The sequence below is a fragment of the Pseudoalteromonas sp. NZS37 genome, from assembly GCF_015864265.1.
GTDB lineage: Bacteria > Pseudomonadota > Gammaproteobacteria > Enterobacterales > Alteromonadaceae > Pseudoalteromonas > Pseudoalteromonas arctica.
On sequence record NZ_JADYXL010000006.1, the window covers coordinates 230686 to 288356 of the forward strand.

Sequence of the window (57671 nt, forward strand, 5' to 3'; positions counted from 1 at the left end):
CATATAAAAGAAATAGCTGATATTCAGTTAATGAAATTACGTGAGCGTTTAACTGAGATGGGATATCTGCTTGAAATAAGCGATGCTGCTCTTGAGCGAATAGCAGAAAGTGGGTTTGATCCTGTGTACGGTGCACGTCCGCTTAAGCGTGCTATTCAACAAACGATTGAAAACCCGCTGGCACAAAAGTTACTCAATGGAGACTACTTACCAGGTTGCGTGATCGTTATTGATGCAAATGACGACTCTCTGGTATTTTCCAAGCGTTAATTGTAAATAATTAAACTCAAAAGCCGCTAAAATAGCGGCTTTTTTATGTTTGTTAAACTTTAAAAGTTAGTAATAAATCGTTCACCCTACGTGAACCTTCAACAAGTTCAGCTGCTCCTTTTGCAACATTAAAGCTTAAGCTTAAGTTGTTATCTCCAAAGTCTTTAATTTGCGAAACATTATTACTAATATCATTACTAACCATTTGTTGCTCTTCTGCAGCAGATGATATTTGTATTGCTAAATGAGATATTTCACTGATTTGGATAAAAATCCCCTCTAATTCAACTTGAGTTTTATCGGTTGTCAGCACACAATTATCGGCTTGTGCTTTAGTGCTTTGCATTACTTTAGACCAGCTAAATAAAGTATCTTGTATTTCTTTAATAGAACTGTGGATTTGTGTTGTAGCATTTTGAGTACGTGACGAAAGGGTCCTTACCTCGTCGGCTACTACAGCAAAGCCTCGCCCATGCTCTCCCGCTCTAGCTGCTTCAATCGCTGCATTAAGGGCAAGTAAGTTAGTTTGATCGGCAATTCCCTCTATTTCACTCATTACTTTACCAATCTTATCTGCTTCAGAGGCTAAGCTGGTGGCTGTGGTTGCAGCCTTTTCTACTTGAAAAGCTAAATCAGATACCATTTTACTATTATCGGCAATATGGTCTTTTATTTCAGAGCAGCTTTGGTGGGTGTTATTCACTTTATCAGCTGTTTGAGCGGTATTTACTGATATTTCACCAATGGTAGAACTCATTTGAGTCATCGCTGATGCAATTTGTTCTAAACGCTCACCTTGCGAAGAAATGCCTTTTTCAGTAAGTGTTGATTGTTTATCTAGATCAGTCGCGATGCCATTAAAGCTTAATGTAGAGTCTTTCATACGGCCAAGAACCGTGCGCAATTTTGCGCTTAGCATTTGCTCTCTATAATCACTTACGCTATGCGGTGTGTGGCCGCTGTAAATATAGCGAGAGATTGAATCGGCTTTTGCTTTTTGTTCGCGTAATATTTTAGGAGTAACAATCAGTTCATCATAATTTAGCGCAATAACCAAAACGCAAATAAGTAGGCTAATTACAGCTATAGAGATTGATCCCGTAACAGCAATAAAAATCAGCCAAAGTAATAGGCATATAAAAGTAATGCCTTGTCTTATTGTGGTGTGTTCTCGTAGTTTAAATGATGACTTATTGGTATTTATTTTGTTGTAAAGAGCGTGTGCACGTTGCTTAAGTTGAGAGCTTGCTTTAGTTCTTACTGATTGATAACCAACAAGTCGGCTATGCTCAAAAATAGGGGTTACAAAGGCATCTACCCAATAATAACGGCCATCTTTACAGCGGTTTTTAACCATGCCGCGCCACGAGTGCTCTTGTTTTAATGTTGCCCACATTTCTTTAAAGGCCGCTTTTGGCATATCAGGGTGACGAACAATATTATGATGCTGACCGATAAGCTCTTGTGCGCTATAACCTGCTACAGAGCAAAACTCTTGATTGACGTATGTTATTACACCCTTGAGGTCGGTAGTAGAAACAAGCTCTTGTGACTCATCAAAGTATACTTCTTCATTTTTTAAGCTTTTATCATTGTGCATTATGTTTATTATCATCCTTTATTGTTGCTGTCATTATATTGGTTACACACTACAAAGCAAAAAATAGCGTCTTTCCTTTTATGCTCATAAGGCAAATAATTGTTTTTATTGATCTAGATCAAATTTAAATATCGAGTAGCTAAATTGAACTCATTTTAAATAAGTTCCGGTCTATTATTTTAGGCTTATATTTTGCGTATTTAATTTATACTTAAATACGCATTTAAAGCATTTGTATAATGCCCAGAGCAATGGCAATATTACGACTTAATATAATGATGTTGGTCATATTGAGCGCATGTATAGAGTGGGTAAATAATTATTAACTTAGAAAAATTATATTGTTCTAGCAATTTATACCAGTTGCATTAAATAAGTGATCAATTATAGCGCTAAGAAAATAGCACAATAACAAGGCGAAAATTATGACATATAGTTGTTCTATATGAATAATTTTTAACGCAGTGAGTGCGCTATTTAATGCGATAGAATGATCATATTTTCAATAAAATTGGTATTAATCTTGAGTCTAAGTAATTAGTCCCCATAACCTTATGATTAAGCCACGTGGCCCGAGGAAAGATTTTTTGACAACACATGATTTAGCAAACGCACTTGAAGCGTTATCAGTAAATGAGCACCAACATGCAGTTAAAGGCATTAAACGTGGCATAGAGCGAGAGTCGCTAAGAATACAAGATAATGGTGCAATATCACCTCAAGGTCACCCAAAAGGTGTGGGCAGTGCGTTAACTAATGGCCATATCACAACTGATTTTTCTGAGTCTTTACTTGAATTTATTACTCCAGTTAGTGAATCGTCAACACAAACGCTTAAGCAATTAAAAGACCTTCAAAAGTTCACTCTAGAAAAAATGGGCGATGAACTACTTTGGCCCATTAGCATGCCGTGTTTTATTGAGCACCAAGACGATATAGTGCTAGCTCAGTTTGGTAGTTCAAATACTGGTCAAATGAAAACACTATACCGTGAAGGATTAAAAAATCGCTACGGTAGTATGATGCAAGCAATTGCAGGTGTTCACTTTAATATTTCATTCCCAGATACGCTTTGGCAGTCACTTCATTCGTTACAACAAAGCAATGCAAGCCTTCAAGATTTTATTTCAGAAGGCTACTTATCGCTTATTCGTAACTTTAAACGCGAACTATGGCTAATAAGTTACATGTTTGGCGCATCGCCAGCATTGTGTAACTCATTTTTGCAAGGTCGAAAAACTGACTTACCATTTAAAAAACTAGGTAAAGGCACGCTTTACTTAGAAGTTGGTACAGCACTGCGTTTAGGTAATTTAGGTTATACAAATAGCGCTCAGTCGTCACTACGCGTAATGTATAACTCGTTAGATGAATATGTAGCGGGCCTTAAAAAAGCAATCAACACACCATCAGAAATTTATGGTGATCTTGATGACTATAAGAGTAAAAACCCTAAGCAGTTAAATAAAAATATTCTGCAGATTGAAAACGAATTTTACTCGCCAATTCGTCCTAAGCGCAATGCGAAAAGTGGCGAAACGCCAACGGATGCATTGCTTCGAGCAGGCATTGAATACGTAGAAATTCGCGCATTAGACGTTAACCCGTTTAGCGAAGTTGGTATTGATATTGAGCAAATTCACTTTTTAGATGTGTTTTTAACGTATTGTTTATTAAAAGATTCAGCTCCAATGGATTGGAAAGAACAAGCACGTAGTACTGAAAATCTCGACACAGTAGTAAACCAAGGTCGAGAAGAAGGGCTAATGCTTAACTTTAATAACACACAGCGTAGCCTTCAGTCGTGGGGCGATGAAATATTTACCCAGCTTACAGATGTCGCTAAATGGATGGATAATGCTTATGGTGTTAACTATTACTCAGATACTATAAAGCGCATGGCAACGTGGATACATAATCCAGAGCTTACTTACTCTGGACGTTACGTGTCACAATTAAAAGAGTCTGGTTTAGACAACGGCCACTTTGCACTAGCATTGGCTAGTAAATATAAGCAAAGCCACGCAGATACTGACTACAGCGAGTTTTTAAAGCCTTGGCTGGAACAACAAGTTGTAGAGTCTAACGAAGCACAAGCTGCAATTGAGCAAGCAGATACCCAGTCATTTACCGCGTTTTTAGATGCGTATTTTGACGGTAAATAACCTTGGTATTTAGCAACATTTAAGCAAAAAAAAACGCAGCCTAAGTTGGCTGCGTAAATATATTCAGGGATGAATTAATGCTGTACTGCTGCATTCATTGAGTCAGACCCACACTTTATAAAAAAGTTCTGTGAGATCTTAGAAAAATGAAAAAAAATGCAATTATCCTATCTCTCGCCATTACTTTAGCCGGTTGTGCTACAGCACCTCCAAAGCAACCTAACGATTTATGTAAAATTTTTGAAGAAAAGCCAGATTGGTATTTCGACGCAAAAGATGCACAAGAAAAATGGGGTTCTCCCAAGCATGTACTCATGAGTATGATGTACCAAGAAAGCTCATTTAAGCATGATGCCGCTCCGCCTATGGAGTACTTCTTATGGATAATTCCTACCGGTCGCGCAAGTGATGCCTATGGTTACTCGCAAGCTAAAACACCTACATGGTCTGATTATATTCGTGAAACAGGCAACAACGGTGCTGATAGAGATGACTTTGACGATGCAATCGACTTTATGGCGTGGTTTGTTTATAAAACGCATAAAGTAAATAAAATATCTAAATGGGATGCTTACGCACAATACCTTAATTATCATGAAGGTTGGGGTGGGTATAAGCGTGGCACGTACAAAAAGAAAAAGTGGCTAATGGGTGTTGCGAACAAAGTTAAGCACAGAGCGAGCCGTTATGGTGCGCAATTAAAACACTGCGAAGAAGAGCTTGATAAAGGTTGGTTTGAACGTCTTATATTTGGCTAGATAATTATTAATGGATATAAAAAAGGAGCCAATTGGCTCCTTTTTTATTTAGCGAGAACGCTTATTCGGCAGTATCTTCACTTGTTTTATCATATTTTCTTTTACTTCGAGTACTTCAATAGGATATCCCGCGATACGCAGACTAATATTTGCATCAGGAATATTCTCCAAGTATTCAACAATTAAACCACTCAGAGTTTTAGGTCCATCGAGCGGGAAATCCCAACCCATTTCTTTATTTAAATCGCGTACGTTAGCGCCGCCATCCACAATACATGAGCCATCAGTTTGTGTTTCTACTTCTTCGCTCGGCGTACGAGTTTGCGTAGTTGTGAAATCGCCAACAACTTCTTCTAAAATATCTTCTAGGGTCACTAGGCCTTGGATGTCGCCATACTCATCTACCACTAAGCCTATGCGTTCTTTAGATTGCTGAAACTTTAATAGCTGAGTATTTAGTGATGTTCCTTCAGGGATAAAGTAAATTTCACGTACAGCTCGTAGCAAAGATGGTTTATCAAATTGCTCTTTTGTAAGTAGACGAAGCGCATCACGTGAGTGAATAAAACCTACTGCATCATCTATATTATCGCGATACAACAACACACGAGTATGTTGTGCATGAGTAAGCTGGCGACTAATTAGTTTCCAATCGTCATTAATATCAATGGCCACAATTTCGTTTCGTGGGATCATAATATCTTCAACGGTTACTTGTTCTAAATCTAAAATTGAAGTCAGCATACTTTGATGACGAGCAGGAATAAGTGCGCCTGACTCATTGAGTACTGTTTTTAATTCTTCTTTACTCATGCTGTGTTCGTCGATTTGTGCGGCACTAATACCAAATAATCGCAATATTCCGTTGGTCATCCAGTTAATAACAACCACAAAAGGGAACATTATTTTAAGTAGCCCTTTTAAAATAATAGAGCTTGGAAAGGCAACTTTTTCAGGATAAAGAGCAGCAAGGGTTTTAGGGGTTACTTCTGCAAATATAAGCACAACTAAAGTTAACACACCTGTAGCTATTGCAATACCGAGGTCACCATAAAGACGAATACCTATAATGGTTGCAACTTGGGCTGCTGCAATATTAACAAGGTTATTACCGATTAAGATTAAACCGATGAGCCTATCTGGACGGCTAAGTAATTTACTGACTCGTTTAGCTGCACGATGATCCTCTTTAGCGAGGTGTCGCAGGCGTATACGATTGATTGACATAATTCCGGTTTCTGAACCAGAAAAATAAGCAGAAAAAAGCACCAAAAAACCTAAAATGATAAATAGGGTACTTGTCGATATGTCGTCCAACGATGGATCCTTTTCTTATAAATCAATGCGTATTAAGCTAGAGTGAGCAAGCAGAGTCAAGTTAAAACTTATTTAGTATCACTTCTTGTATGAAACGGCTGCCAAAATAAGCGAGTGTGAGGACAAATGCAGCGACCATGATTGTAATAACCACCGGTTTACCGCGCCAACCCTTTTTCATATGCCCGATAGCTACAACGGCAAAAATAGCCCACGCAACTAACGATAATATTGTTTTATGAATGAACTCTTTAGCGAACATTCCATCAAGAAATACAAACCCTGAAAGTAATGCAAATGTGAGTAATATAGTGCCTAAATTAAGAAGTTGGTAAAGCTGGCGCTCCACAACCATTAAAGGCGGAAGATGGCTATGCACAATTGCTAAATCTTTACGTTTTAAACGTTTATCAATAAAGTAAAACTGTACACCATATAAAGTAGCGATAATTAAAATACAGTAGGCTAACAAAGATAAAGAGATGTGCGTTACTAAACCCACCTCAATATTAATACTTTGCAATAAAATATGATGAGGTATAAATAAACTGGCAATGGTTAGTAAGGCACCAAAACCATAAACAACGGGCAACAATAAAGTTGCAGGGAATTTTAGCGAGACAGCCGTCACCGAGACCACAATCACCCAGCACGTCAAAAGAGCGACGTTTACGATACTTAAATCTTGACCGTCGGCTCTAAAAACAGAGTTAACTAACAGCAGCATGTGCGCCACTATAGCAACCGTGCTTAAAATAACGGTTACTTTTTGGCTTGGGCCTTGTTGATGAAACAGGCGTGAAAGCACGTGAGACGTTGCTAACACATAAAATAAACTGGCAATAATAGTTAAACTAATAATCAGCATTGTGCTTGGGCCACTTAATTTGAGACAAAATAATCCTTGTTGTTATATAGCCATTGTATTTTATAGCAAAGCAAATGCATAGACCTTAAAAAAAGAAACTCATCAAGGTGCACTTGAACACTATATTGTAAGACGCCATATACGGTATACTACTTTTAATTGAAACTTAATAAGTCAATCTAGGTTAATTGAAAAATCAAATTAATCGTAAAATTTAAATGGATTGATATAAACGTCTTATCGGAACCGTTACATGTTTGAGAACCTCCAAGAACGATTAGGTAAAACCTTAAAAAATATCAGTGGCCGTGGCCGTCTGACGGAAGACAACATAAAAGACACACTTCGCGAAGTGCGTATGGCATTTTTAGAAGCTGATGTGGCATTACCTGTTGTTCGCGACTTTGTGAAACAAGTTAAAGAACGTGCAGTTGGGGTTGAAGTTACAAAAAGCTTAAGCCCAGGCCAAGTATTTATAAAAATAGTGCGTGAAGAACTAGAAAAAGCAATGGGCGAGGCTAATGAAGAGCTAAGTCTAAATGCGCAACCGCCAGCCGTTGTAATGGTAGCGGGTCTACAAGGTGCGGGTAAAACCACCAGTGTAGCTAAGCTTGCTAAGTTTTTAAAAGAGCGAAAAAAGAAATCAGTACTTGTAGTAAGTGCCGATGTTTATCGCCCTGCGGCGATTAAACAGCTAGAAACGCTTGCAGCAGAAGTTGATGTTGATTTCTTCCCAAGTGATATTTCGCAAAAGCCAGTTGATATTGCAACCGCTGCAATTTCTCATGCTAAAAAGAAATTTATAGATGTAGTACTTGTTGATACTGCAGGTCGTCTACATGTTGATAGCAACATGATGGATGAAATTAAAGATCTTCATAAAGCAATCAATCCAATTGAAACCTTGTTCGTTGTTGATGCAATGACAGGTCAAGATGCGGCGAATACAGCTAAAGCATTCGACGAAGCATTACCACTTACCGGTGTTATATTAACAAAAACCGATGGTGATGCTCGTGGTGGTGCTGCTTTATCTATTCGGCACATCACTGGCAAGCCTATTAAGTTTATGGGTGTGGGTGAGCGCACTGACGCACTTGAACCTTTCCACCCAGACCGTATAGCGTCGCGTATTTTAGGCATGGGTGACGTACTTTCATTAATCGAAGAAGTCGAGATGAAAGTAGATAAAGAGCAAGCTGCTAGAGTTGCTGAAAAAGTATTTAAAGGCGCAGGTTTTACTCTTGATGATTTTGCTGACCAATTAAAGCAAATGAAAAGCATGGGTGGCATGATGTCAATGCTTGATAAGCTCCCTGGTATGTCTAACTTACCAGATGCTGTTAAAGGTCAAATGGGTGATAAAACATTTATCCAAATGGAAGCTATTATTAGCTCTATGACTAAAAAAGAGCGTGCACGCCCAGAAATCATTAAAGGTTCGCGTAAAAAACGCATAGCAGCTGGCTCTGGTACACAAGTACAAGAGATTAATAAGTTGCTTAAGCAGTTTACGCAAATGCAAAAAATGATGAAAAAAATGAAAGGTAAAGGCGGCATGACTAAAATGATGCGCGGTATGAAAGGCATGTTACCACCTGGAATGATGGGCGGCGGCGGTCCTAAATTTTAAAAAGTACCATTAAGTTACTTTTTAAAATAATAGCGAATCATATTTAAAGGAGCAAATAGCTCCTTTTTTGTTGAATAAATTATGCATGTAATACACCTTTAACTCTTATTTGTCGTTGAGATCACGGTTTAACCTACTAAACTGCCTTTTTGGTTCACTTCTTACTTGCGTTATTGCCAAAAACTCGTACAATTCCCCAGCTCCCCATTCTGGGGAGTAAATCTTATTAATGAAAACAGTCAATCTTTATAGAGGACGGTATGGTAACTATTCGTTTGCAACGTGGTGGCGCTAAAAAACGCCCTTTCTATCAAATTGTGGTTGCGGATAGCCGTTTCTCGCGTGACGGTCGCTTCATCGAGAAAGTAGGCTTTTTTAACCCAATTGCTTCAGGTCAAGAAGAAAAAATTCGTTTAGATTTACCACGTGTTGAACACTGGGTAGGTCAGGGCGCATCTCTTTCAGATCGCGTAGCTAAGTTAGTAAAAGACGCTCGTAAAGCGGCTTAATAGGCGTAAGTGTAACCATGAGTCAAGAGAACACCTCATCAATAATTGTCGTAGGAAAGCTCGGTGCCCCATATGGTATAAAGGGCTGGCTTAAGGTACATTCATTTACTGATGATCCCGTAGGGATCTTCGATTTCAGCCCGTGGTTGATAGGGCAGCAAGGTAAATGGCAGTCCTTAGAAGTGGTCGACTGGCGTCGCCACAACAAAGGCTTTATCGCTAAATTTGCGCAGGTAAACGACCGAGACGAAGCAATGGCTTATACCCATGCTGAAATCTCAATGGATGCAGCGCATTTACCAGAACTCCCGCAAGGTGAGTTCTATTGGCGAGATCTCATTGGCATGTCTGTTGTAACCGATAAAGGTTATAGCTTAGGCATTGTTGATGACCTGATGGAGACAGGGTCAAATGACGTACTGGTTGTTAAAGCAAACAGTAAAGACGCATTTGGTCAAGCTGAGCGTTTGATTCCTTTTTTAACTGATTCAGTTATTAAAGAAGTTAAATACGACGCAAGAGAAATTACCGTAGACTGGGATCCTGGTTTTTAATGACGCAAACTAGTTCATTATGGGTAGGGGTGATAAGCCTTTTTCCAGACATGTTTGACGCTATTACAGACCAAGGTGTTACCGGTCGCGCAGTAAAAAATGGCTTAATTGATTTTAACTGCTGGAATCCGCGAGACTACGCTTTAGATAAGCATAGAACCGTAGATGACCGTCCTTACGGGGGCGGACCTGGTATGTTAATGATGGTTGAGCCATTAAAAAAAGCGATTGCCGAAGCTAAAAAAGCAGCTGGTGATGGTGCTAAAGTAATTTATATGTCCCCGCAAGGGCGCAAACTTGATCAGCAAGGTGCTAGCGAACTCGCTAACTCTAAAAAACTGATTTTGATTGCCGGTCGCTATGAAGGTATAGATGAAAGAATAATAGAATCATATGTTGACGAAGAATGGTCAATTGGTGATTTTATTTTGAGTGGTGGTGAACTACCTGCCATGACATTAATTGACGCAGTAGCGCGATTAGTGCCAGGTGTGTTAGGTCATAACCAGTCAGCGGAACAAGATTCATTTTCGGATGGCTTGTTAGATTGTCCACACTATACACGACCAGAAACATTGGACGACAAACAGGTTCCTGCTGTATTACTCAGTGGTAACCACCAAGAGATAGCAAAATGGCGGCTTATGCAGTCATTAGGCAGAACTTGGTTACGACGTCCTGACTTGTTGCATAACCTAGCTCTGACTGAGGAGCAAGCGGTATTACTCGCGAAATTTCAGCAAGAGTACCAAAAAGCTTGTGGCTAGAAGACAGTTACACCTAGGAAAGTGAGAAACATAATGGCAAAAGTAAACCAAAATATTATTAAAGCGCTTGAAGATGAGCAGCTTAAAACAGACGTACCTGCATTTGGCCCTGGTGATACAGTGGTTGTACAGGTAAAAGTAAAAGAAGGTGCTAAAGAGCGTCTACAGGCCTTTGAAGGTGTTGTAATCGCTAAGCGTAATCGTGGTCTTCACTCAGCATTCACAGTTCGTAAAATCTCGAACGGTGAAGGCGTTGAGCGTGTATTCCAAACGCACAGCCCTCTTATTGATAGCGTAACAGTTAAGCGTCGCGGTGCAGTTCGCCGTGCTAAGCTTTACTATCTACGTGAGCGTTCTGGTAAATCTGCACGTATTAGAGAAAAACTTAACTAATACGCGCTGTTTATCAACGCAAAAAAACGGGTTGCATCCTTCGGGTTGCAACCCGTTTTGGTTTTAGAATATTATTTTCTCAATTCTCAATTCTCAATTCTCAATTTCTCATTAGTAAAATTTCCGCTTTAGCCTTTTCTCAGTTAGCTGATCCTGTTAGTATTTATCGTATTGATTAGTTTACTTTTATGTAAATTTATATTTACGTTATTTGGTTTTTTAAGGTGGGACGAACGTGGCTGACATAAGTGATTTAGCACAGCTAAGAGAAGGTATAGATGAATGCGATGCACAACTTGTTGCCTTACTCGCTAAACGTAATGGTATTACGCAAAAAATTGGTGAGATAAAACAACAAACAGGCGCACCTTTACATGCACCTTCCCGTGAAGCAGAGCTATTAGCGGCAAGACGACAAGAAGCAATAAATCAAAATGTAAGCCCAGATCTCGTTGAAGATATACTAAGACGCATGATGCGAGAAGCCTATCAAAACCAACAAGCAAAACTTGCATGCGCAGCGCCAGAGCTTTCGCCAATTGTTATTGTGGGTGGTCAAGGTGCCATGGGCCAGTTATTTGCACAGCAGTTTATTCGCTCAGGTTACGAAGTTAAAATTTTAGATAAAGATCAGCAAAACGATGCGAAAAGTATTTTAAAAGGTGCCAAGCTGGTAATGATTAGCGTACCTATTAATGCATTAGACGCTGTCGTTGCTAAGTTACCTAAACTAGATGAAGACTGTTTACTAGTTGATATTACATCGGTAAAGCAATCGCCTATTAAAGCACTAAAAGCTGCGCACAGTGGCCCTGTGGTTGGTTTACATCCTATGTTTGGGCCTGATATATCACACTGGGTAAAACAAACAGTCGTTGTATGTGAAGGACGAGAGCACCAAGCGGCAAAAGGTTTGTTACAGCAGTTACAAGTATGGGGTTGTCAGCTTGTTGAGCTTGATGCTAAAAAGCATGATGAAGCAATGCAAATTATTCAGGTAATGCGCCATTTAACGACATTTGTGTACGGACAATTTTTAGCAAAACAAAGTCATACACTAGAAGAATTACGTAGCTGCTCGTCACCTATATATCAATTAGAACTGATGATGGTAGGGCGTTTATTTGCGCAGTCGCCTGAGCTTTACTCAGATATTATGCTAGCACAATTCGATGATGTCGAAACCTTACTTGCACAGTACCAAGATACCTTCGCAAGTACATTAGCAAAATTAAAAGCGGGAGATAAAGCCGCGCTTATTGATTCTTTTGCGCAGGCTAAAGTTTACTTTTCTGACTCGACAGAACACTTTTTAACGCAAAGCAGAAGCTTATTAAATAAAGCGAATGATTCAAAAGTTTTAGATTAATATTTGTTATACCGTTTGCTTAAGTATGGGGATTTAATTCGTTAAATTGCTAAAATATTTATGCAGACTGGTACTAGTTAACGAAAAAGGGCCGATATCGGCCCTTTTTGATTTGTAAAATTGCTTATTAAGTATTAACGCTTACTGCTTGTAGTGACTCGCTTTGGTAGCATCCTAAAATACGTACATATTGGGTGTGCTCTTTAAGTTCTTCTAGCGCTTCTTTTACTTGGCTTTCAGCTAAGTTTGCTTCTAGGTCAACATAAAAAACTTCTTCCCACGGATTGCCCGGAGTAGGGCGAGATTCAAGTTTTACTAAATTAATCTTATGCTGCTTAAAAATCATTAACGCATCGGCTAGTGAGCCCGCTTGTTGTTTTGTCGACATGATCAAACTCGTTTTAGTTGGAATTTGGTTAGACACTTGTAGAGGCTTACGTGCAACAACAATAAAGCGACTATGGTTTTCGCTTTGATTAGCTAGGTTTGATTTAATAACCTCAAGCCCGACATTTTTCCCCGCTTGTGCAGAGCCAATTGCAGCACTGTATGGTGTGTTCAGAGCTGATTGTAGCGCGCTTGATGTTGAGTCACATGTTTCGTGTTGTAAATCACCTAAGCCCTGTAAAAAACGGCTGCACTGCGCAAATGGTTGTGGGTGTGCAAATATTTTTGTTAGTTGACTAAGTTCAGTATCAGGGTTGGCGAGTAAGCAATGCTCTACACTGTGAGTTACTTCTCCAACAATAGACACTTGCGCGTGCTGTAATAAGTCAAACACCTCGTTAATACTGCCAGAGCTTGTGTTTTCAATGGGTAATAAACCAAAATCAGCTTGGCCGTTTTCTACTTTACCTGTTATTTCGTCAAACGATGTACAGCCAATTTCAACTAATTTACCCGGGCGGCGGCTAAAATATTTATGGCATGCTAGTTGGCTATAAGAACCCTGACCACCTAAGTAAGTTACACGGTGTGTTTCACTAAGGGCATCTGGATTCAGGTTTTTTTGTAGCATTGCTTGTTGGTGTAAAACAGAGTCTTCCAAAATAGTTTGAAAAACATTATTCACGTAGTAAGCATCTAAACCTAGTGATTTACCATAACCAATCAGTTTCTCTAAAAGTGCGAGTTCACGTGCTTCATCGCGAATTGGCTTGTTGTTAGCAATTTTATACTCAACCACACCGTGGCTAATACGACGACGTTTAGCTAATAACACGAGTAAATCGGAGTCTATTTCATTTATATCGTGTCTTAGTGCATTTAATACATCATTTGTCATTTTGGTATCCTCATTCCAAAAGTAGGCTGTTATTACACAGCAAAAACAAAAAAGCCTCCCGGTTGGGAGGCTTTACTATTCGATTGATTTTATCTCACAAACAGGGAAGCCTCTTCTATATAAAGAAGCTAAAAAACGAAAAAAAAGTGCGAGAGATAAATATGTTCATGCAGTTAATGTATGGAGAGTTGCTACCAATGTCAATAAAGATCTAAATAAGCTTAGAGTACTATTTATTTCCCTATATTAGTTTTTATAGAAAGTTTACAAATAATTTATAAATATGAATGCGGATCTGGTATATTTCGTTAACTGGTTCAAATAATAACAATTATTAATAATTAAGGTTGACCCGTGGTTTACAGACGCCCTCCATCGCGTTTTGGATTGAATTCTTTAAGTGTAAAACTATCGCTACTCATATCCGCTATTTGCTTAATAGCTGGGGTATGTGCGGCTGCCTTAATGCTTAAATCTGAAGAGAAACAACTCGTTTTTGAAGAACACGAAGTTTTAAAAAGCTCGACAGATTTATTAGTGAAGCAATTTAATGAGCGCATTAAAACAAAAGTAAATATTGCTCAGCAAGCTAATAACGTAGTAACACAACAAATTTTTCAACCCAATTCACCAATTAATTTAAGCAATAAATCACAGCTACAATTTAATAGTGACGGTACGATTCGAAGTGCCTCTGCTGATGGTTTATCAGCAGCATTTTTACCACAGCAAAATTACTCTCCTTTTTATAAACGCCTATTTAATGATTCTGAGATGCTGTGGCGCATAATTTCTCCTACACTGGTACACGACTTTTTTAACTTTTATTTAATAACAGATGATGATTTTATTCGTGTTTCTCCCCCTAATTGGGCATTAAACGCACCTGCCGACTTTAGAGCAACGAATGGCTCAACTTATAAATCGATTAAAAGCACGCTTGAAACAGTAAGAGAGCCTGCATGGTCAAAAGTCTATTACGATACAGTATGGCGCAAATGGGTTATTAGCTTACTAGTGCCAGTTTATGTCGATAATGAGTTTTTAGGTGTGACAGGGAGCGATATTTCCCTCAACAAACTTATTTCATTTTTACCTGTTGGTGATAAAGAAAAACACCTACTTGTGTTTGATAGTAAAGGGCAATTGTTAGCACACCCAGATTTAAATCCGACCTTACTAGCCGACTATGGTAGTGATAATAAAGCACTCGCTACTAACGAATTTGTAAACCCAGCGCTGCAGTCGATTATTGATGATGTAATTGCGGTGAAATTACCTGAATACGCAAATTCGTTTGAAAAAAATGACGAAGCTCATATTATCAATATTCGTAAGATTGATGACTTAGATTGGTACATAGGGGTATATAAAAAGCGTTCATCGACGTTATCTGCATTACAAGATTTAAAACTGAAGTTTTTTGGTCTCTTTATTTTATACGCAATATTAGTTGCCTTATTGCTGCATCAAGCGCTTTATCAACTAGTCCTTCGCCGTTTACATACTTTGGTTTATGCAGTTACAAGTTTTGGCAAAGGTCAATTAACTACAGAATTTCCACCAGAAAACAAAGATGAAATTGGCACGCTTAATGGCTCATTTAGAGACATGACGGTAGAAATTCGCAAACTTATCGATGGCTTAAACCAGAGAATTACAGAAAAAGAAATTGCTGAAAAAGCAGCTAACCGTTTATCTAAAGCGGTAGCATTCTCGGGCACTGGCGTTGTGATCACCGATGAGAATTTTGTAATTGAATACGTAAATCCAAAAATGCTCGAAATGACAGGCTACCCAGAAAGTCATTTTAATAGAGCACCATTACTTAATATTATTGCCTCAGAAATGTCTATTTTAGTTGAAGATATAGACATAGATTTACGTAGCCGTAATTACTGGCGCGGTGATACATTAATTCAAGGCTTGAATAAAGAGCCAATTTGGGTGTCTTTAAGTGTTTCGCCAATTCGTGAAGAGGGCGGTGAAATAACCAGCTATGTAGCATCTGCACAAGATATTTCGTTTGTAAAAGAAAGCCAGCGTAAAATGGAGCAGCTTGCTTACTTTGACACCCTTACGGGCCTTGCCAACAGAACGTTTTTTAGAATGCAATTGCGTAAATCAATGGCATTAGCAGAACGCGGGCATTATGCATTTGCTTTGTTTTACTTTGATTTAGACGAATTTAAACGTATTAACGATACATTAGGTCACGATGCCGGCGATCAATTATTAATTGAAGTGGCAAACAGACTTAAAAAACGTTTACGAGCCGAGGACACCATAGCGCGCTTAGGTGGTGATGAATTTGCAGTATTACTCAGTGGTATAGAAAGTCAAGCTCACGCGACTGATGTTGCCAATACAATTCAAAAAACACTGAATGTGCCTATAAAACTAGGTAGTAATGAAGTTATTGTGAGCGCGAGTATTGGTATTACAATGGCTCCGTACGATAGCCTAGAAGAGGATCAGTTATTAAAACATGCTGACTTAGCAATGTATGAAGCAAAAGCAAAAGGGCGTAATACATTCCATTTTTATAGCCAAGAATTGAACGCAGCCGCTAATGAGCGTTTATTTATTGAAAATGAGCTACGTATAGGACTAAAAGAAAAACAGTTTGTAGTTTACTACCAACCTCAAGTTGATAGTCGTACTCATCAGGTCATTGGCTATGAAGCGTTATTAAGATGGTTCCACCCAACTGAAGGCGCAATCCCTCCAGATAAATTTATTCCTATTGCAGAAGCGACAGGCCTTATAGTTGAATTAGGCGAATGGGTGCTTCAAGAGTCTTGTGATTTTGCCGTAAGATTAACAAAGCAAGGCTTAGAAAATAATATATCGATAAACTTATCGGCTCGCCAGTTCAAAGACTCAAGCTTAGTCTCAACGCTGAGTAAAATGATAATTAGGACGGGTGTTTCGGCTAAGCGCCTTCACTTAGAGCTTACCGAAAGTATGCTAATGGGAAATGTAGAAGCTGCAATTACACAACTCCACGAGCTTAAAGCCTTAGGTATATCTATTTCTATTGATGATTTTGGTACTGGCTATTCGTCACTCAGTTACTTAAAACGATTCCCGGTTGATATATTGAAAATTGACCGTTCATTTGTAAAAGATATCCCTGAGGATACAAATGATATGGAAATCACAGCCGCTATTATTGCCATGGCGCAAAAGTTAAAGCTAGACGTGGTCGCAGAAGGGGTTGAGACAATAGAGCAGATGCAGTTTTTACAAAATAATAATTGCTTCATTGTACAAGGCTATTATTTTAGTAAACCAATTGCTGAGCACGAACTACCAAAATTGTATGAAAGGTTAAATGAACTCTCAAATAGCGAAGTAAGTAGCTAATAAAATTGCGGGTTAACCACCCGCAATTTTAACTTTAAATTTTAACGCTTCTAAAATGGCTTTTAGTTTATCGCGGTCATCACCTTGCACTTCAATAATGCCTTCTTTTACTGCGCCGCCTTGGCCCATTTTGCTTTTTATAGTTTTAGCTAACTTTTTTAAATCATGATCTTTTGGATCAATGCCTACAACTAACATTACGCCTTTGCCTTTACGTCCTTTTGTTTGACGCTCAATGCGAATAAAACCATCTTTAAACAGCTTAGCTTCTAACTCTTTTTCTGGTTTTGGCTGGTCAATGCGACCCGTACTTGTTGAATATACTAAGTGACTATCACTCATACCTTACCTTTATGGATAAAAATTAATTAAATATTGGCGTAAATGATAGCAAATTTGAAGTTGTGTGTTTTTCTTTTTGCTAAATACTTTTAACAGGTTATATTTAGTTCAAAGGAAATATTATTGGAGTTTAATATGAGTTTAACTAAGAATGAATCAGTCGATGGCACTACATTAACAATACAAATCAAAGGTAAATTTGACTTTAATTTAGTGCAATCTTTTCGCCAAGCTTATGCTCAAATGAGCGAAAAAACAGTAAAGGTTATTATCGATTTAAGAGAGACTGACTACATGGATAGCTCAGCACTTGGCATGTTACTTAACATGAAAAAAACAATTGATAGCCAAGTGAAAACTATCGAAATAAGCAATTGCCAACCTCAGCTTAGAAAAATTCTACAAATTTCACGTTTTGATAAAAAGTTTGATATTAGCTAATGATACATGTGTTAATTGTGGATGATCAGGCGCTCAATCGCATTTTACTAAGTAAAATGCTTGAGCAAGAGGGCTATAAAATATCAGTGGCTTATAACGGGCTAGATGCGCTTAATGTACTTAAAAGAGAGCAAATAGACGTTGTTTTACTTGATGTTTTAATGCCTGTAATGGATGGTTTTGAAGCTGCTGAAAAAATAAAGCAGCAGTATAGTGAAGTTTACTTACCGATTATTTTTATAACCTCCTTAGAAGATCAAGCAAGTTTTGAGCGCTGCCTCGAAGTGGGTGGCGATGACTTTATTCATAAACCATTTGAAAAAGTTATTCTGCATGCAAAAATTAAAGCACATATTCGCACCAGAGAGCTGAGTAAAAAAGCAAACCAACAAAAGAAATTGCTTGAATATCATCACAACCAAATTGAACGTGAACACGAAATAATTGAGCACATTTTTAATAACTCATTAGAAAACCAAGGTAAGTTTAAAGAGTATTTAGATTTTAATTTATCACCTGCCTCTATGTTTAACGGCGATATGTTTTTAGTAGCGCAAAGCCCAATCGGTAATTTGTATTGCATGTTGGGAGATTTTACGGGCCATGGCCTTGCTGCAGCTATTGGTGCATTACCAACTTCTCGTGTGTTTTATACTATGGTACAAAAAGGCATGGCGGTTAACGATATTGCCTGTGAGCTAAATACACTATTGTACAACCTACTACCTGGGCATATGTTTTGTGCTGCAACCATTATAGAGCTTAGTGCATCAGGTAAAAGTGTTTCTGCATGGATGGGCGGCTTACCCGATGCATACCTAATAGATAAAGACGGTAATGTAAAACAAACATTAGAATCGCAGCATATGGCGCTGGGGATTTTAGATGAACAAGAATTTGAATATGAAGTTATTCATTTTGAAACAAATAGTAATACACGCCTAGTATTAGCAACCGACGGTATTATAGAAACGGCAAACAAAGAGGATATATTTTTTGGGGAAGAGCGTTTTTTACAAACCTTAAAAAGTAAATCGATGATTAGTAGTGAAGACATAGTTGCAAATGTTACTAAGTTTGCAGATGGTACTAAGCAGCAAGACGATTTAAGCATTGTTTTACTAAACTGCCTGCCTTTAATTCCCGTGGAACAAGAGCGAGAAGCATTTTCTACTTTGGCTTTTAATTTGTCTTTGAGCCTAAACTCAGAGCAAATAAAAAAAACAGACCCCGTTTACGACGTCGTTAATATTTTAAGCAGTGTTGAGGGGTTAAATACTCATCGTTCTAATATATTTTTACTGTTGTCTGAGGCTTATAACAATGCGCTTGATCATGGTGTATTAGGCCTTAACTCAGAAATTAAAAAACAAGAAGACGGCTTTTTTCGATACTACGAGTTGAGAGAGGCAGCCCTTGCTAAACTTACAGATGCCATGATTATTATTGATATGCGCTATTGCCCCGACACGCTCAGTTTATATTTTATTATTTGTGATTCAGGCAGAGGGTTTAGTAGTAAGCACGATGAGTTGGCAAAGGCTAATAACGAATTTGGCAGAGGGGTGTCTTTATTAGAAGAAATAGCCGAAAAAGTCACTTATAACGCCAGTGGTAACCAAGTTGAAATGTGCTACAAGTTGAGCTAGCTCTGTAAAAATATCCATGCTATTATTCTCGAAACTTTAGATGTATGGATGGCCAAATGATTTCTTCTTACTTAAAACAAGCACAACTTAGTGCTAATCCAGCTTTGATTTCAACAGAGCTTGAAAAGCTTGATCTACATTTAGCAAACACTGCTTTGCCTGATGTGTGTTGGGAGTATCAAATACCTGAGCTTGGCGAGGGCGGTGCATGTAGTTTATTTGGTTACTTACAAGATGAGCCATTCAAATTAACTGACTATATTAAAAATGATGAGCAAACACAGTTTAAGCTGGCTACTTTACAAAGTATTGTAAGCTACATTGAGCAGCAAACGGGCGTTGATTGGTATGGTATTTATCAATCAACTAATACCCCTGAAGGTAATCAACTATTAAAATTGGCTTATCATGGAGCGCCTAGTCGTCCGTTGTTTCCTTTAACGCAAGCATTTGCAGCTGGCAGTAACAACGTACAGGTTGCGCTATCTCACAAGGGCCGCATTATTAATAACGTTGAGGCGTATTTATCACAAGGTGGTGAATACTACACATGCGATCCTAAAGTTAAATCAGAAACCTGCCTACCTTTATTTAATGCACAAAATGAATGCGTTGGTATTGTAGATGCAGAAGCCTTTAAAAATGATTTTTTTGATGAAAAGACACTTGCCGTTTTAATTGCATGTTGTATTAAAATTCCTCACTTTCTAGTGTAAATAACGCTAGTCAATATGATGTGCTTTTATGTTAAGCTTAGCTTAACAGCTAACCCCTAAATAACGATAAGAGATAGCCAATGTTCTCAGTATTAAAACCATTACCAACAGATCCTATTCTTGGCCTTATGGCGGCCTATAAACAAGATACAAACCCTAATAAAATTGATTTAGGTGTAGGTGTCTACAAAGATGAGCAAGGCAATACACCGGTTCTTAAAGCGGTTAAAAAAGCTGAAGCGTTTCGTCTTGAAAACGAAATGAGCAAATCTTACATTGGTTTAGCGGGTAATTTAGATTACTGCCAAAAAATGGAGCAGTTACTATTAGGTGAGCATCAAGTATTACTAGCTAACCGCGTACGTACCGCGCAAGCTCCTGGTGGTACGGGTGCACTTCGTGTTGCAGCTGAATTTATTAAGCGTTGTAATACAGACGCGACTGTTTGGGTAACTAACCCAACATGGGCTAACCATATTAGCTTGTTTGAAGCTGCAGGCTTAACAGTAAAAGAATACCCATATTACGATTACGAAAATAAAGATTTATTATTTGATGAAATGATCAACACACTTAAACAAGTGCCTAAAGGTGATGTGGTTTTACTGCATGCATGTTGTCATAACCCAAGCGGTATGGATTTAAACGAAACACAGTGGAACACGGTTGCCGAACTGGCAAAAGAAGTTGGCTTTACACCACTTGTTGATATTGCATACCAAGGCTTTGGTGCCTCACTTGAAGAAGATGCACGTGGCTTACGTATTTTAGCCGATGCAGTAGAAGAGCTAATTATTTGTTCTTCATGTTCTAAAAACTTTGGCTTATACCGCGAGCGTATTGGTGCATGTTCACTAATTGCAAAAGACAGCGCAACAGCAGATATTTCAAACTCTGTAATGCTAAGCGTTGTACGTAGTATTTACTCAATGCCGCCAGCGCATGGTGCTGACATTGTTAATACTATTTTAAGCAGTACAGAGCTTACACAATTGTGGCACTCTGAGCTTGATGAAATGCGTAGCCGTATAAATGGCTTACGTAGCTTAATTAAAGAAAGCTTAGCAACTAAAGATATTGCTCAAGACTTCTCATTTATTGAACGCCAAAACGGTATGTTTTCTTTCTTAGGTATTAATAAAGAGCAAATTGCTCGCCTACAAAAAGAATACGGCATTTACATTGTTGGCTCTAGCCGCGTAAATGTTGCAGGTGTTAGTCATTCAAATATTGAATACTTTTCAAATGCTGTAGCTGACGTTTGTAAATAAACGCAGTTAATATAAAAAACCGCACATCATTACTAATGATGTGCGGTTTTTTATTATCTAAATTTAAACAAACAGCAGCAATCTTTAACCGATAGCAGGAATAAGCCCCGCCATTTGCATAAACTGCGCAGCAATAATAGTTATGCCACATATAGCTGCTATACCAAGCCCAACATTCCCACTTTTAACTTGGTAGCCTGTTTTATTTGATGTTGTACGCTGTTTATAAACCATTGCTACAGGTAAAAATATTGCCAGTACAACAAGTGCTATTGCTGCGTAACCTAAGGCCATAATAAAGCCTTGAGGATAAAATAATGCAAAGCCAAGTGGCGGAATGAACGTAATTAAGGCCGTTTTAATTCGGTCTGTTTTATTGTCACCCTTTTTAAATGCATCAGCAAAAAAATCAAATAACCCTAAACTCACCCCTAAAAATGATGTCGCAAGTGCTAAATCAGCAAATAATTTAACGGCCGTTGCCACACTTGGGTTATGCGCAATACTTGCCACGCTAGATACAAACCCATTAAGACCTTGGCTGTTGAGTAAATCAGCTTGGCTCATAATACCTTGGCTAAGTAGTTGCCAAAAAATATAAATGACTAAAGGTAGGGCGGCTCCAGCAATCATTACTTTGCGCAGTACTTTTATTTCAACACCAACATATTTAACAATAGAGGGGATAGATCCATGAAAGCCAAACGAAGTAAATATAACCGGTATAGCTGAAAGGATTAACCCTTGCTCCACAGGCATCTCTAATAAGTGCTTACCTTGCACATAAGGGGTAAGCATGTAAAACAAGCTAGCTAACACAATAATTTTTATTGTAAATAACACTCTATTTAGTTTATCTACCTTGCTAGTGCCTAGCGTTACTACACTTGCAATAATAACAGCAAGAATCACAGAGCCAAACTGTGGGGCTATATCTACATCAAAGCCTATATTTATACGCGCTTGGAGTTGTGCACCACCACCTGCAATATAAGCAGCGCATAAAGCGTAAAATAAAAAAACCATCGAAAAATTCGCAATATATTGTCCGCGTTTTCCAAGCCATAATTTAGCCAATGTATTTAATGTAGCATCGCGTGGTGCATATTGGTGTAGCTCTAACATGAGTAGTGCGGTGTAGGTCATTAGTAACCAGCTAGCAATTATTAATGCAAGTGCAGTACTAAACCCAAGCCCGGCAGATGCAATTGGCAATGCCAACATACCCGCACCAATAGTGGTGCCTGCAACAATTAACATGCTTCCAGTTGTTTTATTTTTAAGCACTTAATTACCTTAATTATTATTAATATTGATGCACCATATAACTAGTTGCTCAAATCTCAAATAGTTTTGTAATAAAAGAGCAGTATTAAAATGTAACTTACAATTTACAACTGTATTTATTAAGGACTTTAGTGTTTAAAAAGTACTAAAACACGGTAGTGAGCGTATAATTTATTCTTTGTTTTATTGATTCATATAAAGCGTAGGGATGGCACGTGCCAGTTAAAGTATCGTATTTTTTAATGGTTCTTATATGGTCTACTACACCACTGGGTATAGTGTGGAGTAGTGAAACTGTATCGCCAACACTTGCAGTGTTAATGCGAATGCTGGTGGGGCTATTGTTAGGCGGCTTAATTGTTGCTATTACAAATATTAGAGTGCCTTGGAGCAAAAATGCATGCTTACTTTATTTTTATTCGAGTATAGGTATTTTTGGCGGTATGTTGTTGAGCTATATGGCAGCTAAAACAGTCCCTTCTGGTATTATTTCGCTTATGTTTGGCCTTGCACCTATTTTGTCGGGGTTGCTTGCTCAGCAATTATTAAATGAACCTAAATTTAGCCCGATTAAATTAGTTGCGTTAGCGTGCGCCTTAATTGGCTTATATTTTGTTAGTTATAACCAAGTACAAAACTCGCAAACTCAAGGGCTCGGGTTGCTTTATGTGTTTATGGCTGTCTGCTTTTTTAGTTTAAGTGGTGTGATGATCAAGCGCGTACAGATTGCGATTCATCCTATGGCGACAACATTTGGTGCCTTAGTTTTTGTAACCCCACTCTTTTTTATTGCTTGGTGGTTATTAGATGGTGAGTTGCATATACAAAACTGGAGTGCAAAATCATTGTGGGCTATTGGTTATCTAGGAATATTTGGATCTTTAGTAGGGGCTTTGGCGTATTTTCATGTGCTGCAAAACCTAAATGCAAGCACGGTATCACTTACTACACTTATAACTCCTAGCTTTGCGTTAGCCTTGGGAGCTTGGCTAAATAATGAGTCATTAAGCCAAGAACTAATAATTGGTGCGGTTATTATTTTAATTAGTCTAGGTTTTTTCCAATTTGGTGATAAGTTTTTAAAGCGAAAGAAAGTAAACACAAATTAGCTTTACTACATTTTTTCAATTTGGTGATAAGTTTTTAAAGCGAAAGAAAGTAAGCGCAAATTAGCTTTACTACATTTTTTCAATTTGAATAATTAAACGACGGTTTTTGTCTCGGCTTAAAATGTTATCGTTATTATCAACAAAGCGTTTTTCGCCCAAACCGGTTGTTTGTACTTTTGCTTCATCAACACCCAAGCTCACCATATAATCCTTTATAGTTTTGGCGCGCTTGCGCGATAAATCTAAGTTATTCCAGCGTCCGCCATAACTATCTGTGTATGAGTCAATACTAATGGACTCTATGCTTGCATCATTTTTTAAATACTCAGCAATCTTATCAAGACGTTGTTGCGAGGATTTAGTTAATTTACTGCTGTTAGATTGATAGTTCATTATAGTAAACGAAATATCTTCAAAGCTGTAAGGGAGTAGCTCATCACGGCATTGTAAAAAAGCCCAGTAAGCTTGTTTAAAGTTTACGCTCGATATACCAACGGCAATTTTATCGGCACTGTTTTGCCAGTCTTGATAATAAAAAGTAGGGTAGTAGCCTTTTTCAAGCTCGGTAAGCATTTCCCATGCGGTTTTATTGCCTAGCTCGCCATCAAACTTTTTAAGTAATTTCATATTTGCAATATCGCGAGCGGGCAATCCTGCACGCCATGTAGGTGGCACTGCTTTTAAACCTGCAATTGCGTAGTTATCTGGGCGTACAACCATATCTAAATTAAATGTTAAGTTTTTATTTTTACTTGCTGAAGCTTTAAATATAGCTTCACCGTAATAAGGAACCTCATGATTTAACTGGCATTGTAAGCGCGTTGTTTTAACGACTTCCCAGTTGGAGTTGTCTTGGGTTGCTGTGTATTGGCGCATAGCAGCTTGCGAGTGAGCACTGCAAAGCACCGCACTTATACTAAGGCTAATAAATAACAACTTATACTTCATGGTGCTCTCCAGCTATCCGGGAATGCCAATAATTTGGCAAATTAACGACTGCAATGATTAGTTTGTTCTCTATATAACTAACTTATAAGTTAAAGCAAGTTATGTGCCTACAATTTTAAAGCAATAAATACTTAAATCCCCTAGCCTAGGGGGCATCAATTTTGACATAATAGTCAGCTTACACGTATAAACAAAGAAGACTATGGCAAATACTGAGCAAACACCTTTCGCAAAACGCTTTCGTGGATTTTTTCCTGTTGTTATTGATGTTGAAACTGCAGGTTTTAACAAAGAAACAGATGCCTTGTTAGAAATAGCAGCCTCTGTTTTAAAAATGGATGACGAAGGACTGCTCAGCATAGATCATACTGTTCATTTTCATGTTCAGCCATTCGAAGGCGCTAATATAGAACAAGCAGCCATCGACTTTAACGGTATAGACCCGTTTTCACCATTACGTGGCGCAGTACCTGAAGATGAAGTAATTAAAGAAATATGTAAAGTAGTACGCAAAGCGCAAAAGGCTGCTGGGTGCCAACGCTCAGTTATTGTGGCGCATAATGCCGCATTCGATCATGGCTTTTTAAATGCAGCAATAGAGCGTAATAACATTAAGCGTACGCCATTTCACCCGTTCGTAAGCTTTGATACAACATCTTTAGCGGGTTTAGCGTTAGGGCAAACTGTATTAGCAAAAGCATGTAGAGCGGCTGGTATCGAGTTTGATAACAGCCAAGCGCACTCAGCGCTTTACGACACAGAACGTACAGCTGAGCTTTATTGTTTAATAGTAAACCGCTGGCAGCAATTAGGTGGTTGGCCATTAGCGCCACTAGATGACGCTGAAGCTGAAGCTGAAGTTGAAACTGAAAATGACGAAGAAACTAAAACGTCTGAGTAATTTTACCCTCAGTTAGCTTAACTAGGTGGGGCGGGTAAATACGCGAAAATTGTTTAGAATCTTTCGCTATTTTAAGCTCCACACCAGGGTGCATTAATTCATTTACTTTTAAGCGGCTACTGGCAAGTAATTGCACTATTTTTTGCTTAATAAGTAGTTTTTGACGATGAATATGCGCAGAGCGTATTTTTATATGCTTTTCATTTTCAGTTATTTTATTCATGAATTGCTGGCGCTGAGCAGCCCCCGCAATTTTACTCGCTTTTTCGCGAGCTTGTTGTAAAGCGGTTACTTTAGTCGCAAGTACTTTTTCAAAATCGGTTATTTGAGTTTGCTTTTGGCGAAGCTCAAACCAGAGCTGCGCTAAAAATACGCGTGTTTTAGTACCGGCTGGCGCGCCGAGCTCACCCGTTTCAATGCGCATAGCATCTAAAATATTACCGCCAATAATTTTACCTCGCGGGTCATTTGCTTTGCCTACACGTATTAATCGCCTAGCACTTAAATCACAATGCAGAGCTTGGCGTTCAATAAATAAATCTTGTTCGGATTTAATATTGCAGTACTGGGCATAACCAATCGAAATAGTTCGCTGAGAGGTTATACAGCACGTAAATGCTTCCTCGCCTTCACGTTTTCGGCCAATTGCGCCAAGCATAATGGTTACGGCACTTTTACTTTCAACAGTTCCTGATTCCACAAAACCAAGTACCGTAATATCACCGTTGGCTTTTACACGCATGCCATCTTTAATATCGCCAGTAATAATTACGCTACCATCAAAATCAACATGGCCTGTACTTACATCTACGTTATCAAAGCATAAAACATCATCTACACGCATGCCACGGGGTAGGGCAACGGGCACGCCTTTGCAGTCGGCAATAAGCATATTAGGATTATTAGGGTCTACTTTTGTACCTTCGAAAGGCTGGAGTTGGTGATCTTTACCTGGTTTTGCACTAATTGAATCGCCAAATACCGTATAGCCTTCTTCTCCAGGGGTCGCTGCAATACGCTGCATTAAGGGAGTGCCAGGTTTTACGGTGATAATAGCGCCAAGGTTTTTCATATCAACCTTACCGCCTTCTTTAGCTTGTGGGCTAAGTACTCGGTCTTGAGCTGTTGAGCATAAACGTACAAATTTGGCATCGCTGCCTTCTTTTGGATTGCGCCCATGTGCAATTATGGCACTGTAAGAGCTTCCTGCTGGTTGCTCAAACTGCTGGCCTAAAAAGGTATCAAGCGCACGAGGACTTATTCCTTTTTTAACACCTGCATCAGCAAGTGCTTTTTGCGCGCCTTCCATAGACAAAAGTGCGCCACCTTTAGCGGTAGTTAATGTTGCTTCTGCGACCATGTTTTTTTCATCAATATTAATGACAATTGAAGCATCTACAGCTTTAGCAACGACAAGCGATACTTCCTGATAATTTTTAGTTGGCGCAAAAAGCTTTCCAATATTGGCAATGACAGCTTCGTACTCACTAAACTCAGATTGCTCTAGCATTTGCGTTAACTGAGTACTTGTAACAGGAAAACCACTATCAATAGGGTGACTTTCTAAAGAGACAAACCCTGTACTTTTATCAAATGAAAAAACCGACATTTATTAATTCCCTACTCTATGCCTGTTATTATTTTTATTTTTTACAACTAAAGGTTTAGAAATAGCAAAAACCTTAACTCCTCATTTGAACACAGGTTAAACACATTGTTAAGTAAATGTTTATATAGGCTTGCATAAACTAAATTTTGGTTACTTAACACGCGATTGGCACATACAATTAAAATAAAGCGTTACTAGGCCTTGAGTATCAGTACTTTACTCAGTTATACTGTTTGCACGCTCTGAATTGAGTTACTAATTCAGGGGCTGATTAGGATTCGACGGAATTCAAGAAGCCCAAGGTGCATGTCGAGGTGCGGTTTGCCTCGTTAAACAGCCGCAACCTAAAGTAATCGCAAACGACGATAACTACTCTCTAGCAGCTTAGGCTGGCTAGCGCTCCTTCCATGTATTCTTGTGGACTGGATTTTGGAGTGTCACCCTAACACCTGATCGCGACGGAAACCCTGGCCGGGGTTGAAGCGCTAAAACTAAGCGGCCTCGCCTTTATTTACCGTGTTTGTCCGGGACTTAAAGGTTAATTAAATGACAATACTAAACATGTAGTACCGACGGTCGAGGCTTTTCGGACGGGGGTTCAAATCCCCCCAGCTCCACCAATAAAGGTTTTTGAACTCGTTATTCGAAAACCATAAGAAACCCGCAACTTGAGCAATCACGTTGCGGGTTTTTTTATGCTTATAATTTAATTATTAATGATCGTTTAACGTTTGTAGCAAGTAAGCTTTAGCTGTTATTTCAGCGTTTTACAGTGCAGTAAATAAAGCGATATTAATTTACCAAAAGGGCAATGTAGGCATGTTTTACGGCATACTTTTGTAAGCCATTTTATGGTGAACGGAGGTAATATTTTAGTGTTACAACAAATACTTGGTCATGCAAAGATTGAGCAAACCATGGTTTACTCAAAATCTTTGCACCAAGTCATTTAGAGGATGCTATTAAGTTTGGACCTAAGATATGAAGCCAAAATAAATAAACAGTATTTGCGCTAAATAAAACGGTAAAACTGTTCTCGATTTTGCAGACAAAATAATAGAACAAACGCCATTCAGAAACTCTCTGTTGTCCAATGAGTAGTCAGAATTAGTAATCTGTTCTGCAGTAATTGCTTTTTGATAAAGCTTTCTAAAAGCTCTTTCTTGGGATAAATAATATGAATCTAAGTACCAAAAAAGAACAACTGGAAGTAGCATAAAATAGTCACCAGCTATACCCTCACTTTTCGATGAAAGGCCAACAATAGCTGTTGAAACTGTCAGAGACCAACCTTTTAAAAGAAATGAGTTGTTAGCCATTCTTGTAATTATTTGTTGAATGAAATCTAAACGCTTTTCAGTCATAGTATTAATCCTTGTTGGTATAGCCTAAATTAGTTAATTTGTATAAGTAATCTAATGCATCATGAGAGAGGAGTTCATTATCACAAATATAAGAAATCCATTCTAAGAATTTAGATTGACTCAAACTGTTCAAATGCTCAATTGGCAGTTTGTATTTTATATCAACAGAGTCGCTAGCCGATTTAGATAAAGATTCATTAAATTGTGTATTTCTAGAGGTTAAAGGGATTCGCTCAGGATATACTTTTCTGGCTTTACTAGAAAAGTTTAGTTCAGACATAAGCCAAGGTGAAGTGCTATAACTTTCAGAATTATATAGTTTAGATGAATCACCCCCTTGGTAAATTGAATTTTCTGAGTTGAAGAAAATTAGACACTCTGACTTATCAATCACATCAATAAGTGCTGCATTAAGCATTAAAAAAACATTTGAAGTGGTTTTATTGCGAGTTTCATATGAGTATGTTTGTGTAACGCTATCATAAGCATATTTATTATCAATTTCTTTGAGCAAATCATCCGCAAAACCCCAAAATAATGAATCAATAAATACATTCAAATTGCAATTAAGTTTTAAAATTAAAGCAAGAATAATAACAAGGTTTTCATCTTTATGTGAATGCGAAATAAAAATATCGAAATGATGAAGAGGGAACCAGTCTCCAATAATCTTTTCACCATCTAATACATCTTTACTTTCAATTAGATGCTCTCGCAATTTTTCTAAGTGTGAATTCGAATTAGCATACAAGTCGTCTTTTAAAAATGACTTATATTCAGGTATTTTGCTTAGGTGTTCTGGAGTTAAGATCAAGCCTAGTTGGTCGTGGTTAAGTTTCAAATTGAAAGCTTCGAACATAAAAAATCCTTTTAATTTTAGTGTCAACATAATGCCCAAATCAGATAGATTGCACAAGACTTTAGAAAATAGTATAAGGAACTAAGTTTTTGATTTTAAAATAAGTCATTGTTTCTATTGGCTAGCTTTAACAGTCGAGGCTTTTCGGACGGGGATTCAAATCCCCCAGCTCCACCAATAAAGGTTTTTGAACTCGTTATTCGAAAACCATAAGAAACCCGCAAATTTGTTAATCCAAATTTGCGGGTTTCTTTATGGAATTTATAAAATAAAGTTTAAGAATGTCTTATAGCGCGTAGCTTCATTTTTATTGCAATCACAAGCAGGCTAAATAACGACAGCATACTTATTAACAACGTTAGGTTAAGTATGGGGTTACTTGGCTCATAGGTAGCGACAGGAGAGTTATTTATAGTTTGCGAGTTTTGATGTTGCCTAATATAGCTTTGGCTGATCCAATCTACCGCGTTTATCCATTGTACTTTGGCGGGGTCAGTATTGTTTAGCATCCCTATTGCGTGCTTATCGTTATCTAAGCTTTTTGAAAGTTGTATCAGTTGCTGCCAAAATTCATTTTTAGGGCCTAGGTCGTCTATCTCTTGCAGGTGCTGTTGTAATTTGTCACCCCCCATCGTTTTTATATCAGCTTGCCCGGTAGTTTGCGCGTAGCTATTTATTAGCGATGAAAAGCGTCTAAAGTACTCATTACTTTTTTGCTGTGTAGGGTTAGCTGTTCGCTCGTTTGTTACTTTTTTTGCTGGTTGATTTAGGCTATTTTGATCAATCAAATATTGTTTATAATTTTGGTAACTTAAGTTGTTTGTAGTTGTGTTATTTGTAGTTCCGTTATTTAGAATGCCAAAGTTGTTTTTAAGTGCATTAACACTGATCACTACGCCTACTAAGGTAATAATACAAAGTGCGCAATAGCAAAAGTACAATGCGCTTTTTAAAGTGTTACGCAGTAGTTTATATTTATTATAACTTTGCTTAATAGCTGCAGCTGTATTTGGGGCTTCGTCTGTATCTAGGCGTTCATTTTGTATTGAAATACTTTTGCCGTCAGTACTTTCACTAATGTGTTTATCTGTATTTTTACTGTGCTCAGTGAGTGCTATTTGATTATTTTGAGATTGAGAGATTACAGTAATGAGTTGAGGTTCTACTTTAGTAATCAAACCTAGCTTTTTAAGTGAGGATTCTGTTTTAACAGCATCAATACTCGATAAGTCTTTTTTTAAAGCGTAAGCTTTTCCATCAAATAACTGAATAACAATATTATGAGGAATATTAAGAAGTTGGCTGAGTTGTTCTTGGGCAGAGGTAAGGTCAGTATTTTGATATAACTGACCATTAAAAACAATTTTAAATGTAGCGCTCACGTTAGTACCTTGCTTGTGTAATTCCATTTTTGGAATTTTATTTTTATTATTTGATACACAAAGCTAATTTAACAGATAAAGGGTATGCTTTCTAATGATTTGCGATTAAAAAAGCCTTAACAAACAGCGTTAAGGCTTTGGCGTGTAGCTGTTACTTTATCGTTTAGCGAGTGATTTTACAGATTGCTTTTGATCACTTGCTGGTTGGGTTGCTTTGTCTATTAATGTTTCAAGTGGTTTATTTCGAACGCACATAAGTACTTTGTTCATTGCTTGGCATGTGCCTGTCGCTTTTTTATCATGGCTTGTGTAGCTGCAATCTTCATTAATGGCTTTTGCTTCACATGCTTCCCAAGGCGCATTTGAGCCGTGGCCTGCATGACTTAGCGCTGAGCATGAGGCAGCAAGTAAAAAGCCAGTGGTTAGTGCTTTTATCACGTTAAATATTTTCATTAGTATCTCAGTTAATTATTTAGCCAGAATGCGAGTTATCTTGCGGTAGCACCTTTAAAGCAACCAATAAACATGTTTTCAGATACATCGGCTGCATGGTAGTGGTATCCGCGTGTATCGTCGGTGTGGCCTCTACATTCGTCTAAATCAGTGGGTTCTAATCCATCTTCGTTAAGCATGCCAAATATACCAAATCCATCGAGTGCATAACCCATCATGGCGGCATGACCATCTGATTGAATTTGTGTTTGGCTACAACCTGCTTCACCGTGGTAGTGATAGCCTGCTACTAAGTTAATATGGCCAGCGCAATCATCAAAGGCTGCAATAGTGTATGCGCCTAAAATAGCCTCAACAGGCGCGGGTGCAGCAAGTACAACACCATTGAGAGCAACACCTACATTGGCGTTACCAATACTGCTATTTTGAGTGGTTGCAACAGGCGTTATTGGAATTAAAAATGATTCTGATATACCGCCATCAACATAATCAATAGAGCATTCTACGCAGTGGTTTTGGTATTGTCCTTCTACGTTTGGACGTGCAGCGCCATCACACGATTCTTGTGTGTCGGTTACATTTACAAGGCCTGTACCTTCGTCGTATAGCTGCCAATGACTATCGTTATATAATGTAGGTAGATTTAAAATAAAGTCTCCGGTTATATCGTAAACCTCACCGGTGCCATCAAACCAAATACCGGCTTCGTCTGCTGTTGAGGTGATATTTTGAGGGCAAAATACACCAATCTCGTAATTTGAAGGCGCACCTGCAATATCAATTTTGTAGCATGAGGCTTCATCGCCATTACTTAGCGTACATGTTTGAGTGGTAATTGATGAAATGAGCGCATCGCTTTCAAAGTTAAAAGGGTCGACTTCTACAACAAAATCGGTTGAAGTATCTGTTGTAGTTCCCTCATCGGTGGTTGTTTCAGTTACAACTGTACTTTCAGCATCGCTACCGTTACAGGCAGCTAAACCCAGTGCAAGTATACACACTGCAAGCGGTGTCAAAATTGGTGTGTTAAATCTTCTCATCAAAAATATCCGGTAATGAAGTTGAATGTATAATATTTGTTAAATGTGCAAACAAAGTGCAAAAACAACGCAACATAGTACATAGCACGAGATAGAAGCTGATAAAGTTGCTATAAATGCGTTTAGTACCTTTTATTGTTTAAAATACTGCGACTTAAAAGTACTTAAATAGGCAGTGGAGTTTTATGGATTTTTTATTTCCCGACAGCATGTCTTTATTTTTGTTTTTATTGTTAATGATCACCGCTGGCTTTACTTCTTTTATATCTGCTGCATTTGGTGCTGGTGGCGGATTAATGCTGCTTGTTGTTATGGCGTCGTTTATGCCAATGGCAGTTGTTGTGCCTGTGCATGGTTTAGTACAGCTTGGCTCTAATACAAATAGGTTTTTACTCAGCTTTAAGCATATTGATAAAAGCATGTTTGTATATTTTGCGTTAGGCGGCTTAGTAGGGGCGGGGTTATCAAGTTTTGTTATTGATGATATATCGCTTGATGCTATGAAGTTAGTGGTCGCTATTTTTGTTATTTATTTACTGTGGGGTAAAACGCCACCTATAAAATTAACCTCTAAGGTGTGGCGTATGGTCGCCGGTGGAATAACTACTTTTATTTCTATGTTTGTGGGGGCAAGTGGCCCATTAGTTGGTAGCTGTTTATATATTAATAATTACGAAAAGTTAAAATTTACGGCAACGTTTTCGAGCATTATGAGTGTGCAGCATTTATTAAAAGCGATAATTTATGGCGCTGTTGGCTTTAGTTTTTGGCAATGGATACCGCTTGTAATTGCCATGGTAATAAGTGGCGCTGTAGGAACTTGGTTCGGAATTAAATTACTTAAAAGGATGTCTGGGGATAAATTTAAGCATATTTTTAGGATAGTTTTAACGTTATTAACGCTACAACTTGGTTGGCAAGGTATAAAAATATTACTCCACTAATTTGCTTAGTGGAGTAAATTTAATTTTATTAAACATAAATTATTTAAGAGGATTAAGTAATTCATTGCGCCAAAAAGTTACTGATATAGAGCGACTACACTGTAATTTTTTGCCTTATCGATGAATTACATATTCTTTGTAATAATTGTTCATACGTTTAATTAAATTGGTATTAAAGCTTATTTAACAGCGGCTTTAATTGGCTTGTCGCCATCAAACAACTTAAAAATGCGGTTACTAATAAATGAGTTGGTCGCAATATGTAATAATGCATTGGCTACGTTTTCGCGGCTAATTTTAGCTTCTGAACGATCACTTGGTTGCTGCGTAGTTACTTGCATTGAAGCACTATCGTCAGTCAATGTACCAGGGCGAACAATGGTATAATTTAAACCACTGTTTATTAGGTGCTCGTCAGCCATATGCTTAGCAACTAAGTAAGGTTTTAAATCACCTTGAATCGAATCTGGATCGTCAGCACCAATTGAACTGACCATAATAAAGTGATTAACGCCGTGCTCTTTAGCGAATGTAGCTGCTTTTGTTGCAGCCCATAAATCAATGAGTACAGTTTTATCATCGCCTGTACTTCCACCAGAACCAGCAGCAAAAATCACTTGGTCACAGCCTTTCATTGCATCACCAAAATCGCCTTCAAGATCTTGCTCAACAATAGTTAAAAAAGAGCTGTTTAAATCGCTTAACTTATTTTTGTCACGCACTAATGCCACAACATTTTGCTCATTTTCTAAAAGTAGCTCAGTTGTCATTTTACCTATTTGTCCGCTTGCGCCAATAATTAGGGTCTTACTCATAATTAACTCCTTCCAATAAATAGTAAAAGTAATGTGCTTACAAACAGACCTTGGGGTAGGGGATTATTTTTAAAGGGTAAAAAAGAGTTTAAATGAGCTAATTTCAAAAAATACTTTAATTAAAATTCAATACTTAACTGAGTATTAAAATTAGCTGCTTTTGGTGTGTTTTTTTAGACCTTTTTATTCAACCATTATACTCACTTCGGTCACATAACTACGGCGGTATAGACTAATACGGACTTTACGTTCTTGGTAATTATAAAACAAAGTACGATATGTATTATTGCCGTTTGTTTTTAACGGCTCTCCTAATTTTTGCTGATAAAAGCGAGCGATATCAGAAATTGAATCTGTTAAATAACCAGTGCGAACCATTGGGTATTCGCTTGCTACATCCATCGTTGTAACAAATTCTTCAGGAAGTGGGATTTCAGTGACGTTTTGGCTAAGTGCATTAAACGATAGAGTGCATAGCAATATTATTAAAAATGCTAAAGTTTTCATTAGAATCCTTTGAGTAATAAATTCCTTTTATTGGTACTTATTTTACCTCAATAAGCACCAATGTCATTTAAATTTTATTACGAATTAAATCTCGCACTATAAACCGGGCAGGGTGAATAGCTTGGCTTACACGTTCGCTTAATGGGCGGGGTTCGTTATTTAAACAACTTACGAGGTGGTCTGCACTTAGCGGTGCGCTACACAATGCGCGTGCACCAAAACCGGTAAAAATATGCAGGCCTTGTTGTGGTTTATTAAGTTGCTCATATTGGTAGCGTTTACCTAAACGTAGATTAGCAAAGGCCATTATGTAATCACTTTGCTCGCACCATTGCCCTGCCATCGGCAGGTGATCTATAAATGTGCAGCGAACAGCCGCTTTTGCCGAGGTTATATTGCCAAGGGTGGAGGCAAATTCACTTTGCTGATAAAAGCTAAGTAGTTGCTCTTGGTTTAATTGGTTGTCGAGCGCTTTAACTTGGCGGCTTTTAGTGTTTTTTTCAAATGTGGCACCCATGCAGTGATGATCTAAATAAGCCGGGGTAAAATACCCTTTATGGCATAGCACTGTTTTAAGTTTGCGTGATTGCTCACTTGCCTCAATATGTGAAACCTGACCGCGCACGCCTACTATAGGTAGCGCTTTTGTTTGCTCAAATGCATCGCTGTGCTCACCTGCACAAATAATTACATCGCTAAAAGGGCCTAGCTGCTCATCATTCGTTAATAAAAACCAACCGTTGTCAGTTTTTTTAAGCTGCTTTATATTGCAGTTAAATAGGCTTTTAAATGGGCTTATGCTATTTGCAGCGCTTAGCATAGCGTTTACTAATTGTGGCGGGTTAACCCAGCCGCCTTGTTCAAAAAACACGCCTGAATAACCTGTCGTTACGCCGGCTATTTCATCGCCTTGCTCTGCGGTTACGTTACGCATTAGCTGGGTTGGCCACAGTTGCTTTTGTGCTAAGTTTTCGTGCTTATCAGCGAGAGGTTTTTTCACTGCGTGTTGTAATACGCCGCACCAATCGTAATCAAAGCTAAAGCCGTTTTTGAGTAACTGGTTATACAAACGTTTTGCGTATAAAAAGCTATGTGCAAACAATTCACTGTGTGGCGAGTTTTTAGCTTGTAGGTGAGGGTAAATAGCGCCTTGCACATTGTGCGATGCCCCCATTGCAGGCTTTTCATCTTGGCAGAATAATTGGCTGGTTATGCCTCGTTTAGCCAAGCTGTATAAAATACAGCTACTGGCAATACCACCGCCAATGACTGCTACATTTTTTAAAGTACTACTATCTTGATTAAAATAAGCGGGGGTTGATTGAGCGTTATTAACATGTTTAAGTTGGCCAGTAAGCATATCTTCTTTTTGATTAAAATTTTTGGCTTTTTTAGTACTAAAGCCAGCCTCTATTAATCCTCGTTGAACAAAGTCAGCGGAAGTAAAAGTCGATAAGGTTGCATTAGCCCTTGATATATCAGCCATGGAGTTAAATAAACTTTTCTGCCACATATCAGGATTTTTACTTGGCTCAGGCCCATTTAAATACCAAGCATCAACAATTCCTGTTTGCGGATAGCTCATTGCTTGTATTGATTCAAGCGCATCACCAAAGTATAAATCGAGAACAACACTGCCATTATTAAATTCGAGCCGGTGGCATCCTTCTAAATTAATTGGGTAGTTTACTGTTAATTGCTCACTAAAATAACTTAAGGTAGGCCAAGCGGTTAATGCTTGTTTTAAGTCTGTTAATGTTAAGGGATTCTTTTCAAACGAAATATAGTGTAGGCGTTTTACTCTTTTTTCACATTCATTTTGAACTTGCATCCGCTCAAGGTGGTCTTTAAAGCGTTGCCACGTATTTAAAAAGTTTAAACCGGTGCCAAAACCGGTTTCGGCAATAACAAAATGTGATTGGTCATGATTTTGTAATCGTACATCTATATTATTTTGCTCATAGTACACATAATGCGATTGAGCTAAGCCATCGTCATTAGAAAAATAAATATCACCGGAGTCATTAGTCAAAGGTGTACCTAAATTATTAATGTGACTATGTGCGTTCTTAATCATAATTTTTTAAATTTATAGATATATTTTTAATTATTTTACGGGTTTTCTTTGTAATAGTCTGGCGTTATTTATAAGCTAGCAGTTCAGAGTACAAGTGTACGCTAGAAAGCTGACCACTTAGGTGATTAAATTCGCGTAAAATAGAATGCAATTAAGTATTAAGCTAAGGGAATTACCCATGAGAAGAGCTGTAATTACAGGTATCGGTGTTGTATCAAGCATTGGTAACAACAAAGAAGAAGTATTAGAATCGTTAAAAACGGGCAAAAGCGGTATCGCTTTTAACCAAGAATTTGCCGATTATAAGTTACGTAGTAACGTATCGGGTAAAATTGATATTGACGTTAAAGCACATGTTGACCGCAAAGCAATGCGCTTTATGGGTGATGCTGCTGCATATTCTTATATTTCGATGACTCAAGCAATTGAAGACTCAGGTTTGTCTGACGACCAAGTATCAAATGAGCGCACGGGTATTATTGTTGGCTCTGGCGGTGGTTCGTCTAAATGGCAGGTAGAAGCTGCTGATATTTTACGTGAAAAAGGCGTAAAACGTGTAGGGCCTTATATGGTTCCACGTACTATGGCGAGCACTACATCTGCTTGTTTAGCAACACCTTTTAAAATTAAAGGTGTTAACTACTCAATTAGCTCTGCATGTGCAACATCTGCGCATTGTATTGGTAATGCAGTAGAACAAATTCAATTAGGTAAGCAAGATGTTGTTTTTGCTGGTGGCGGTGAAGAACTACACTGGACATTGGCAATGGAATTTGACGCTATGGGCGCACTTTCTACTAAGTACAACGAAACACCAGAAAAAGCGTCTCGTACATACGATGCAAATCGCGATGGTTTTGTTATATCTGGCGGCGGCGGTATTGTTGTAGTTGAAGAACTTGAACATGCACTTGCACGTGGCGCGCACATTTACGCTGAAATTGTTGGCTACGGTGCAACATCAGATGGCTACGACATGGTTGCTCCATCTGGCGAAGGTGCAGCACGTTGTATGCGCCAAGCTATGCAAGATGTAGACAGCATTGATTACCTAAACACGCATGGTACATCTACACCTGTAGGCGACGTTAAAGAGCTTGGTGCGATTCAAGAAGTGTTTGGTGGTAAGTCACCAATGATCAGCGCAACTAAAGCAATGACGGGTCATGCCCTCGGTGCTGCAGGTGTTCACGAAGCTATCTTCTCATTATTGATGCTAGAGCACAGCTTTGTAGCGCCTTCAATTAATATTGATGAGCTAGATGAGCAAGCGGCAGGTTTAGATATTATTACTGAACGTCGTGATGTTGAGTTAAATACTGTAATGTCTAATAGCTTTGGCTTTGGTGGCACAAACGCGACTTTAGTTATGAGTAAGTACAAAGGTTAATTTGAGCTTATAAGCCCTAAATATGTAAACACATGTCAGGGCTAAACTGCTTAAAACAAAAAAGGAAAGCCGAGGCTTTCCTTTTTTATTATCGAAAGTTAAATTAACCTTCGTTATGTTCTTTACGCGCTTGCTCAATTTCGTCAGCAATTTCTTGCGCTTTCTGCTTAGTTTTTTCAGTTAACTCGCCAGCAGCTTCTTTGCTTTTAATCCATGCATCAACCGCAATCTCTTTGCCGTCGTCGTACATGTCTAAGCCCATTGTTTTACTTTGCTCTAATAGCTCGTTTAAAGACTCATCATTTTTAAGATCGTTAGTTGTCTCTTTAACGTCGTTCCATGCATCACCAAGCTTTTCTTGCATTTGTGCGCTTTTATCTTTTGCATCTTCTTTTACTTCGTTGGCATCTTCACAACCAGTTAATGTAATTAAAGTGCCTAATAAAGCTAAACCTGCTAATTTATTCATGTGCTATCTCCTTTAGAGACTGATAATTAATTCGAGGCAGACTATACAACAATGAAAATGAACGCCCCCGTAACAAAACGATTAAATTTTAAATTAATGAATGAGCACGATTGGCCTCAATTATTTGAACTCGACCAAGACCCCGCCGTAATGCAGTATTTAACGCGAGGTGTACCTACCTCTTTAGAGCAAATAAAAAATGAGGGAGTGCCTCGTATGCTCGCATATAGAAATGAGCTAAAAGGCTGGGGGCTGTGGAGTATCACTCTAAAGCAAACCAATACATTTATAGGTTGGGTATTAATAAGACCTATGAATTTCTTTAGTGATGCACCAAATTACAGCGATATTGAAATAGGTTGGCGCTTTAAACAAGCGAGTTGGGGGCATGGTTATGCAACCGAGGCGGCTTTAGCATTATGTGATGAACTCATTAAGCAAGATGACGTTAAGGCGATAAGCGCAACTGCACTAAAAGATAATACGGCCTCTATAACAATAATGAAAAAGTTAGGCCTGCAATTTATAAAAAATTATACACATACAGATGAGCAAGGCGACTTACCCGCAGTACTTTATTCAAAAAACGTTTTAAGATGATTAAATATCAACAGTATAAAGATTGACCTGCCCTTAAATGACGTGCATTAATATGGGCAACAAAAATAATAAATTAAGGATGTTGTATGGGATTGTTTTTTTCACCACGTAAATTAATCGTCAAAAGTGTACTGGTTTTACAGTTCACTACTTTTAGTGTTTTGGCGCAGCCTTTAGCGCAAAGCGCGGTCGCAATGCCTGACTCGTTCAGTGCCGATGCTGCTAAAAGTATATTAGAGCAAGGCGGTAATGCTGTTGATGCGGCTATTACGGCACAATTTGTACTTGCAGTGACGCTTCCTGAAGCCGGAAATATTGGCGGCGGGGGATTTATGCTTATTCAAAAAGATGGCAAAGGCGATTTTATAGATTATCGCGAAACAGCACCAACAGCGGCTCATCGTGATATGTATTTAGATGAGCAAGGTAATGTTATTGCAAACAAATCAATATATGGCATTCACGCAAGCGGTGTACCTGGCAGTGTAGCGGGTATGTGGCTTGCCCATCAAAAGCATGGCACTTTAAAGTGGGAAGCACTAGTACAGCCTGCTGTAACGTTGGCTGAGCAAGGGTTTGTAGTTCCGCCTAAGTTAGCAAAAGGTGTTAGCCATTATATAGCCCATCTAAAAGAGCAAAAAATAAATGTAAACTTCGAAAAATATTTTGCTGATGTAAAAGCCAATAAAGTCTTTAAGCAACCCGAGCTAGCGGCAACGCTAAAGCGTATTCGTGATAACGGCCAAGATGGATTTTATAAAGGCGAGACTGCAAATATTATTGCTAAATTTATGCACCAGCATGGTGGTATTATTAATCAAGATGATTTAAAAAATTATACCGCTAAATCACGTACACCCATTAAAGCAAGTTGGAATGGTTATGAAGTACTTACTTCGCCACCGCCGAGTTCAGGTGGTATTGCTATTTTACAGTGGCTCAAAATGTATGAGTTACAAAAACCAGATACAGGCTTAGCGCATAACTCGACTCAGTATGTGCACTTACTTTCTGAAATAGGTAAACGTGTATTTGCAGATAGAGCAGAGTATTTAGGCGATCCTGATTTTTTTGATGTACCAGTCAACGCGTTAACTAATATTAACTACCTCAAAGAGCGCAGTAATGGCATTTCGTTAACCGCTATCTCGACTACCGAAAATATTAAACCGGGCCTTAAAGAAAGTGAGCAAACTACGCACTTTTCAATCGTTGATAAAATGGGTAACGCTGTAGCAAATACCACCACAATAAACTTAGGGTTTGGTAGCGGTGTAGTTGTTGAAGGTGCGGGATTTATTTTAAATGATGAAATGGACGACTTTAGCGCCAAACCAGGCGTTATGAATGTGTTTGGTGCAATAGGCGGTAAAGCTAACGAAATACAGCCACACAAGCGTATGTTGAGTTCTATGACACCTACAATACTACTTAAAGACAACACCGTTAAAATGGTGACAGGCTCGCCTGGTGGCACAACCATTATTAGCTCTGTGTACGAATCTATCTTAAATGCGATAGAGTTTGATATGAGTGCAGAGCAGGTTGTAAATAGCCCTCGTTTTCATCATCAATTGTGGCCTAAAAATATAATTAGAACGCACATAGGTTTAACCGATAGCGTAAAAGCAGAACTCACCAAAATGGGTTACACCATAGACGAGAGACACTTTGGTGACTTACTCGTTATTATTAATAAAGAGGGTCAATTAGATGCCGCTTCTGAAGCATCAGGGCGCGGTAAATCAATTGTTTTTTAAATAAAAAAACACCGCGATAAAAAGCGCGGTGTTTAAAATAATAAAAACTTATTGAGTATCAATTAAATCTTCAACACCCACTATTAGCCATGGAGCATCGTCTGAAATTAGGCGCTCTAAGTGCCAAATTTCTAAAATAGGCTGCTCTTTTTTATCGCCTAAATCACGGTATTTACCTTTAAAGCGAACACTAACCTGCCACGATTGCGCATTTGTATCTGCACGCACAAGTTCGGCATCAATAAACATTACTTCAGTGTCTACACTCTGTATAGCTTCACGTTCAGCTTTAAACTCGGCAACAAGCGCAGGGCTTAAGTATTCAGCCATTGTGGTATAATCGGCATTATTCCATGCAGTTTGTAGTGTATGGTAATGACTACGGGCACCTTGCAAAAAGCCATTAACGTCAAAGTTAGGTGGTAAATTAAAAGGGACACTTTCATCTTGTGGGGCGCTGTTAGCAAAGCCTGTACTTGTTGGTTGCTCGATAGGTGCTTGTTTAAAAGCATTTTGCTGAGCACTTGTACCTGCACTGGCATTTGCAAGTTGTGGGGCACGATTAGTACGTAAAAAGCCTGTTACTAGCTTAAATAAAATAAAGAGTCCGCCAGCTAATAAAATCATTTCTAATAGCTTAAAACCTTCAAAATCGTCGCCTAACATTGCTGCAATTAAGCCACCCGCTAAAAGACCACCCAAAACGCCAGCCATAATGCCTTTTTTATTTGATGTGGCTTTAGGTGCTGCTGTTGGGGTTGTTGTATCTGCTTTTTGTTTTTGTGCTGTTTGTTGTGTTGCAGGAGTTTGTCCACGTTTGCTACTGCCAAACTTTTTACGTGCGTGTGCATCAAAACTGGCAGTACATAATAATGCCAATAATGAAAAAATAACGATGATGTTCTTCATGAAATTCCCTAATTAAAATCGAGCCGCGATTATAATTTACTTTCTTAAGGAGTTTAATTAATTACTTTAAAAATCAGAGGTTTTGGGTATAAAAGAAAAGGTTTGTTGGTGGGTACATAATCAAAAAACCGCTTAGTAGGGACTAAGCGGTAAATTTGTTTATTTTAAAGCCAACGAATAGCGCCAGTAACGCGTTCGTTATAAGTATTTAGAGGTGCTCCAACACTTGCCACTAAAATAGTATCTGCTTGTGAGCCTCGGTTAATATGACCTTCAAAGCGCTCGTCTTTGAAATTATCATCGCCAAAACCAAATGATTTATTTTCAGAAGGCACTATAAATACCGTCATAGGACCAAAGTCAGACTCAAATATCAAATGCAGCCCTTTTTCGCCTTTAAAATCACAAAACATAGCGTAAGTTACATCACCAGGAAGCTCATCAAGATGACCACCTAATACTGCAAGCTTGTCGTTAACGCTTTGTAGGCTAATGGGCTCTTTTTTATCAAGCGCACTAATTTCGTAGTACACATGGGCAAGCGCATGCTCACCCGCTTCGTGTGCAATATTTTGCTCTGTACTAAAAAAGAAGGCACTAATAGCCACTACAAAAGATGCTGCTAATGCAAGATGCACGCGGTCAAGCTTAAAACGCGAGCGGGCATCAACTACATTTTTTCCTGTTGCTTGCTCTTCTTGTAGTGCTTTTTCTTTTAACGATGTGTTTAAAAGAATGCGGTCTGCAAGGTTTTCAGGCACAGGTATATCTAAAGAGTCTTGAATAAATTTATCAAAATCTTTCATATCGTTAATAAAACTTTGTCGCTCTGGGTTATTGTTAGCAAACTCCATGAGCTCCTTGTCAATGTCGTTTGGCTGCGCAATAGTGCGGCGACGAAACTCAAGTTCATCCATTATTTTGATGCCCCTTTAAGTTGTTCATCATCACGGCTTAAAGCCTCTTTAAGTTGATTTCGGGCACGGTATAAACGAGTCATTACCGTGTTTTTATTTAAATTAAGTATGCCTGCGATCTCTTCGCCAGAGCAGCCCATTACAACTTGTAGTAATAATGGCTCTCGGTATTCATCAGATAACAGGGCAATCTGGCGTTGGATAACCGTTTGCTCCATTTCATCATCTAATGAGTGGCTGGTTTCATCAACAAGCGTATCGTTTTCTACGTCGCTGTAATCAAACTGTTTACGTTCAAATCGGCGCGCATTTTCTCTTCGTAATATAGTAAGCAGCCAGGGTTTAGCTGCCTTTTGATCAAGTAAAGAGTCGAGAGAACGCCACGCGCGTAAAAACGTTTCTTGTACTAAATCATCTGCTATGTGCGGATCACGGCATAACCAATAAGCAAAGCGATAAAGCTCTTTATTGTAAACGTGGACCAAGGCTTCATAACGCTTTTGTTTCTCTGCCATATCGATTAAGACCTGATTGTTTGATTTTTTCTTTCCAAGCATAAGCACTTTTTTAATTAAAAATTATTATTTATTGCAAAAAAAGACCTGAGTATCGTAGTTATTAATCATAAAGGTCTTTTAATACAGCTTGTTGCGACTTTGATGCTTGAGTTTGATAGTTCTCAAGAATTTTAATAATAGCATTAAGATCCGTGTTTGCGCCTTTATTACTATAAAGTTGTGCCTGCAATTGGCTAATGAGGCCATTAAGCTCGCTGCTGTTTACGCGGATGCAAAGCTCATCAATAGCGCCAACATTTTTGTGAGTCACCTTTACAGAAAAACTATTTAATGCGGTGTAAAAAGCTTTCACATCGTGTGTTTTAGCGAGCGTTTTAAGCTCATTTAAGCTCGGCTGAGAAATATCACGGTTGTTTGGTTGTAATTTCTCAGTCGTATTTTTAGTAGAACGGGTCATTAAGTAAAAAATTACAGTACCAACCCATAAAATATACCCTAAAGCGGCAACAACTATTAACCAAAGAGGAGTATCACTTTTAGTTTCAATACGTTGTGTGCCTGTCGCTTCATTCGAAATATTTTCAATAGCAGGTAAATTGTTTGGGTTTGATTGTGGGTTTGCCACGGCGGTATTAGGTGCGGTACTACTTGGCGTTACCGTTATAGTGCGCTTTGGCAATGTAGCTACGCTAATACGGTTCATTTTAGTATTAAACCAAGGCAGCTGTATTTCAGGTAAAGTGTAAGTACCTGGTTTTTGCGGCAGTAATGCATACGATGCAGTTTGCTGCGATACAACGCGTCCGTCACGTACTGCATTGTTATTTTCTTTTTTATCAGGGTAGCTGCGTATGCCATCAATGGTAGGCATAGAGATTTCAGGTAATTGCTCTTTTGTAACACCAAGCGCGGTAAGTGTAATAGTACGTGTTATAGGCGTACCTACTTCTACGGTGTTGTCGTTAGGTTGCCATTCTTCATCAAGACTAACTAGCTCGCTTGGTAACCACGCACCTTTATAGTCACTCGGAATTGGTTTGATTTCTACTTGCTGATCGTCGCCAAGAGCTGATACTTCTAATTGACGATAATTTTGTTGTACTCGTCCTTGAAAAGCGGGGCCTGCAATAGTGTACGCACCGCTTTTTTGTGGCTGAATCAAATACTCGCGAGTAATAACAAGGTAGCGTTTACCATCAACAAGCTCATAGCTTTCAGTTTGTTTACCCAATTGGGTTAGCTGAGCATCTTCCATATTTGGTGTGCTTAAGCTGCCATCAAGCAGCTCTTTCGCAAGGTAAAGCTTAATAGTGTAAACACCGGCTTCTTGCACAAATAATGAATTACTTGAGAGCGACGTTTTTAAAAATATTTCGTTATTTTTATCTGCATCAACTGAGCGTTTTGCCACTTTTAATTTAATAGGCTGTGAGGTTAACCCTGCAACGCTAAATGCCGGAATAGTGTAATCACCCTCTGCACGGGTCATTAATTTAACTGACCACGTGGTTTGTTTATTAATGCTGCCATTAATAATGTTGGTACGAGAGCTTAAGCTTGTTGGGCCTACCACAAAGTCTTTTAACAGCGATGAGGTGTCTGGTTGCTCGCCTTTAACTGTATCGTCTACGGATATATTAAGCATAAAAAATTCACCCGCTAAAACAGGGTTTTTATCTACGCTGGCTTCTAATTTGGTGGCAGCCCACGAAGGCATCGCACTTAATAGCAATAAACAGCAAAATAATCGCATTACCATGATTTTTCGACTCCTGTAGGGCGACGTTTATATTGTCTTTTTTGGGCTTCTAATTGCATTTTATTCCGTAATAAAATAGCCGGATCGTCCGGGACTTTTCTAAGTAGTTGATTAAGCTGTTGTGCTTTTTCTTTTTCTTCATTAGTGAGCTCACTTGCTTGGGCTTGCATAGCTTGTTGCTGAGCATTTTGTTTTTGCTCATCAGTATCAGGTTGCTCATTCATTGCTTGTGGCTTACTTTGTTGCTGCTCGTCTTGAGGTTGGTCAGCGTCTTTATTTTGCCCTTGCTCACTTTGTGGCTGAGCTTGCATATCAGGTTCATTTTGCTTGTCTGATTGCTCGCCAGGCTCACCTTGTTGATCTTTTGATTGTTCAGACTCTTTATCTGATTCTTTATCAGATTTTTCATCGCTTGAGCTTTGACTTTCGTTTTCGCCTTTTTCAGAATCGCTTTTATCACCATTTTGTTGCTTATCCTGTTTTGACTCATCAGAATTTTGCCCTTGGTTTTGCTCATCTTTTTTCTGGCTATCATCTTGGTCTTGAGAGTCGTCGCCGTCGCTTTGCTGATCTTGCTGGTTTTGTTGCTCTTGTTGATTGAGTAATTGTTCAACTAAAGCTTGGTTGTCAGTTGCTTGTGTAAAGTCGTCTTGTAAGGTTTGGGCTTGTTTGTAGGCTTCAATGGCGTCCTCAAGCTTGCCAGCTTTGGCGAGGGCATTACCGTAGTTGTATAAACCGGTAGCCGACTTATCATTACTAAACTCATTAAGTGCAGCATCAAAATTACCTTGCTGGTAAAGCGCCGCGCCTTTTAATTCACTCGATTGCGCCTGTGTTGCTGCATCGTATTCTTTATTATTGTAAGCCTCTAATGCACGTTGATCTGCATTTTGCAAAAGAGTAGGGAGCTCTACGGCATACGCATTTTGCTGCGGTAAAAAACCAAAAGCTAAAAAAGCCCCTAGCAAGGCAGCGCGTCTAAATAAATACAAGCCAAATGGCAGTAATAACAAGAGTCCGTATATACCTGCATCTATTCGCCAAAGTGCGTGGCTTTGTTTTTCGTCTTTCAATAATTCACTCTGTGCATTTGGGGCAAACGTATTTATGTCGTTATTACTAGGCTGGTAACTAGCAAATTTACCACCACTGCTCGATGCTAAATTTTTAAGCTGACTGGCATTGAGAGTAGGTACTACAATTTGGCCGTATCTGTCTTTCAAAAAACCACCTTCAGGTAACTTAATTGGAGCGCCTTGAGCGGTACCCACGCCATATATATTTAATCTATATTGGGTGTTACTGGTAAAGCTACTCACGTCGCTTTGTTCTTGCTGGTCAATACCGTCGGTCACTAAAATAATGTCGCCATCAATATAACCCGCTTGCGTTAATAGCTCTTTGGCCATATCAAGACCGGCTAAAACGTTTGAGCCTTTGTCTGGCATTATTTCAGGGCTTAAGCTTGGAATTAAATTACTAAGTGTTGTGGCGTCGTTTGTTAGTGGCGATATTATATAGGCTGTGCCTGCGTAAGCTACAAGCGCGGTATCACCTTCTCTAAATAGCTCAATCATATCAAGCGCTTTAAAGCGTGATTGCATTAAACGATTTGGTAAAATATCGGTGCTGTACATTGAGTACGACATATCCATAACAATTACACGGGCACTTTTACTTTGAAATACAGGAACTTGTTTTTTCTCAAAGCTAGGCCCAGCACTAAATAAAATGCCAAGGCTGCAAAACAAAGCAACTAACCAAAGTGGCTGGCTGGCTTTAGTGTTTGCTTCGCTCATGATAAATTGTGCTAAATGCGGTGCAATTAGCTGCTCACTAGTCGTTTTTTTATGCTTAATTAAGGCGACAAAAAATAATGCCACAGCAGGTATGAGTAACCATAAAAGAGCGGGGCGAATAAATTCAAAATCCATTAGTTTGGCTCCTTTAATGCACGCAGTGTACTAAGCATTACTTTTAAGCTAATAAGTAAAATAGCGATAAGTAACGGGTAGTAAAATAATGAGCTTTGTGGGCGGAATGTTTGTTCATCAGCGCTAATAGGTTCAAGTTTATCAAGCTCTGCGTAAATTTGTTGAAGGCCTGCTACATCTTTGGCCCTAAAGTATAATCCGCCAGTTTGCTCGGCAATCTTTTTAAGTAAGCTTTCATCTAAACTACTGCCACTAGAGCCACCCATGTTAAAGAGGCTAAAGCCGCGCGGATTATCTGAGCCAACGCCAATGGTGTACACTTTAATCCCTTCTTCGCGAGCTAGCAGTAGTGCATCTTCTGGGTTTAAATTGCCCGCTGTATTTTGTCCGTCAGTTAATAGCACCACAATACGGTTACTTTCATCTTTATTGGCAAAGCGTTTTACCGAAAGACCCAATGCATCACCAATGGCTGTTGCGCGTCCCACTAAACCAATTTGCGCTTCACTGAGCATTTTACTTACTGTTTTAACGTCGCGCGTGAGGGGGGTTTGTAAAAATGCGGTGTCGCCAAATAATATCAGCCCAAGCCTGTCGCCTTGACGCTGCTCTATAAAATCACTGAGTACGGCTTTTACCATGGTAAGGCGGTCAACATATTGGCCATTGTAAGCCATGTCTTGTTCGGTCATCGAGCCTGATAAGTCAACTGCTAACATTATATCGCGCCCTTCATTTGGTAATGAGATTGGCTCATCTAACCATGTTGGATTGGCAGCGGCAGTAACAAGTAATAACCAAATTATCCATTCGAAAGGATTTAAACGTCGTGCGTGTGGCTCAATGCTTTGGCTGGTTAAATTGTGCTTTGCAAAACTGGGTATACGTAAACGCGTACTGGCATTACTTGCCGCGGGTTTTAATAGTAAAAGTAATAAAGGCAAGGGCAGTAATAAAAATAACCATGGCCAGCTAAATTCAAACATTTACTGACTCCTTTATTTTAAATTGCTTAATACCTTGGCGAAATTTTTCGCACAGTGTTGTATCTTTTTGGCTGGGGTTATACAAGCTTAATATTTCTTGTTCTGTAAAGCTCAAACCGGTAAGCGTATTAAGTGTTGTGCACCATTTAGAGGTAGATTGCGCAGCAAGGCGCTTGTCGTAATATTCAATCACTAAACGTTTTAAAATAATATGCAGTTGCTGAGGATTTTGCTCACTTTGGCTCAATTGTATTGCGTAGCGTTTAGGCTTTTTAAATTTATGTTTTTTGTAAAATATATAAATAGCTGCGCACAATGCTAAAAACAGCAGTGCAATAATAACCCACCAAGCAGGGGCGAGTGGCCACCAATTAACTTGGCTTGGCGCTATTATATCGTGCAGGCCATCGAGTGGATTGGTTTGCATGGTTATTTTCTCACTAATTGCAGCTCAAGCGGTGTTGCTGCATTGAATGATATTAAATTAAGACCCGATTTAGTTAAGCGATTAAAGCGCGTACTAAATGCTTGCTCAGCATTTTTAGCAAAGCGTTCTCTAAAGCTGTTATCCATTAATGGTAGGGCAAAGTCTTGACCATTTGCATTAACAGTAACGGCTTGCTTAAACGCAGGTAACTGATGCTCAAACGGATCGCTTATGTGGCAACCAATCAGCTCGCAGTGGCGGCTTAATATTTCGAGTTGCTTAAAGCTGGCATCATCGAGAGCATTAAAATCAGACACCAAATACACTAAGCTGCCTGGTTTTGCTAAATGATTAAGGCGCTTTAGGTTATCGCTAAAGTTGTTAGTGGCTGTTTTATCAATATTGTTGAGCGCTTGCTGGTGGTTGTCGCATAAATTATGACAAAGCTTAAGCACGGCTTTTTCACGGGCGCTGGGCTTTAGCTCCAAATGCGAGTGCTGATTAAACACAATACCGCCAATTCTATCGCCGCGCTGACACGCCGACCATGCAACAAGAGCGCTTATATGCGCAGCTTGCACCGACTTTAATAGTAACTTTGAACCAAACAGCATTGAGTTTGAAAAATCAGTAAATACAAACACAGGGCGCTCTTTTTCTTCTTGAAAGAGCTTTGTGTGAGTCTCGCCGGTACGCGCAGTAACTCGCCAATCAATAGAGCGAATATCGTCACCTTGCTGATAATGTCGCACTTCGGCAAATTCCATTCCTCGGCCTTTGTGCGGTGCAAGGTATTGCCCTGTTAAGGTGTTTTTTATTTTCACCTTAGGGGCAAGTTCAAGCAATTGCGCTTTGGCTTTGTAATACATCAGCTCTTTGAGTGCTAAATTAACACCGTGGCTATGGCTCTGTTTGAGCCATGCTTGGGATTCTAATTGTTTTTGCATAACTTATGGTACGGCTACAAGTTCAACTATACGGCTTATTACTTGATCTTTAGTAATGCCATCGGCTTGGGCTTCGTAACTTAAAATAATGCGGTGACGCAGTACGTTATGCACAACAGCTTGAATGTCATCAGGTGCTACAAAGTCACGGCCTTGAAGCCATGCATGAGCACGAGCACATTTATCAAGTGCTATTGTTGCACGCGGACTTGCACCAAACTCAATCCAGCTACCTAGTTGCGCATCTAATTTAGCGCCTTCACGGGTGGCAATAATAAGTTGTACTAAATATTGCTCAAGCGGCTCTGCTAAATAAAGGCCTAATATTTCTTTACGAGCTGCAAATAAATCGCTTTGACTAATTTTTTGCATTACTGGTTGTTGCTCGTTAAGCGCTTCGCCACGTGTTAAACGTAGTATATCAAGCTCATGCTCAGCGCCAGGGTAGCCAATACTTAGGTGCAGTAAAAAGCGATCCAGCTGGGCTTCTGGTAACGGGTAAGTCCCTTCTTGCTCTAGCGGGTTTTGTGTTGCCATAACTAAAAATAGTTCGCTAAGCGGATAAGTGTTTTTACCCACGGTCACTTGGCGCTCTGCCATGGCTTCTAATAGTGCTGATTGTACTTTGGCTGGTGCACGGTTAATTTCGTCAGCTAAAATTAGGTTGTGAAAAAGAGGACCTTTTTCAAATACAAACTCGCTAGTTTGTTGGCGGTAAATATCGGTGCCTGTTACATCAGCCGGTAATAAGTCTGGCGTAAACTGTACGCGCTGAAACGATCCTTCAATACCTTTAGCAAGTGCATTAACTGCACGTGTTTTTGCAAGCCCAGGAGGGCCTTCTACTAATAAGTGACCATCAGCTAAAATAGCAATAAGTAGCGCTTGTGTAAGCTCTGGCTGGCCAATGATTTGTGTATCTAAGTACGTTTTTAATTGTGAAAATGCGTTAGCTGCCATAATAAGTGGACTGTCCTCGTCAGCTGGATTTGTACCTAATAGTGTTAGGTGATAAATACTGACCTATTTATAAGGTTTATAATTGGGTAACTCAAGAGTTAGACTGTATTTTTTAAAATAGTTCGTTATTTTTTAACGATTTTTAGCGTACCACAAAACTTTGTAAATGCGTCTAAAAAAGCCTATTGTGATAGTCGTAATTAAACACTATTTATATAAATTTGTGTTTATCTATTGGCTTTAGTACACGGGTTGTTTAGAATCGAGGAAAACAAACAGGTCAGACCTGTCAGCGGGAGAGCATAAATGTCTGAGCAAAACATACTAAAAACACCAAAGGGCGACCGTATTGCCATAGTTAGCGGCTTACGTACACCTTTTGCAAAGCAAGCAACAGCGTTTCACCATGTACCTGCACTTGATATGGGTAAATTGGTGGTTAACGAAATGCTTGAACGATTAAATTTCAACAAGTCAGAAATTGATCAACTTGTATTTGGTCAAGTAGTACAAATGCCAGAAGCGCCAAATATTGCACGTGAAATTGTATTGGGCACAGGTATGCCGGTATCGGTTGATGCATATTCTGTATCGCGCGCATGTGCTACCAGCTTTCAGGCTATTGCTAATGTAGCTGAGTCTATTATGGCGGGATCTGTAAGTGTAGGTATTGCAGGCGGCGCAGATTCGTCATCAGTACTGCCAATTGGTGTTAGTAAAAAGCTAGCAGGCAGCTTAGTTGATTTAAATAAAGCGCGTACGCTTGGTCAACGGTTAAAAATATTTTCAAAACTGCGCTTAAAAGATTTATTACCAGTGCCTCCTGCAGTTGCAGAGTACTCAACAGGCCTTTCAATGGGGCAAACTGCTGAGCAAATGGCTAAAACACATAATATTAGCCGTGAAGATCAAGATGCGTTAGCGCATCGTTCTCACTCACTTGCAACGCAAGCATGGGCTGATGGAAAGTTAAAAGATGAAGTAATGACGGCACATTTACCGCCATATAAAAGCTTTATTTCAGAAGATAACAACATTCGTAAAAACTCAACGGTTGAAGGCTACGCCAAGCTTAAACCTGTTTTTGACCGTCAGCACGGTACTGTTACCGCGGCAAATGCAACACCATTAACTGATGGTGCAGCGGCCGTACTTATGATGAGCGAAAGCAAAGCAAAAGCACTGGGTTATGAAATACTAGGTTACGTACGTAGCTTTGCATTTTCGGCAATTGGCGTAGAAAAAGACATGTTAATGGGCCCAGCTCATTCAACGCCTATTGCACTAGATAGAGCGGGTATTACGCTTGCTGATTTAGATTTAATTGAAATGCACGAAGCGTTTGCATCGCAAACACTTGCCAATATGAAAATGTTTGCTTCAGACAAATTTGCACAAGAGCATTTAGGTCGCAGCAAAGCAATTGGCGAAATTAACATGGATAAGTTTAACGTTAACGGCGGCTCTTTAGCATATGGTCACCCATTTGCAGCGACAGGTGCACGCTTAATTACGCAAAGCTTACACGAGCTTAAACGTCGTGGTGGCGGTTTAGCATTAACAACAGCGTGTGCTGCTGGTGGTTTAGGTGCAGCCTTTGTATTGGAGAGCGCGTAATGACAGATTCAGTATTTAATTTAGCGGTAGATGAAAATAAAATCGCCGTGGTAACGATTGATGTGCCGGGTGAGAAAATGAATACCCTGCGCAGCAGTTTTGCCGATGATTTAAAAGCATTACTAGAAGACGCTAAGTCGCAAAATGTAAAAGGCATGGTATTTATAAGCGGAAAAAGCGATAACTTTATTGCTGGCGCCGATGTAAAAATGCTCGATAGTGTTCAAAAGCGTGAAGATGCTTTAGCTATTAGCGAGCTATGTCATCAAGCGTTTTTTGATATGACAAAACTGCCATACACAACAGTAAGTGCGATTCATGGCGCTGCATTAGGTGGTGGTTTAGAGTTTGCTTTAGCATGTGATTACCGTGTTGGTACCGACAGTGATTTAACAAAAATTGGCTTACCAGAAGTACAACTTGGTTTACTTCCTGGTGGCGGCGGCACCCAACGCTTAACTAAAATTGTTGGTATTCAAAAAGCACTAGAGTGGATGCTAACAGGTAAACAAATTCGTCCTACGCAAGCTAAAAAAGCAGGCGTGCTTGATGATTGTGTACCGCACAGTGTGCTGTTAAAAGTTGCAAAAGAATTTGCGACTAAGAAAAAGCCACAAGCAAAAGAGCCAAAGCTCGACAATATTAGTAAATTACTAGAGTCAAACCCGTTTGGTCGTAACTTTATCTTTAAAAAAGCAAAAGAAAACGTACTTAAAAAAACGGGTGGGCACTACCCAGCACCACTCGCTATTATTAAAGCAGTGCGAGCTAGTGTAGAGCTTGATGAGCTAAAAGCGTATAAAACAGAAGCTGAAAGCTTTGCAACACTTGTAATGAGTGACGAATCTAAAGCGCTTCGCGGTATTTTCTTTGCAACCACTGAAATGAAAAAAGAGTGGCGCAATGATGACGCACCCGCAATAAGCAAAACTGCTGTTTTAGGTGGTGGACTAATGGGCGCAGGCATTGCGCACGTAAGTGCTGTTAAAGCTAAAGTACCGGTACGTATTAAAGATGTAGCAGAGCAGGGCATTAGTAATGCAATGAGCTACACCTATAAAATTTTAGATAAGCGCCTTAAACGTCGTATTATGTCTAAAGCTGATGTGCAGTTAACAATGAACCGTATTACAGGTACAACTGACTACAGTGGCTTTAAACACATTGATTTAGTAATAGAAGCGGTGTTTGAAGACCTTGCACTTAAGCAAGGTATGGTTGCAGACGTAGAGCAGCAATGCCAAGCAAATACAATTTTTGCAAGTAACACGTCATCATTACCAATATCGCAAATTGCAGCGCAGGCAGCACGTCCTGAAAATGTAATTGGCTTGCATTACTTTTCACCAGTGGAAAAAATGCCATTAGTGGAAATTATTCCACACGAAGGTACATCTCAAGAAACAATTGCCCGCGTTGTTAACTTTGCACGTAAGCAAGGCAAAACGCCAATTGTTGTAAAAGACATGGCCGGTTTTTACGTCAACCGTATTTTAGCGCCTTACTTAAACGAAGCTGCTAATTTGATGCTTGCAGGCGAGCCAATTGAAAAGATTGATGCAGCGCTTGTTGAGTTTGGTTTTCCGGTAGGCCCGCTGGCTCTACTTGATGAAGTAGGTATTGATATTGGCTCTAAAATTGCCCCAATTCTTGAAAAAGAATTAGGTGAGCGTTTTAAAGGCCCTGATGCATTTATGCGTATGATTGATTCAAAACGCCTTGGCCGTAAGTCTGGTCGTGGTTTTTATGAATACGATAAAAAAGGCAAAAAGGTTGATGAGTCAGTTTACGAACTATTGGGTGTTACCCCGGCTCCACGTTTAAACAAGAGCGAAATTGCTAAGCGTTGTGTATCGCAAATGCTTAACGAAGCAGTACGCTGTTTAGATGATGGCATTATTGCCAGCCCACGTGATGGCGACATCGGTGCAATATTTGGTATTGGTTTTCCACCATTTTTAGGTGGCCCGTTTAGCTATATGGATAAATTAGGCGCGAGTAAAATAAGCTCTGATATGTCTACATTAGCTAACAGCGATGCTAACTTTGCACCATGTGAATCACTGGTAACAATGGCAAGCTCTGGTGCTACTTTTTATAACGCAACACATGTTGAGGTTGTAGCTCCTGAAGTACAAAGCACTGAGTCACAAGAGCAAAGTGTAACTGAGCCTGAAGTTACCAAAGAGATTGAAACGAAAGAATAAAGTTTCTGCTATCTAAAAAAACCGCATTTAAATGCGGTTTTTTTATAGTTTTTATAAATAAATGAGGAGCTTAATGACATTATTTACACAAAGATTGAGCATGTACCAAATGGAAGAATCTGATTGGCCTCTTTTTCTAGCGCTTCATCGCGATCCTCAAGTCCTTAAGTATTGTTTTGATATGCCAATGGAGTCACTGGTAAGAAACCGCTTTGAGATACGCTTGCCTAAGTGGAATGCTAAATCACGTCATCCCCTGTGTTTACTCATTATTAATAATCAAACAAAACAACCTGTGGGTGTTACAGGCTTTGCCTATGACGGAAAAACCGCAGAGCTTGGTTATTTATTATTGCCAGAGTATTTTAATAAAGGCTACGCGACAGAATCCCTAAGAGCTGTGATTGACTGGGCTTGGAAAGAATGTGGTATTAGGCAGTTTAAAGCTGTCGTAACGCGTGGCAATATTGGTTCTGAAAAGGTGCTTGGTAAGTGCGGTTTAACCCATACCGATACACTTTTTAAAGTGCATACAATAGGCGATAAATTATATGACGATTTAATTTATACGCTTAAGGTGTAGGGTTTTAATGGGCTAGTAGCCTAGCCCAAAAAGTGTTTACAAGTGAAGTGAAATAGCTTTTCGGTCTTTTTCTGGCATGTTTTCTACGACTAAATTAAATGAGTTATCAATCATTCTCTCAATTTCACCTTGTGGAATTGTGCCGTCTAAAATTACAGTGTTCCATAAGCGTTTATTCATATGGTAACCAGGGATCACTGCCGGGAAAATATCACGCAATGATATTGCTTCATCAGGATCGCACTTTAAGTTAAGCCACCAAATAACCTCACCATCATCATTAGTTTGACCGTCATTGCCAATAGCAAGAGTCGCAAACATTTTATGATTCACTTTATATACATCAACCTCTTGCGCAAATGGTTTTGTAACCTGAACAAGTGGTTTTTTAACTAAATACTCATGTACTTTTTTCTGGTCCATGATCCATTCCTTGAAGTCATACTCGGTAAAGCTACCATAGCAGTTTTTTTCACATTTGATTATATGTATTTTAGTATAAATTAAAATTTTACAAGCTAATACAACATGTAGCGTAAAACCAACGTAATTTTAGTTGAACAAAATCCAGTTCGTGGTATGTTTCTGGCAATCAAAAAAATAATAGGAATTCACACATGCCAAAGGCGAGTGATGTTAAAAAAGGTACTGCTATTGACTTCAATGGCCGCGTTTTAGTTGTAAAAGATATTGTGCGCTCTGTGCCGCAAGGTCGTGCTGGTGGTAGTTTATACCGTATGCGTTTATACGATGTGGTAACCGGTGGTAAAGTTGACGAAACATTCAAAGACAGTGACATGCTAACGCTGGCTGATTTAACACGCCGTGAAGTAATGCTATCGTACATTGATGGTGACGAGTATGTGTTCATGGATAATGAAGATTACACGCCTTATAACTTAAGCAAAGATGCTATTAGCGAAGAAATTTTATTTGTTAATGAAGAAACACAAGGCGTACACGTAATTGTTATTGATGGCGCGCCAGTAGGGCTTGATTTACCGTCAAGTGTTGAACTTGTTGTTGAAGAAACAGACCCATCTATCAAAGGTGCATCTGCGAGTGCTCGTTCAAAACCTGCACGTATGTCTACTGGCTTAAATATTTCTGTGCCAGAGCATATTTCAACAGGTGACCGTATCCGTATTAATACTGTTGAACACAAATTTATGGGTCGTGCTGAAAAGTAACCCTTAAATTATAATTTTAAAAGCCGAACCTGTATTTAACAGCTTCGGCTTTTTTGTGCGCGCGGGGGATTTGTTGCTTTAAATTTAATCACGTTAGCGTTAGAATAAGTGCCGTATTTTTGAGCAACTTTAAAGGGTAATTTTGTTTATAGTTTTACTAAGCAGTGCATTTATAGCTTTAATGTATTTAGAAGCCATTAAAAAAGGTATGCCAATTAAGCGATGGCTTATTTTAGGCGGTTTACTTGGGCCTGTGGCCTGGTGCTTATTTAATCTACATTATCGTCGTGCTTTAGTAAGAAATGTAGGTATAAATGCGTGTATATGGCGCCCTTAATTTATCGACGCCACATTTTTATTTTTTCTAATTAAGCTTGGGGCTGCTTTAGTTTGTTGCTGCTTTAAAAATTCAGTAAATTCACTTTTTGATAGTGGCTTAGAATAGTAATAACCTTGTACTGTTTCGCAATTAAGCTTTTTAAGTATATCAATTTGATGAGCTTGTTCTACACCTTCAGCAACTACATGCAAATCAAGATTATGCGCAATAGTGACTATTGAGTCGACCATATTACGCCCACGTTCGTTGGTCATGTCATCTATAAATGCTTTATCTACTTTAAGTGTATTAAGCGGAAATTGCTTTAAATACGCTAATGATGAATAACCAGTACCAAAATCATCCATTGCTAAATGAATACCTCGGGCACTTAACGAACGCATAATTGCAATGGCTTCTTTAGGGTCGTCCATTACAGTACCTTCTGTTATTTCAAGCTCTAAAAAGTAAGAAGGTAATTCGTTTTTTTGCAAAATAACGTCAATACGAGAAGTTAAATCGGGGAGGCTAAATTGCTTTGCTGATAAGTTGACAGCTACTCGGCCGCTAAATAAACCGCTATCTAGCCATTCTTTTACGTCTCTGCAGGCTTTGTTTAATACAACTTCGCCAATTTCAATTATTTGGCCCGTTTCCTCGGCTATGGGTATAAACACGCCTGGGCTAATAATACCTTTTTTGGGTGTAATAAAGCGTACTAATGCCTCCATTCCGGTTAGCTTGCCTGTGCGAATATTCATTTTTGGTTGGTAGTACACTTCAAAATGATCTTCTTTTAAACCAAAGCGCATAAGGTTTTCTATTTGCAGTCGTTTAACGGCTTGGCGGTTCATCGTGTCGTTAAAAAATAGGTAGCTATTACCTTTCTTTTTAGCATGATACATCGCAGTATCTGCATTCTTTAAAAGCAGTTCAGGCGTATTACCGTCTTCTGGAAATAATACAATGCCTACACTTGAGGTGATTGCCAGTTCGTGGCCAGCCATTTTAAATGGTGTAGCAATGGCTGCTAAAAACTGTTTTGCCATACGTGTAATTACATGTATGTCGTTAGTGTCAGACATTACAAGAGCAAACTCATCGCCGCCTAAACGATAAAATACATCATTTTCGCGGGTTAGTTTATTTAAGCGCATTGCTAGTTTAGCTAATAAGCTGTCACCTAGTTGATGCCCTAACGAGTCATTTATTTTTTTAAAGTTATCTAAATCGAATACAAGCAAGGCGTGATGCGAGTTGAGCTTTACTAGCTTTTGCAAATCAGTAAAAAATAAATTTCGGTTAGGCAGACTAGTTGTGCGATCTCGATTCGATAAGTTATGTAACTGCGATTCGGCTTTTTTACGCTCTGTTAAATCTGAATAAACAACGACATAATTAGTTATTTGATTTTGATCGTTTTTAATTTCATCTATCGATATTTCTATAGGCAATAAAACACGCTCACTATTACGAAGCTTCACTTCTTGTTGGATATGTTCGCGCTCTTTTACTATTTCAATAATTCTGTTTGTGTAGCTTGGCTCATACCCAGATAGGTTGAAATCTTTTCCTAAGTATTGCTCGCGTACGCCACCAAACAAGGTT

The 57671-nt window shown here is 38.9% G+C and carries 53 protein-coding genes, 1 other RNA gene, 1 pseudogene and 1 other annotated feature (2 of these 56 only partly in view); of the genes and pseudogenes, 27 read left to right on the top strand and 28 right to left on the bottom strand.

The window, feature by feature from the left end; translation table 11 throughout:
* Window positions 1-270 carry the end of an ATP-dependent chaperone ClpB gene (clpB, locus tag I6F47_RS13500; protein WP_007581388.1) on the top strand. The gene continues 2307 nt to the left of window position 1, outside the view, so 270 of the gene's 2577 nt are visible here — the last part of the coding sequence; its start codon lies beyond the left edge, outside the window; it ends in the stop codon at window positions 268-270.
* A gap of 52 nt (window positions 271-322) precedes the next feature.
* On the opposite strand, the gene I6F47_RS13505 is transcribed toward clpB, so the two are convergent.
* Window positions 323-1870: a methyl-accepting chemotaxis protein gene (locus I6F47_RS13505; RefSeq protein ID WP_197184011.1), complete on the bottom strand. Its 1548-nt coding sequence runs from the start codon at window positions 1868-1870 to the stop codon at window positions 323-325.
* 587 nt (window positions 1871-2457) lie between these two features.
* Between I6F47_RS13505 and gshA the strand changes: the two genes are divergently transcribed.
* Window positions 2458-4035 (top strand): glutamate--cysteine ligase, encoded by a 1578-nt coding sequence (gene gshA / locus I6F47_RS13510; RefSeq protein WP_165721331.1) that lies wholly within the window; start codon window positions 2458-2460, stop codon window positions 4033-4035.
* 146 nt (window positions 4036-4181) lie between these two features.
* On the top strand, window positions 4182-4793 hold the full coding sequence (locus tag I6F47_RS13515; RefSeq protein ID WP_010554629.1) for a transglycosylase SLT domain-containing protein: 612 nt from the start codon (window positions 4182-4184) through the stop codon (window positions 4791-4793).
* A 48-nt stretch (window positions 4794-4841) separates the two neighbouring features.
* On the opposite strand, the gene I6F47_RS13520 is transcribed toward I6F47_RS13515, so the two are convergent.
* Window positions 4842-6110 carry an HlyC/CorC family transporter gene (locus I6F47_RS13520; RefSeq protein ID WP_007581396.1) on the bottom strand — a complete coding sequence of 423 codons (1269 nt, stop codon included), beginning with the start codon at window positions 6108-6110 and terminating at the stop codon, window positions 4842-4844.
* Between the two features lie 61 nt (window positions 6111-6171).
* Window positions 6172-6978 carry a cytochrome C assembly family protein gene (locus I6F47_RS13525; RefSeq protein ID WP_024593585.1) on the bottom strand — a complete coding sequence of 269 codons (807 nt, stop codon included), beginning with the start codon at window positions 6976-6978 and terminating at the stop codon, window positions 6172-6174.
* A gap of 253 nt (window positions 6979-7231) precedes the next feature.
* Here I6F47_RS13525 and ffh point away from each other — a divergent pair, with 253 nt between their 5' ends.
* The 6 genes from ffh to tyrA all read left to right on the top strand — a co-directional run bounded on the left by ffh (window position 7232) and on the right by tyrA (window position 12203).
* Window positions 7232-8611, top strand: coding sequence for a signal recognition particle protein (gene ffh, locus I6F47_RS13530; protein ID WP_007581399.1), 1380 nt, complete (start codon window positions 7232-7234; stop codon window positions 8609-8611).
* A gap of 260 nt (window positions 8612-8871) precedes the next feature.
* Window positions 8872-9120 carry a 30S ribosomal protein S16 gene (gene rpsP, locus I6F47_RS13535; protein WP_002962192.1) on the top strand — a complete coding sequence of 83 codons (249 nt, stop codon included), beginning with the start codon at window positions 8872-8874 and terminating at the stop codon, window positions 9118-9120.
* A gap of 17 nt (window positions 9121-9137) precedes the next feature.
* Window positions 9138-9674, top strand: a complete 537-nt coding sequence (gene rimM, locus I6F47_RS13540) for a ribosome maturation factor RimM (RefSeq protein ID WP_010554631.1) — start codon at window positions 9138-9140, stop codon at window positions 9672-9674.
* Window positions 9674-10441 carry a tRNA (guanosine(37)-N1)-methyltransferase TrmD gene (gene trmD / locus I6F47_RS13545; protein WP_007581405.1) on the top strand — a complete coding sequence of 256 codons (768 nt, stop codon included), beginning with the start codon at window positions 9674-9676 and terminating at the stop codon, window positions 10439-10441. The genes rimM and trmD overlap by 1 nt, the downstream gene beginning before the upstream one ends.
* Window positions 10442-10474: 33 nt before the next feature.
* Window positions 10475-10834 (top strand): 50S ribosomal protein L19, encoded by a 360-nt coding sequence (gene rplS, locus I6F47_RS13550; RefSeq protein WP_007581406.1) that lies wholly within the window; start codon window positions 10475-10477, stop codon window positions 10832-10834.
* A 235-nt stretch (window positions 10835-11069) separates the two neighbouring features.
* Window positions 11070-12203, top strand: coding sequence for a bifunctional chorismate mutase/prephenate dehydrogenase (tyrA, locus tag I6F47_RS13555; protein ID WP_165721332.1), 1134 nt, complete (start codon window positions 11070-11072; stop codon window positions 12201-12203).
* Window positions 12204-12330: 127 nt separating this feature from the next.
* Here the strand turns inward: tyrA and I6F47_RS13560 are convergent, their stop codons facing one another.
* Window positions 12331-13488, bottom strand: a complete 1158-nt coding sequence (locus I6F47_RS13560) for a chorismate mutase (protein WP_007581410.1) — start codon at window positions 13486-13488, stop codon at window positions 12331-12333.
* A 44-nt stretch (window positions 13489-13532) separates the two neighbouring features.
* Window positions 13533-13650 (bottom strand) — a sequence feature (Phe leader region).
* A 192-nt stretch (window positions 13651-13842) separates the two neighbouring features.
* On the opposite strand from I6F47_RS13560, the gene I6F47_RS13565 reads away from it, so the two are divergent.
* A complete protein-coding gene (locus tag I6F47_RS13565; protein WP_165721333.1) occupies window positions 13843-16857 on the top strand; it encodes a bifunctional diguanylate cyclase/phosphodiesterase in 3015 nt (1004 codons plus the stop codon).
* A 12-nt stretch (window positions 16858-16869) separates the two neighbouring features.
* On the opposite strand, the gene I6F47_RS13570 is transcribed toward I6F47_RS13565, so the two are convergent.
* Window positions 16870-17199: a translation initiation factor gene (locus tag I6F47_RS13570; protein ID WP_007581414.1), complete on the bottom strand. Its 330-nt coding sequence runs from the start codon at window positions 17197-17199 to the stop codon at window positions 16870-16872.
* Between the two features lie 135 nt (window positions 17200-17334).
* Between I6F47_RS13570 and I6F47_RS13575 the strand changes: the two genes are divergently transcribed.
* The 4 genes from I6F47_RS13575 to I6F47_RS13590 all read left to right on the top strand — a co-directional run bounded on the left by I6F47_RS13575 (window position 17335) and on the right by I6F47_RS13590 (window position 21276).
* Window positions 17335-17640: an STAS domain-containing protein gene (locus tag I6F47_RS13575; RefSeq protein ID WP_002962948.1), complete on the top strand. Its 306-nt coding sequence runs from the start codon at window positions 17335-17337 to the stop codon at window positions 17638-17640.
* Window positions 17640-19289: a SpoIIE family protein phosphatase gene (locus I6F47_RS13580; RefSeq protein ID WP_010554634.1), complete on the top strand. Its 1650-nt coding sequence runs from the start codon at window positions 17640-17642 to the stop codon at window positions 19287-19289. The genes I6F47_RS13575 and I6F47_RS13580 overlap by 1 nt, the downstream gene beginning before the upstream one ends.
* Before the next feature lie 56 nt (window positions 19290-19345).
* Complete coding sequence (locus I6F47_RS13585; RefSeq protein ID WP_024593588.1) at window positions 19346-20005, top strand: GAF domain-containing protein; 660 nt, start codon at window positions 19346-19348, stop codon at window positions 20003-20005.
* A gap of 80 nt (window positions 20006-20085) precedes the next feature.
* Window positions 20086-21276, top strand: coding sequence for an amino acid aminotransferase (locus I6F47_RS13590; protein ID WP_010554636.1), 1191 nt, complete (start codon window positions 20086-20088; stop codon window positions 21274-21276).
* An 84-nt stretch (window positions 21277-21360) separates the two neighbouring features.
* On the opposite strand, the gene I6F47_RS13595 is transcribed toward I6F47_RS13590, so the two are convergent.
* Complete coding sequence (locus I6F47_RS13595) at window positions 21361-22563, bottom strand: aromatic amino acid transport family protein (protein ID WP_024608927.1); 1203 nt, start codon at window positions 22561-22563, stop codon at window positions 21361-21363.
* Between the two features lie 215 nt (window positions 22564-22778).
* Between I6F47_RS13595 and I6F47_RS13600 the strand changes: the two genes are divergently transcribed.
* Window positions 22779-23672, top strand: a complete 894-nt coding sequence (locus tag I6F47_RS13600) for a DMT family transporter (RefSeq protein WP_165721334.1) — start codon at window positions 22779-22781, stop codon at window positions 23670-23672.
* 69 nt (window positions 23673-23741) lie between these two features.
* Here I6F47_RS13600 and I6F47_RS13605 read toward each other — a convergent pair whose 3' ends face one another.
* Window positions 23742-24620 (bottom strand): flagellar protein MotY, encoded by an 879-nt coding sequence (locus I6F47_RS13605; RefSeq protein ID WP_165721335.1) that lies wholly within the window; start codon window positions 24618-24620, stop codon window positions 23742-23744.
* Between the two features lie 202 nt (window positions 24621-24822).
* Here I6F47_RS13605 and rnt point away from each other — a divergent pair, with 202 nt between their 5' ends.
* Window positions 24823-25521: a ribonuclease T gene (gene rnt, locus I6F47_RS13610; protein WP_197184012.1), complete on the top strand. Its 699-nt coding sequence runs from the start codon at window positions 24823-24825 to the stop codon at window positions 25519-25521.
* Here rnt and I6F47_RS13615 read toward each other — a convergent pair.
* The gene (locus tag I6F47_RS13615) at window positions 25505-27130 is read right to left on the bottom strand and encodes a DUF342 domain-containing protein (RefSeq protein WP_165721337.1); all 1626 of its coding nucleotides are present in this window, start codon (window positions 27128-27130) and stop codon (window positions 25505-25507) included. The two genes, rnt and I6F47_RS13615, sit on opposite strands and share 17 nt — an antisense overlap.
* Before the next feature lie 263 nt (window positions 27131-27393).
* Between I6F47_RS13615 and ssrA the strand changes: the two genes are divergently transcribed.
* Window positions 27394-27750: a transfer-messenger RNA gene (gene ssrA / locus I6F47_RS13620) on the top strand.
* Between the two features lie 171 nt (window positions 27751-27921).
* A pseudogene (locus I6F47_RS13625) lies at window positions 27922-28115 on the top strand (tyrosine-type recombinase/integrase); the annotation flags it as partial.
* Here the strand turns inward: I6F47_RS13625 and I6F47_RS13630 are convergent.
* From I6F47_RS13630 to I6F47_RS13650, 5 genes are all read right to left on the bottom strand, one after another.
* Window positions 28105-28494, bottom strand: coding sequence for a hypothetical protein (locus tag I6F47_RS13630; protein ID WP_165721350.1), 390 nt, complete (start codon window positions 28492-28494; stop codon window positions 28105-28107). The pseudogene I6F47_RS13625 and the gene I6F47_RS13630 sit on opposite strands and share 11 nt — an antisense overlap.
* Window positions 28495-28498: 4 nt before the next feature.
* A complete protein-coding gene (locus tag I6F47_RS13635) occupies window positions 28499-29353 on the bottom strand; it encodes a hypothetical protein (protein WP_165721351.1) in 855 nt (284 codons plus the stop codon).
* Window positions 29354-29628: 275 nt separating this feature from the next.
* Complete coding sequence (locus tag I6F47_RS13640) at window positions 29629-30735, bottom strand: hypothetical protein (RefSeq protein ID WP_331458558.1); 1107 nt, start codon at window positions 30733-30735, stop codon at window positions 29629-29631.
* Between the two features lie 156 nt (window positions 30736-30891).
* Entirely contained in the window at window positions 30892-31188 is a 297-nt protein-coding gene (locus tag I6F47_RS13645; RefSeq protein ID WP_007581994.1) for a hypothetical protein, read from the bottom strand.
* 35 nt (window positions 31189-31223) lie between these two features.
* Window positions 31224-32228, bottom strand: a complete 1005-nt coding sequence (locus I6F47_RS13650) for a YHYH protein (RefSeq protein ID WP_197184014.1) — start codon at window positions 32226-32228, stop codon at window positions 31224-31226.
* Between the two features lie 185 nt (window positions 32229-32413).
* On the opposite strand from I6F47_RS13650, the gene I6F47_RS13655 reads away from it, so the two are divergent.
* Window positions 32414-33172 (top strand): sulfite exporter TauE/SafE family protein, encoded by a 759-nt coding sequence (locus I6F47_RS13655; RefSeq protein WP_197184015.1) that lies wholly within the window; start codon window positions 32414-32416, stop codon window positions 33170-33172.
* Between the two features lie 179 nt (window positions 33173-33351).
* Here the strand turns inward: I6F47_RS13655 and I6F47_RS13660 are convergent, their stop codons facing one another.
* The 3 genes from I6F47_RS13660 to mnmC form a co-directional block, all read right to left on the bottom strand.
* Window positions 33352-33987, bottom strand: a complete 636-nt coding sequence (locus I6F47_RS13660; RefSeq protein WP_007581997.1) for an NAD(P)-binding oxidoreductase — start codon at window positions 33985-33987, stop codon at window positions 33352-33354.
* A 183-nt stretch (window positions 33988-34170) separates the two neighbouring features.
* Window positions 34171-34494, bottom strand: a complete 324-nt coding sequence (locus I6F47_RS13665) for a hypothetical protein (RefSeq protein WP_197184016.1) — start codon at window positions 34492-34494, stop codon at window positions 34171-34173.
* Window positions 34495-34561: 67 nt separating this feature from the next.
* Window positions 34562-36571 (bottom strand): bifunctional tRNA (5-methylaminomethyl-2-thiouridine)(34)-methyltransferase MnmD/FAD-dependent 5-carboxymethylaminomethyl-2-thiouridine(34) oxidoreductase MnmC, encoded by a 2010-nt coding sequence (mnmC, locus tag I6F47_RS13670; protein ID WP_197184017.1) that lies wholly within the window; start codon window positions 36569-36571, stop codon window positions 34562-34564.
* 178 nt (window positions 36572-36749) lie between these two features.
* On the opposite strand from mnmC, the gene fabB reads away from it, so the two are divergent.
* A complete protein-coding gene (gene fabB / locus I6F47_RS13675) occupies window positions 36750-37961 on the top strand; it encodes a beta-ketoacyl-ACP synthase I (RefSeq protein WP_007582000.1) in 1212 nt (403 codons plus the stop codon).
* Between the two features lie 103 nt (window positions 37962-38064).
* Here fabB and I6F47_RS13680 read toward each other — a convergent pair whose 3' ends face one another.
* A complete protein-coding gene (locus I6F47_RS13680) occupies window positions 38065-38430 on the bottom strand; it encodes a hypothetical protein (protein WP_008169794.1) in 366 nt (121 codons plus the stop codon).
* A 51-nt stretch (window positions 38431-38481) separates the two neighbouring features.
* Between I6F47_RS13680 and I6F47_RS13685 the strand changes: the two genes are divergently transcribed.
* Window positions 38482-39030: a GNAT family N-acetyltransferase gene (locus tag I6F47_RS13685; RefSeq protein ID WP_197117922.1), complete on the top strand. Its 549-nt coding sequence runs from the start codon at window positions 38482-38484 to the stop codon at window positions 39028-39030.
* Between the two features lie 86 nt (window positions 39031-39116).
* Complete coding sequence (gene ggt, locus I6F47_RS13690; RefSeq protein WP_197184018.1) at window positions 39117-40790, top strand: gamma-glutamyltransferase; 1674 nt, start codon at window positions 39117-39119, stop codon at window positions 40788-40790.
* A gap of 48 nt (window positions 40791-40838) precedes the next feature.
* Here the strand turns inward: ggt and I6F47_RS13695 are convergent, their stop codons facing one another.
* The 9 genes from I6F47_RS13695 to I6F47_RS13735 form a co-directional block, all read right to left on the bottom strand.
* Window positions 40839-41699: a Tim44 domain-containing protein gene (locus I6F47_RS13695; protein WP_197184019.1), complete on the bottom strand. Its 861-nt coding sequence runs from the start codon at window positions 41697-41699 to the stop codon at window positions 40839-40841.
* 164 nt (window positions 41700-41863) lie between these two features.
* Complete coding sequence (locus I6F47_RS13700) at window positions 41864-42616, bottom strand: DUF3379 family protein (protein ID WP_007582005.1); 753 nt, start codon at window positions 42614-42616, stop codon at window positions 41864-41866.
* Window positions 42616-43173, bottom strand: a complete 558-nt coding sequence (locus tag I6F47_RS13705; protein ID WP_032827217.1) for a sigma-70 family RNA polymerase sigma factor — start codon at window positions 43171-43173, stop codon at window positions 42616-42618. Before I6F47_RS13705 ends, I6F47_RS13700 begins: the two co-directional genes overlap by 1 nt.
* Window positions 43174-43234: 61 nt before the next feature.
* Window positions 43235-44893 (bottom strand): BatD family protein, encoded by a 1659-nt coding sequence (locus I6F47_RS13710; protein ID WP_197184020.1) that lies wholly within the window; start codon window positions 44891-44893, stop codon window positions 43235-43237.
* On the bottom strand, window positions 44887-46827 hold the full coding sequence (locus I6F47_RS13715) for a VWA domain-containing protein (protein ID WP_197184021.1): 1941 nt from the start codon (window positions 46825-46827) through the stop codon (window positions 44887-44889). The genes I6F47_RS13710 and I6F47_RS13715 overlap by 7 nt, the downstream gene beginning before the upstream one ends.
* On the bottom strand, window positions 46827-47813 hold the full coding sequence (locus I6F47_RS13720) for a vWA domain-containing protein (RefSeq protein WP_024604469.1): 987 nt from the start codon (window positions 47811-47813) through the stop codon (window positions 46827-46829). Before I6F47_RS13720 ends, I6F47_RS13715 begins: the two co-directional genes overlap by 1 nt.
* Window positions 47806-48240, bottom strand: coding sequence for a DUF4381 domain-containing protein (locus tag I6F47_RS13725; RefSeq protein WP_004335624.1), 435 nt, complete (start codon window positions 48238-48240; stop codon window positions 47806-47808). The genes I6F47_RS13720 and I6F47_RS13725 overlap by 8 nt, the downstream gene beginning before the upstream one ends.
* Window positions 48241-48242: 2 nt before the next feature.
* Complete coding sequence (locus I6F47_RS13730) at window positions 48243-49187, bottom strand: DUF58 domain-containing protein (protein WP_165734788.1); 945 nt, start codon at window positions 49185-49187, stop codon at window positions 48243-48245.
* Between the two features lie 3 nt (window positions 49188-49190).
* Window positions 49191-50147 (bottom strand): AAA family ATPase, encoded by a 957-nt coding sequence (locus I6F47_RS13735; RefSeq protein WP_004335627.1) that lies wholly within the window; start codon window positions 50145-50147, stop codon window positions 49191-49193.
* A gap of 306 nt (window positions 50148-50453) precedes the next feature.
* Between I6F47_RS13735 and fadI the strand changes: the two genes are divergently transcribed.
* From fadI to I6F47_RS13750, 3 genes are all read left to right on the top strand, one after another.
* A complete protein-coding gene (fadI, locus tag I6F47_RS13740) occupies window positions 50454-51764 on the top strand; it encodes an acetyl-CoA C-acyltransferase FadI (protein ID WP_004335629.1) in 1311 nt (436 codons plus the stop codon).
* Window positions 51764-53971 carry a fatty acid oxidation complex subunit alpha FadJ gene (gene fadJ, locus I6F47_RS13745; RefSeq protein WP_165734789.1) on the top strand — a complete coding sequence of 736 codons (2208 nt, stop codon included), beginning with the start codon at window positions 51764-51766 and terminating at the stop codon, window positions 53969-53971. Before fadI ends, fadJ begins: the two co-directional genes overlap by 1 nt.
* Window positions 53972-54044: 73 nt before the next feature.
* Complete coding sequence (locus I6F47_RS13750; RefSeq protein ID WP_165734790.1) at window positions 54045-54554, top strand: GNAT family N-acetyltransferase; 510 nt, start codon at window positions 54045-54047, stop codon at window positions 54552-54554.
* Between the two features lie 36 nt (window positions 54555-54590).
* Here I6F47_RS13750 and I6F47_RS13755 read toward each other — a convergent pair whose 3' ends face one another.
* Window positions 54591-54977: an MmcQ/YjbR family DNA-binding protein gene (locus I6F47_RS13755; protein WP_007580596.1), complete on the bottom strand. Its 387-nt coding sequence runs from the start codon at window positions 54975-54977 to the stop codon at window positions 54591-54593.
* Window positions 54978-55171: 194 nt separating this feature from the next.
* On the opposite strand from I6F47_RS13755, the gene efpL reads away from it, so the two are divergent.
* Both efpL and I6F47_RS13765 read left to right on the top strand, forming a co-directional pair.
* Complete coding sequence (gene efpL / locus I6F47_RS13760; RefSeq protein WP_007580599.1) at window positions 55172-55744, top strand: elongation factor P-like protein EfpL; 573 nt, start codon at window positions 55172-55174, stop codon at window positions 55742-55744.
* 142 nt (window positions 55745-55886) lie between these two features.
* On the top strand, window positions 55887-56081 hold the full coding sequence (locus I6F47_RS13765) for a hypothetical protein (protein WP_007580601.1): 195 nt from the start codon (window positions 55887-55889) through the stop codon (window positions 56079-56081).
* On the opposite strand, the gene I6F47_RS13770 is transcribed toward I6F47_RS13765, so the two are convergent.
* Window positions 56078-57671 carry the 3' portion of a sensor domain-containing protein gene (locus tag I6F47_RS13770; protein ID WP_197184022.1) on the bottom strand. The gene runs 659 nt beyond the window's last position, so 1594 of the gene's 2253 nt are visible here — the last part of the coding sequence; the start codon falls outside the window, past its right edge; its stop codon occupies window positions 56078-56080. The genes I6F47_RS13765 and I6F47_RS13770 overlap by 4 nt on opposite strands.

Bases quoted from the DNA above. Each gene is read 5' to 3' on its own strand.
- rimM (WP_010554631.1), top strand. From the start codon at position 9,138: ATGAGTCAAGAGAACACCTCATCAATAATTGTCGTAGGAAAGCTCGGT.
- I6F47_RS13505 (WP_197184011.1), bottom strand. From the start codon at position 1,870: ATGCACAATGATAAAAGCTTAAAAAATGAAGAAGTATACTTTGATGAG.
- I6F47_RS13650 (WP_197184014.1), bottom strand. From the start codon at position 32,228: ATGAGAAGATTTAACACACCAATTTTGACACCGCTTGCAGTGTGTATA.
- I6F47_RS13585 (WP_024593588.1), top strand. From the start codon at position 19,346: ATGATTTCTTCTTACTTAAAACAAGCACAACTTAGTGCTAATCCAGCT.
- I6F47_RS13570 (WP_007581414.1), bottom strand. From the start codon at position 17,199: ATGAGTGATAGTCACTTAGTATATTCAACAAGTACGGGTCGCATTGAC.
- I6F47_RS13525 (WP_024593585.1), bottom strand. From the start codon at position 6,978: ATGCTGATTATTAGTTTAACTATTATTGCCAGTTTATTTTATGTGTTA.
- I6F47_RS13605 (WP_165721335.1), bottom strand. From the start codon at position 24,620: ATGAAGTATAAGTTGTTATTTATTAGCCTTAGTATAAGTGCGGTGCTT.
- I6F47_RS13685 (WP_197117922.1), top strand. From the start codon at position 38,482: ATGAAAATGAACGCCCCCGTAACAAAACGATTAAATTTTAAATTAATG.
- rnt (WP_197184012.1), top strand. From the start codon at position 24,823: ATGGCAAATACTGAGCAAACACCTTTCGCAAAACGCTTTCGTGGATTT.
- fadI (WP_004335629.1), top strand. From the start codon at position 50,454: ATGTCTGAGCAAAACATACTAAAAACACCAAAGGGCGACCGTATTGCC.
- I6F47_RS13590 (WP_010554636.1), top strand. From the start codon at position 20,086: ATGTTCTCAGTATTAAAACCATTACCAACAGATCCTATTCTTGGCCTT.
- I6F47_RS13560 (WP_007581410.1), bottom strand. From the start codon at position 13,488: ATGACAAATGATGTATTAAATGCACTAAGACACGATATAAATGAAATA.
- I6F47_RS13515 (WP_010554629.1), top strand. From the start codon at position 4,182: ATGAAAAAAAATGCAATTATCCTATCTCTCGCCATTACTTTAGCCGGT.
- I6F47_RS13575 (WP_002962948.1), top strand. From the start codon at position 17,335: ATGAGTTTAACTAAGAATGAATCAGTCGATGGCACTACATTAACAATA.
- I6F47_RS13750 (WP_165734790.1), top strand. From the start codon at position 54,045: ATGACATTATTTACACAAAGATTGAGCATGTACCAAATGGAAGAATCT.
- I6F47_RS13655 (WP_197184015.1), top strand. From the start codon at position 32,414: ATGGATTTTTTATTTCCCGACAGCATGTCTTTATTTTTGTTTTTATTG.
- ffh (WP_007581399.1), top strand. From the start codon at position 7,232: ATGTTTGAGAACCTCCAAGAACGATTAGGTAAAACCTTAAAAAATATC.
- I6F47_RS13720 (WP_024604469.1), bottom strand. From the start codon at position 47,813: ATGTTTGAATTTAGCTGGCCATGGTTATTTTTATTACTGCCCTTGCCT.
- I6F47_RS13700 (WP_007582005.1), bottom strand. From the start codon at position 42,616: ATGGATGAACTTGAGTTTCGTCGCCGCACTATTGCGCAGCCAAACGAC.
- fabB (WP_007582000.1), top strand. From the start codon at position 36,750: ATGAGAAGAGCTGTAATTACAGGTATCGGTGTTGTATCAAGCATTGGT.
- fadJ (WP_165734789.1), top strand. From the start codon at position 51,764: ATGACAGATTCAGTATTTAATTTAGCGGTAGATGAAAATAAAATCGCC.
- efpL (WP_007580599.1), top strand. From the start codon at position 55,172: ATGCCAAAGGCGAGTGATGTTAAAAAAGGTACTGCTATTGACTTCAAT.
- I6F47_RS13730 (WP_165734788.1), bottom strand. From the start codon at position 49,187: ATGCAAAAACAATTAGAATCCCAAGCATGGCTCAAACAGAGCCATAGC.
- I6F47_RS13705 (WP_032827217.1), bottom strand. From the start codon at position 43,173: ATGCTTGGAAAGAAAAAATCAAACAATCAGGTCTTAATCGATATGGCA.
- mnmC (WP_197184017.1), bottom strand. From the start codon at position 36,571: ATGATTAAGAACGCACATAGTCACATTAATAATTTAGGTACACCTTTG.
- I6F47_RS13725 (WP_004335624.1), bottom strand. From the start codon at position 48,240: ATGCAAACCAATCCACTCGATGGCCTGCACGATATAATAGCGCCAAGC.
- I6F47_RS13615 (WP_165721337.1), bottom strand. From the start codon at position 27,130: ATGTCGGTTTTTTCATTTGATAAAAGTACAGGGTTTGTCTCTTTAGAA.
- I6F47_RS13630 (WP_165721350.1), bottom strand. From the start codon at position 28,494: ATGACTGAAAAGCGTTTAGATTTCATTCAACAAATAATTACAAGAATG.
- rplS (WP_007581406.1), top strand. From the start codon at position 10,475: ATGGCAAAAGTAAACCAAAATATTATTAAAGCGCTTGAAGATGAGCAG.
- I6F47_RS13680 (WP_008169794.1), bottom strand. From the start codon at position 38,430: ATGAATAAATTAGCAGGTTTAGCTTTATTAGGCACTTTAATTACATTA.
- I6F47_RS13695 (WP_197184019.1), bottom strand. From the start codon at position 41,699: ATGAAGAACATCATCGTTATTTTTTCATTATTGGCATTATTATGTACT.
- rpsP (WP_002962192.1), top strand. From the start codon at position 8,872: ATGGTAACTATTCGTTTGCAACGTGGTGGCGCTAAAAAACGCCCTTTC.
- I6F47_RS13580 (WP_010554634.1), top strand. From the start codon at position 17,640: ATGATACATGTGTTAATTGTGGATGATCAGGCGCTCAATCGCATTTTA.
- ggt (WP_197184018.1), top strand. From the start codon at position 39,117: ATGGGATTGTTTTTTTCACCACGTAAATTAATCGTCAAAAGTGTACTG.
- I6F47_RS13635 (WP_165721351.1), bottom strand. From the start codon at position 29,353: ATGTTCGAAGCTTTCAATTTGAAACTTAACCACGACCAACTAGGCTTG.
- I6F47_RS13710 (WP_197184020.1), bottom strand. From the start codon at position 44,893: ATGGTAATGCGATTATTTTGCTGTTTATTGCTATTAAGTGCGATGCCT.
- I6F47_RS13755 (WP_007580596.1), bottom strand. From the start codon at position 54,977: ATGGACCAGAAAAAAGTACATGAGTATTTAGTTAAAAAACCACTTGTT.
- I6F47_RS13665 (WP_197184016.1), bottom strand. From the start codon at position 34,494: ATGAAAACTTTAGCATTTTTAATAATATTGCTATGCACTCTATCGTTT.
- I6F47_RS13735 (WP_004335627.1), bottom strand. From the start codon at position 50,147: ATGGCAGCTAACGCATTTTCACAATTAAAAACGTACTTAGATACACAA.
- I6F47_RS13645 (WP_007581994.1), bottom strand. From the start codon at position 31,188: ATGAAAATATTTAACGTGATAAAAGCACTAACCACTGGCTTTTTACTT.
- I6F47_RS13660 (WP_007581997.1), bottom strand. From the start codon at position 33,987: ATGAGTAAGACCCTAATTATTGGCGCAAGCGGACAAATAGGTAAAATG.
- trmD (WP_007581405.1), top strand. From the start codon at position 9,674: ATGACGCAAACTAGTTCATTATGGGTAGGGGTGATAAGCCTTTTTCCA.
- I6F47_RS13715 (WP_197184021.1), bottom strand. From the start codon at position 46,827: ATGGATTTTGAATTTATTCGCCCCGCTCTTTTATGGTTACTCATACCT.